Source organism: Aquimarina agarilytica ZC1, from assembly GCF_000255455.1.
Classification (GTDB): domain Bacteria; phylum Bacteroidota; class Bacteroidia; order Flavobacteriales; family Flavobacteriaceae; genus Aquimarina; species Aquimarina agarilytica.
This window is the reverse complement of the sequence record NZ_JH621248.1, coordinates 115,094-172,764: the sequence shown is the minus strand read 5'-3', so window position 1 is coordinate 172,764 and position 57,671 is coordinate 115,094. Positions and strand designations below refer to the sequence as shown.

Here is a 57,671-nt window from a genome sequence, read left to right as displayed (position 1 = left end):
TACACCGTAGATTTTTTCTTTGAGGATTTAGATTTCCGTTTGCACGGAAATGAATCTTTTCCCTTCGCCGGTACTAACCGTATCAGGTTCAAAGGGTATTTCTCAGTTCGATTTAACGAACACCCCTAAAGTTACAATGGCAAAAATACTAAAAATAAGAGCATCATATATGAATAATACTTAAAAAAGCGTTAAAGCTACAGTTTTATATACCCAATGACTCCAACAAAAAACAAAATAACCACAAAGCTTGTAATTAGTTATCTATTAGCGATATCGTTGAGTGTGATCGCCTTTGTGTTATTTTATCAACAATTATCTAATTTTACTAATATTACAAAAGGAGCTCCTAACCGTAATGAGCATGTTTTTCTAATTAGTAAAACCATTACTAATTTGTATGAAGTGGAAGCTTTAGGTCGGAACCTTATCAAGGGAAAAGATTCTACCGATTTGGATTTATACCAAATGAAGGTAAATGAAATTAATGAGGCCATAGATCAACTAGTAAAAAAATATCCAGATAGTAGCAGACGGATACAGATTAATAGTATTAAAGATTTACTACGAAGAAAAAATATTAGTGTAGAACAGCTTACCAATATATACAATAATAAAAGTACCGAAGATTTTTATACAGCGGCAGTAAAGGAATTAAAACAAGTAGATCCTACATTTAGGAGCTATAAATATACCAACCGTTTTAAAGAGTTTAAACCGCATCAAAGGCGTTATTTGATTAAATTACTGGATTATTCTAAACAGGATAATGAAAATAAAATAAGTAATAAAACCGTAGATTCTATTGCCGAGTCTGTGACCAATGTGTTGATAAATTTAGCCAGAAAAGAGCGTGCCATTCAAAAACGAATAGAATCTAAAGAGCAGGAAATTATTGAAAATGATCGGGTGTTAACCACGCAAATGCGTTCCATGCTTACAGATTTAGAATGGCAAGAGTTACAAGAAGCAGCCAAACGTGAAGAAGAATCGCAAAAAGTGCTTTCGCAGACTTCAAGGATTATTCTTTTTTCAACATTATTATCCTTGCTAACAGCCTTAACGTTTATTTACTTTATTAATAAGGACGTTAAAAAAAATGCCAAACAACAAGAACAATTAGCGGCGTCAAAAGCGTATGCAGAAAGGCTGTTAACAAGTAAGGAAAATTTAATGAATATGGTTACGCATGATGTGCGTGCACCGTTACATAGTATTTTAGGGTATTTGGAATTATTATCCAATAGTAATATTGAAGAAAAGGAATTGCATTACATCAATCAAGCACAAAAATCGTCAGATTATATGTTGCATTTGGTAAATGATTTACTTGATTTTTCTAAAGTAGAGGCAGGTAAATTATCTATAGAATCAGTAACATTTCAGCCTAGCGTAGTTATTGAAAATGCCATAAAACAATCCATTCCTTCGGAAGATGCCAAAGATTTAAAAATAGTAACCACCATTGATGAGGCATTAAAGCGTTTGTTTTTGAGCGATCCCTATCGAATTAAGCAGATTGCGACTAATTTAATTAGTAACGCTTATAAGTTTACCCCTTCTGGTTTTATGACTATTGACGCTAGTTTGGTGCCGAAAAATCAAAATAATTATTTGAAATTGATGGTATCCGATTCGGGAATAGGGATTACTAAAGAAAAACAAAAGCATATTTTTGAAGCCTTTTCTCAAGGAGATATAAGTAGTACAGTGTATGAGGGTTTTGGATTAGGCTTGTATATTACCAAAAATTTAGTGGACCTTTTGGGGGGTACGCTTTCGCTAGAAAGTGAGTTAGGAAAAGGAAGTAGTTTTACATGTTTTTTGCCTTTACAAGAATCTAATAGTGTGTTAAAGGAATCGACAAGTGTAAGTATTGCAAAAAGGGATGATTTTGTAAGTATTGAATCTATTCACATTTTAATTGTTGATGATGATATGTCTCAATTGGGTTTTTTACAAGAAATATTGAGCCATTACAAAATTCCGCATACAGCATTCCAAGATGTTGAAAAGGCAGTAACATTTGCTCAACAACATAAGCCAGATCTTGTTTTTACCGACATCCAAATGCCTATAAATGATGGATTTTCATTTTTAAAGTTGTTAAAGGCGCACGAGAGTACGTCAAGTATTCCTGTAATAGCACTAACAGGAAATACCGAAAAGTCGGAACAAGAATTTATAGAAAAAGGATTTACAAAACGCTTTTTAAAACCCTATAAGCCCGATCATTTAATAGCCTCCATAAGGGAATTGATTAATGTCGAAATTTTCACTTCTGCCATAAGGCAACTGTCAAAAGTAAATTTAGTTACTACAAGTTATGATTTGACCGATATGGCACTATTTTTAGAACAAGATATGGATGCAGTTAAAAAAATATTAGGGACTTTTTTAACAATTACTTATGAGCGTGTAGTTAAATGGGAACAAGCAATTCCGGAAAAGGATTTTGATACTCTAAAGGATTTAGCACATAAAATGAATCCGATGTTTACCCAAGTAAAAGCAGAGGCAGTTTATAAAAACTTGCGCGTAATTGAAAGAACAAAAGAAACAGAAACTATTGGTTTTTATGGATTGTGTACGGAAACTTTAAAAGCAGTAAAAACAACAATAGCTGATTTGGAATTGTTTATGGAGGCAAATGTTGAAGTGAACGAAGTTTAAAAAAAATAGCTAATTCAAATTAATATTATAGCGTTTCAACTTGTTATATAAAGTTTTACGATCAATTTTAAGTAATTTTGCAGCTTTTGCCTTGTTGCCATTAGTAAGTTTTAAGGCACGTTCAATTAATACTGTTTCATTTTCGGAACTTTGTAATGGAGGTAGTGTTTCTGTGGTGGTCTTGAATGATTTAATATGTTCTGGTAACGTGTTTACGTGTATGGGTTGATTATTTGTAGAAAGTAATACTGCGCGTTTAATCACATTTTGTAGCTCTCGTAAATTACCTGGCCAATTGTATTTTTTTAAAGCTTCATGAGTTTCATCATCTAAGCCTATACAGTTTTTTCCTAAATCAATATTTGATTTTTCTATAAATGAATTCGCAAAAAGAGACAAATCTTCGTGCCTATCTTTTAGTGATGGGACAAGTATAGAAAATTCATTAAGCCTATGCAGTAGGTCTTCTCTAAAATTTCCTTTTTCAGCCTCCTTAGTTAAATCACTATTTGTTGCTGCTATAATACGGATATCAACATTAATTTCGGTTTGGCTACCGATGGGCCTAATTTTTCGTTCCTGAATAGCACGTAATAATTGGACTTGCAGTTCATAACTTAAATTACCAATTTCATCCAAAAATAAGGTGCCGCCATTTGCAGTGCTAAAATGGCCTTTTTTGTCCGAAAGTGCACCAGTAAATGAACCTTTAATGTGTCCAAAAAACTCACTTGAAGCAATTTCTTTAGGGATGGCACCACAATCAACAGGAACAAAAGGTTTGTTTGACCTAGAGCTGAGATCGTGAATGGTTTTAGCAATATTTTCTTTTCCAGTTCCGCTTTCACCTATAATTAAAACGGACATGGGTGTGGGAGCAACAAGTTCTATGTATTCATGTAATTTTTTTGAAGCAGGACTTGTTCCCTTTATAAATTTACTAGGAAGGGTAGTAGCTGTACTTTCTTTTGCAGGACTATTTTGCTTAGCTGTAGTTGGAGTCGTTTTTGTGTTTAGCGCTTTTTCAATTACAGAAAGCAGTACCGTTGGTTGAATAGGTTTTTCAAGGTAATCAATTGCTCCTAGTTTAATGGCATTAACAGCTAAGTTAATTTCGGCATAGCTTGTCATCATCACAATACTCGCATTACTCTCTTTTTTTACTGCAGGTATAATTTCTAAATCATTACTATCGGGTAAGCGCATATCCGATAAAACCAAATCAATTTTATGTTGTAAAAGTTCTTTTTTTGCTTGTTCAAATGATGCCGCAATATGTACTTGGAATCCTTTTTTGGTTAAAAAAGTTTCTAATAAATTACTAAAAGAAATGTCATCTTCTACTATTAAAATATGCTTAGACTTCATATAAATTTTAAGCGTCCAATTGTGTTATTGGTGTTGGATTTCTAAATAAAATTCAAGATAGTATTTTTTGCGCATTAATTTTGTGTAGTTTATTATTTTTAAAGAAGTAGACAATATTATAATAAGTAAGGCCGTTCAATAACTTGAACGACCTAACCGAACTAAACATATAAACTATATCATACCTAAAAAACACGTCTTTGGTCAGTAAGTGATTTTAGGTTTGATATCGTTCGAAAACAATAGAAGACTATTAATGTTTGTCTTCCATGTCTAACCACTCTCCTTTAGCGTTAGCATATACGATGGCAGAATCTTCATTTTTTGTATCAAGAACCAACTTGTATGCGCCATCTTGATTTACAAACGCTTTGGAAATAGTAGCTCCTTCATGCTCCTTCTGCACTGCTTCAACAACTAACTTTGGTAACGTAGCCACGTCAATTTCTAAGAAATCTTCGCTTACTAGTTCGATGCCATTATTTGTTGTTGACTGCACTGAAAAATTTGCTGCAAACACTTGTGTTGAGAAAGCGACGATAGCTGCAAGAGCTGTTAATTTTAAGTTTTTCATGAGTCTATATTTTAATCTTGTGTAAATAACTTTGAGTATTAAGAGTATTGAAATAGTTGTGCCATTATTTTTAATGAAGGTTTAAAACGCTTTAAAACGTTGCTATTACTGAGATTATGTGATTTTTGTCACTCTTTTTGTAGTTTATTTAATTTGGGGAAAGTGTGGATAAGTGTAGAAAAGTTCTACACTTTATGTGGGGATGTTTGTATTTGATGTGTGGAAATTGGCATTTTGTCGATCAACATTTTTTGACTTTTACAGCCTTACTCATAAAAGCGGATGCTTTACTAATTTATAAATGTCATTCACTAATTAATTGATCATGTGTTGTTTATGTGTGTCGGATAATCTTTAGATTTATGGTACCAACTTTTTACACAATAACTATGAAAATCAATTTTTTTTGGTCTATACTTTTATGTTTACACTTTTCTTTTAGCAGTAATGCTCAAATTCAGGATGGAATTATAGATGACCCAGGGGATATAGCCTTTGTAGGATATTTTTTTAACGGTGCATCTGGGAATAACGAAGGTTTTTCGTTTTTGTTTTTAGATGATTGCCCCATTGGAACAAAAATAAGGTTTGATGATGAGGAATGGACTGGGAGTAGTTTTGATAGTGCCAATAGAGAAGGTCAAGTACTTTGGGAAAATAATACAGGTCTGGTAATTGAATCTGGGACAGTAATTACGATTATTAATCCTAGTAACAATACAGGCTTTCCAATTTCGGCTTCTCTGGGGATAGCTACAGAAGATAATGCAGGTTTTGTATTAACGCCCGATGATCAAATTTATGCTTATATAGGAACAAGGGACAATCCAGAGGTTTTTTTGTCATTCATAGGCGAAGATGAATCTTTAAGTGTAGCTGATGCAACATTATCGGGAACAGGATTAAAAAAAGGTGAAACTGCTTTTGTTGTCAATAATGGAGGTTTTTATTCGGGTTTAACTAATTGTGAAGGAACTATTGATTCATGTTCATTAATGATAAATGATATAAATAATTGGACGTTAGGTGATTTTTCTTTTCCAATGGGAATACCTAATTCGTTTGGAAATGTTAATATTATAGCTACTTTAGGTATTCAAGATCATGTAATTGATATAGTTGAACTTTCTGTATATCCTAATCCTACTTCTGGCAAGTTGAGCATAAATTCAACTCAAGAAATTATTCAAACGGAGCTGTTAAGTATGGAGGGGGTTGTTCAATTAACAACAAGTGGCGAAAAGGAATTGGATATTTCACTATTAAGTCAGGGGACGTATATACTTCGAGTAATTACAAATGGAATGATACATATTGAACAAATTATTAAGAATTAAAAATATCCTTTAACCTTTATTGGGCTTAGGAGTAGTTAAAACCATGCGTTTTAGTTCATTTCGCTTTAAGCTTCTAAAAATAGTACTATTGGCAGTTAGCTTTTAGCTATTTTTATACATTTATCAAAGTGCTAATAGCCAATGGCTATTAGCTAATAGCAAAAATCGATGTTTAAAAAAATGGTGACTTCCAGTGATAACCGAAATTATGTCACTTACAGTTTATAGAGTTTCATTTAAAGGTTTGTTTTGAAATGTAGTTTGTGAGCTTGTTAATTATTTTTTGTTTTTCTCAATGTAGAGTTTCAAGGGGATTGCTAAATTTGATCTGGAAAAAGACTTAAAATAATATCCATTGAATTCAAGCAACACTAAAAGTATATCCGAATTAGCTTATGTTTCTAAAGCCACATCATTGGCAGAGAGACATGTGAAAAACACCTTGCAATTACTAAATGAAGGTGGTACAGTGCCTTTTATTTCTCGTTACCGAAAAGAGGCTACAGGGAATTTGGATGAGGTGGCCATTGAATCAATAAAAAAGAATTGGGAAGCATTCCAAGCACTTAAAAAGAGAAAAGAAACCATTGTAAAAGCATTAGGAGAGCAAGGTGTTTTAACAGATCAATTAAAATCAACTATAGCTTCGGCAGAAAATATAACTGCTGTCGAGGATATTTATTTGCCCTTTAAAAAGAAGCGACAAACCAAAGCAACTATAGCCAAACAAGCCGGATTGGAGCCTTTGGCAAAAATTATAATGGCGCAGCGAGAGCATGATATTATGTATAAGGCGGCTCAGTTTATAAAAGGAACAATAACCTCAGAAAAAGAAGCTTTAGCAGGAGCAAGTCATATTATTGCGGAGTGGGTGAGTGAGCACACCGCCACTCGAAATTCGCTACGGAGGTTATTTCAGCGAAAAGCAACCATAGCAACAAAAGTTGTTAAAGGTAAAGAAACTGAAAAGGAGTCTTTGGTTTATGAAGCTTATTTTGATAGTAGTGAATTGTTATCCCGTTGTCCGTCACACCGATTGTTGGCTATGCTTAGAGCGGAAAAAGAAGGTGTAGTTCGCTTAAAAATAAGTGTAGATAAAGAAGAGGCACTTGATCATATTGATCGATTTTTTGTTACGTCTAGCAATGAAAGTTGCACCGATATTATTTTTGAAGCGGTGGCTGATAGTTATACAAGATTATTAGCTCCAGCAATTGCTAATGAAACCTTACAATTAGCCAAACAAAAAGCTGATGAAGCAGCAGTACATGTTTTTTCCGAAAACTTAAAGCAATTATTGTTAGCTGCTCCTTTGGGAGAAAAACGTATTTTGGCTTTAGATCCGGGATTTAAATCGGGGTGTAAATTAGTATGTTTAGATGCTCAAGGGAAATTAGTTCATAATGAAACTATTTACCCACATCCACCACAAAGTAAATTTAATGAGGCCATAAAAAAAGTAAAAAGCTTAGTCAATGCCTATAAAATTGAAGCTATAGCAGTAGGTAATGGAACAGCCGCTCGAGAAACAGAATATTTTGTACGTAAAATTCCATTTACCTCCGATATTAAAGTGTTTATGGTTAATGAGAGTGGCGCCTCTATTTATTCGGCTTCGCCAATTGCTAGGGCAGAATTTCCAGATTATGATGTTACCGTTCGAGGAGCTGTTTCTATTGGAAGGCGCTTGGCCGACCCTTTAGCGGAGTTAGTTAAAATAGATCCTAAATCCTTAGGAATTGGGCAATACCAGCATGATGTAAATCAGCAATTATTAAAGCAGGAATTAGATACTACTGTGGCACATTGTGTAAATGCCGTGGGGATTAATGTAAATACGGCAAGTGAATCCTTATTAAGTTATGTTTCGGGAATTGGTCCTAAATTAGCGAGCAATATTATAGCCTTTCGAACAGAAAGTGAAGGGATTTCTTCGCGAAAAGCACTAAAAAAAGTAAAAGGATTAGGTGCTAAAGCTTTTGAGCAAGGAGCCGCTTTTTTACGTATAAAAAATGGAGAACATGCTTTGGACAATTCAGCAATTCACCCAGAGCGGTATGCTTTAGTGAGTCAAATGGCAAAAGATCTTAAAGTAACGCTAAATGACTTGATTGGAAATACAAGCCTTGTGGATTCCATTCCATTAAGTAGTTATGTAAATGATGAGGTAGGTTTGCCTACATTAAATGATATTGTAAAAGAATTAAAAAAGCCTGGATTGGATCCTAGAGCGCAATTAAAAGTGTTTCAATTTGATGAAAGTATTCGTAGTATTTCGGACCTAAAAGCAGGAATGAAATTACCGGGAATAGTAAATAACATAACTAATTTTGGATGTTTTGTGGATATTGGAATTAAAGAGAGTGGTTTAATTCATGTGTCCAAATTAGCGAATCAGTTTGTAAAGGACCCTAATGAAATTGTGAAGCTGAATCAGCAGCTTACAGTAACGGTTGTTGAGGTTGATGAAAGTCGAAAGCGTATTCAACTTTCGTTGATTGATTAATACTAATTATACTATAAATAGATGCTTGAAATTGAACGCAAATTCCTTGTAAAATCTGAGGATTTTAAAAATAAAGCAACAAAACAAACAAAAATTGTTCAAGCTTATTTAAATAGTCACCCCGAACGTAGTGTGCGAATTCGTATCAAAGGAGATAAAGGATTTTTGACTATTAAGGGGAAGGGAAATACTAGTGGAACTTCCCGTTTTGAATGGGAAAAACAAATTACTGCTGCCGAAGCCGAGGCTTTATTGCCTTTGTGCGAAAAAGGGAGTATTCATAAAACACGCTATGAAGTTCCTGTTGGAGATCATATTTTTGAAGTAGATGAGTTTTATGATGCCAATCAAGGTCTGCTTGTTGCAGAAGTAGAGTTGTCCTATGAAAATGAAGTTTATGAAAAGCCCAATTGGTTAGGAGAGGAAGTAACTGGAGATGTTAAATATTACAATTCGAAGTTAATAACACAACCTTTTTGTGAGTGGTAACCTAATGACTAATGGTTAATTTGGAAAATTGTCATAACATTTTAAATAATATTAAACGATATATTGATTTAACTTCCAACGAAGAGAAAGAGTTTGCTGCTATTGTAAAAACGACTACAGTCAAGAAAAAAGCGATGATACTTAAACCTAATAGCATTTGTTTGTATCAAACCTATGTGTTGGAAGGCACTTTTCGTTCTTATTTTATGACAGCAGGGCGTGGAACATACCATTTCTTTTGCTATTCATGTTTCTATTGTGCAACCAGGACCTTTTAGGACTAATTTTGCAAGTGCTTCACTTCCCGAGGCTAAATGCGTTATTGAGGATTATAAAAATACTGCGGGAGTATTTAGAGAAAAACTAAAAAGTGTTCATGGGAAACAAGAAGGAGATTCTATTAAAGCAGCTCAAGCTATTATTAATTTGACATACAAAAGTGAACCAAGTTTACGACTTCCTTTAGGGAAAATTCCTTTAGTAACAATAAGAATGAAATTAGAGAGTGTTCAAAAAGACTTAGAAACGAATAAAGAGATTGCTGAAAGTGTTATTTTTTAACTGGTGTAATCGTATTAACGTTTTAAAATTAAGTGTAATTCAATTCTTCTTACAAAAAATGCGTGCCCTCAAAATAGATTCTTTTGAGGGTTTTCTTGTTGGAATTTTAAATTACAAAAGCCATAAATACGGTAAAAGTAATTGTTCTGGAAATTGTTTAGAAAACGGGTTTTGTAAGAATGAAAAAGTATTTAATAGATTGAAATACAAGGTATAACGAACAGCTGTGTTATTTAACATATTGCTGCTTAAAAACTCACTAATTTTATAAAGCTCAATAAATTAATAACTAATCAACACAATATAACCTCAAATCAAAAACTCAATTTCGTATTCCTAGTATTTAAATTTTTTTATCGATTACTGCCTAATTAGCAGTGATGAGTTTTTGTGCATTTAATTAAAAACGAATAAGTAAGGCCACGAAGCTTAAGGGGCTTTATTTAAAATTGAATAACAACTAATCTTAAAACTTTAAATTATGAAAAAAATTAATTTTTTTGCCATTGCCTTTTTAATGGCAGTACTTATTGCTCCTGCATGGTCGCAAATACCATTCAGTCGAGGTCGAATTGCCATTAGTTCAGATGGAAATATGCACGATAATGATGATTGGGGTGCAACAGCAGCAAGTTTAGCATTATTAGCCAAAGCGGGTTTGCAAAATAGTCTGGTGTTATATACATACTCGGATCATATTTGGGGTAGTGAGAATAATGATCGAGCCGAAATGAGAGAAAGTGCCGTGGGGGGTGGAAACCGCTGGGGATTTTCAAATACTAGATTTATTGAGGCCGTAGCAAATGTGGAGAATGCTTATAATGCTATGCGAGATGCGATTAATGCTTCGAGTGCAAGTAACCCTTTATTTATAATTTGTGCAGGTCCCATGCAGGTAGTCGGCACAGGAATGTCAAGAGCGAATGCCAATAAAAGGCAGCATGTAACTTTAATTTCACATTCTTTATGGAATAATAGGCATTCCGATACTCCTTCGGGTGGAGAATCACATAGTGGTTGGACTTGGGATGAAATGAAAAATTCTTTTTCCAACGCTCGATTTATTAAAATAAAAGATCAGAATAGTCCAAATAGTCAGAACGGATTTAATACGGAAAGAGCTGGTCCAAATGGGGCCAGAGATTGGAACAGTTGGAATTGGATGCGCGATAGTGGTGATGCAAATGTGAGATGGATATATTCAAGAATGCGAAAATTAGGAAGGCCAGATATTTCAGATTGTGGAATGATATGGTACCTTATTAGAAATGATGAGAATGGGAATATTCAAAAAATGAGAAACTTTATCGGGAATGGTATTTCCAATGGAGGAAACCCACCGCCACCGCCACCAACTGGAGGAGGTAATTCTGGAGCTCCAATAGGTAAAACTATATGGTTAAAAGCAAATAATGGAGCTGCAGGTTATGTGGTAGCCGAAAGAGGTATTTCGGGAGCGCCGCTAAGAGCCAATAGAAATGCTATTGGACAATGGGAAAAATTTAAAGTAGAAAACGCTGGAAATGGGAAAGTACATTTTAAAGCCCTAGCAAATAATAAATACGTACAAGCAAGAATAAGTGATGGGGGTAAAATGTTAGCGAATACGAATAATAAATTAGGTTGGGAAACCTTTACTTGGGAATCCAGAGGTAATGGAAAGGTAGCTTTAAAAGCCTTTAATAATAAATACGTACAGGCGCGGCTAAATTTAGCAACCAATGAGTTGGCAGCTATTGCAGATAATGTCCAAGGTTGGGAAACTTTTAATTGGGGAGAGACTTCGGGAAATAAAATTTTAGAAACAGCTAACGAAGCTGTTGAGATTTCTATTTTTCCAAATCCAGTAAATTTACCTAGTAAAGTGACTATTAAAAATACTACCGAAGGTGATGTTGCAATTATTCACGATGCTTCTGGTGCGGTAATAGCATCCCAAACAATTGATAGTAATAACCAAATTGATGTTAATGATTTGTCGATTGGTATTTATTTTGTAAAAGTTAATACCAAATCGATGAAGTTAATTGTCGATTAATTTTTTAGATAGTACCCATAATTTTGTATAAACAAACAACAATTATACGTGGTTTATCATTTATATATTGAATCACTTTTTTTGCAGCAAAAGACTACGATTTATTATTGTAGTCTTTTGTTTTTTAAAATTACCTTATTTAATATTCTTCTTTTGAAAAGTGTAGTTTATTTAGATTTGTTTTAAGAAGTTTTAAAAGCTTTAAACGAATTAATTCTCTATATAGGTATCATCTTGTTTAGAAAGAAAAAACCTACTAATTATAATTATAAACAATTAAAAGTCAATTTATTACTTATTAAATCGTCTAAAAGTACTCTAAAAGGAACAGCGTCAATCAAGTGTATAAAAACGATGCTTTTTTTAGTGGTGTCAAAATTTAAACCTACTATTTCTTATAATTTTGGTTGAGCATTAGTAAAATCAATGTTTTTAAGATTATTTTTAATTTTATAACATTATTTTTGCTGTTTTTGTAATTTTTGTGTTAAAATTTATTGGTATTATTTGTTTTATATTTGATTGGCTTTTAAAAATTGTGTTAGCTCAAACACGCAAATTTTTAAAAGTAAACAACTAATTAAAAAACTAATACTCATGAAAACAAAATTCTTATTAGTACTGTCATTTATGGCAGTACTATCATTTTCTATTCATGCGCAAGATTGGAATGGAATACCCGTTCCCGCTAATGCAGGAAATGGAAAAGTATGGCAATTACAACCCGATGTTTCGGATAGTTTTAATTATACAAGTACGGCAGGTAATAGGCCAGCGGCTTTTACCAATAAGTGGATGGATACCTATCACAATGCTTGGACGGGTCCTGGATTAACACAATGGAATAAGCCTCAAGCATGGCATAATGGTTCGCAATTGGCTATACAAGCACAGCGCGCACCGGATAATAAAGTGTATTGCGGGATCATTTCTTCAAAAAAAACAATTCAATATCCAGTGTATTTTGAGTGTAAAGCTAAAATCATGGATCAGGTATTAGCTAATGCATTTTGGCTTTTAAGCCCCGATGATACTCAGGAAATTGATGCTATGGAAGGTTATGGCAGCAGTAGACCCGATCAAACTTGGTTTGCAGAGCGAATGCACCTAAGTCACCATGTGTTTATAAGACCTCCTAACTTTCAGGATTATCAACCTACCGATCCAGGATCCTGGCATTATGCAGGAGGCCGAGTATGGAGAGGTGATTACCATAGGTATGGATGTTATTGGAAAGATCCATGGAATTTAGAGTATTATATTGATGGGGTAAAAGTAAGGACTGTTTCGGGTAGAGATATTATTGATCCTAATAATTTTACTAATGGTACTGGCTTAAATAAAGCAATGCGAATAATAATTGATGCGGAAAACCAAACAGATTGGAGGCCTGGACCTACGGATGCGGAATTGGCCGATGATTCGAAAAATATATTTTGGGTGGACTGGGTGCGTGTTTACAAGCCTGTAAATGGTGGAGGAGGAAATAATCCACCGCCACCTCCTACTGGGGGAGGTAATTCTGGTGCTCCTATAGGTAAAACTATATGGTTAAAGGCAAATAATGGTGCTGCGGGATATGTGGTGGCCGAAAGAGGCGTTTCGGGAGCTCCATTGAGAGCTAATAGAAATGCCATTGGGCAATGGGAAAAATTTAAAGTTGAAAACGCAGGAAATGGTAAAGTCCACTTTAAAGCCTTGGCAAACAATAAATATGTACAAGCTAGGATAAGTGATGGAGGTAAAATGTTGGCGAATACGAATAATAAATTAGGTTGGGAAACCTTTACTTGGGAATCAAGAGGAAATGGAAAGGTGGCTTTAAAAGCTTTTAATAATAAATACGTACAGGCGCGACTAAATTTAGGAACTAATGAGTTAGCAGCTATTGCAGATAATGTTCAAGGTTGGGAAACTTTTAATTGGGGCGAAACATCTGGAAATAAAATTTTAGAAGCAGCTAGTGAAACTCTAGCGTACACGTTATTTCCTAATCCAACTAATTCTTCTGATAAAGTTAGTATTGGAAACGTGAATCAAGGGGATAGTGTTACTATATATAATACAACTGGAGTGGCGTTATCAACACAGACTATTGATGCGAATAATCAAATTGAAATTAATAATTTATCACAGGGGATTTATTTTGTAAAAATTAATAATCGATCTGTAAAACTTGTGGTTGATTAAGTTTAATGTATAAATGCTTTAAAGAGAGGGGCTATCCGGAAAAGGGTAGCCTCTTTGTTTTTTAAAATTAGTATATTAGTCAACTATTTGCCTTTTTGCGAAATAAAAATAAGGAGTATTGAGTTATATTGTTTTTAATTGAGAATGATGTTTAATGAAATACTTAATTCTGAATTATGAATTGGAAAGTCTATTACCTATTGAATTTTTAAATAGGTGTAACGAAGTTTTAATACCTAGTTTGGTTTAATGTTTTAATTCATATAAGGAAATCTCATTGTGTAAACGCCCCAAAATTTACGATCACATGAAAAGAATAATTGTAAGTCTCATTTTTATTTTTAGTATTCTATTCACTAATTGCTCAAGTTGTAAGCATAATGGATGTTTTAGTACAAAAAAAGTGAAGTTAAAAAAAGGGAAAAAGAAATCCCCTGGAGCTTTAGTTGGTGTAAAAGGAACATCGGATAAAAAATCGCAAAAAGCGCAAGAAAAAGAACGAAGAAAAGCCATTAAAGAACGTAGAGAAACTGCTCAGAGGGTACAAGATTCAATTGATGAACTTTCAATCGATGAACCTATTTTGGAAGAGGAAAAATAAATCAACCTATTTACACGAAATCTTTGTCTGCAAATCGTATAATTAAGCTTAGCGTTTACCATTCCATTCGCTGTAAAATTGGATTAGAAATTCTTCCATAAATTGATGACGTTGTTCGGCTAATTGCTTTCCCGTTTGGGTATTCATTTTATTTTTAAGTAGTAACAGTTTTTCGTAAAAATGATTAATTGTTGGTGCAGTTGATTTTTTATATTCTTCCTTAGTCATATGCAAATTAGGGGGAATTGAAGGATCGTATATTGCTCTGTTTTTAAATCCACCGTAATTAAATGTCCTAGCAATGCCAATAGCGCCTATGGCATCAAGGCGATCGGCATCTTGGACCACTTGTAATTCTTTGGAGGTAAATTCGGTTTCAAAATTCCCGCCTTTAAAGGATACGTTTTCAATAATTGCAACTATGTGCTTAATGATAATAGTTGGGACTTGTTGATTTTCTAAAAATTTTTTTGCTTTAAGTGGGCCAATAGTTTCATCGCCATTGTGAAATTTTGAATCGGCAATGTCATGGAGTAAAGCGCCTAGTTGGACAATTAATAGATCAACATTTTCAGTTTTTGCAATTAAACAAGCGTTATTATAAACACGTTCTATATGAAACCAATCATGCCCACCTTCAGCGAAAGCGAGCTCCTTTTTTACAAAAGTTATTGTTTTTTCTATTAATTGCTCCATTAATTTAATCCATAATTCGGGTTAAATATAAAAAACCTCGGAGCTAGCTCACGAGGTTTTATGCTCTTTTTAATAATAAAAAGTTACTATTATTATTTTACTATGGCAGGGTTTACCCATGAAAATTTTGGACTTTCATCTGGCAATACCAAGCGATCGCTTATGCGTTCCATTCGGGCTGGTAATTTCATTACATAATCACGGGCGCGTTCTGCTTTGTCGTTCAATTCTGTTAGGCCTTCAATATCCCATTTTGTAATTAAACGTTTCATGATGTCCACGTAGTCATGCGCGGTGTATACACCTAATTTTTGAGCAGAAACTGAAAATTCATCAAATTTTGCTCCAATGGCTTGGCCCGTTTCGCGTAAAAAATGTGCTGGCATGATAATTTTACTTTTCATCATATCCGAAAAAGCAATCATCATTTCACTTGGATCAAGCTTAAAAATTTCATCAACAAAAGTACTGTATGCGTTAAAGTGGCGCATTTCATCACCAGCAATAATTTTACACATTTTTGATAAAGATTTATTTGAATATTTACGTGCTAATTTAGCTACTCGGTTATGTGAAATATTTGTAGCTAATTCTTGAAAACTGGTGTAAACAAAGTTTTTGTATGGATCACGATCAGTTCCAATATCAAAACCATCACTAATTAAATGTTGAGTAGTACGTTCTATCTCAATCATATTTACACGACCAGATAAATATAAATATTTATTTAATACATCACCATGGCGGTTTTCTTCACCAGTCCAGTAACGTACCCATTTTGACCATCCATTTCCACCACCTTCAGCGCAAAATTCACCCCCTTTAGCATGTTGATCAATTCCTTGAACATCCATTAGCCATGATTCATAAGTTGGTAAGGCTTCCTCGGTAATGGTATCTCCAACTAAAACTACCCAAAAGTCATAAGGTAAATCCTTGGCAAGTTCACGTAATTCTTTTACTTCGTCAAAAAAAGTTTCCTCGTTTTGAGAGTCGGGTAAAAAATCGGTTGGTTGCCATACTTTGTCTATTGGTACTAAAAAAGTATCTACAAAACTATCAATTTTGCGTTCTAACAAATTCATTACCTCTAATCTAACATTATCTAAAGCCATGCTTTTTATTTTATTGCCATTGTAATTTGGCGCTCTACTTTCTCTTTCAATTCATCAAAATCACATGAGGCAATTGCTATGGGCTCATGAACTTCTAATTTTATATTGTTGAAGCCCCCAACAGGGAAGTACCCATATCTCATTAATTTCCAACTATTATTTATTGTTATTGGTACCACATAGCCATCGGGCATATTTCGGGTTAATAACTTAAGTCCAGTTTCATTAAATTTTTTAGGCTTTCCATCCCGGCTTCTTGTTCCTTCAGGAAATATAACACCTGTTTGTTTTTGAGCTTGTAAACGCTTCCCGAAATTAATAATCACGGGTAGTGATTGTCTTTTGTTTTTACGATCAATTAGTACCGAACCACCATGGCGTAAATTATAAGAAATACTGGGTATTCCTTTACCTAATTCAATTTTTGAGATATATGACGGATCGTATTTCCGCATATACCATGCAATCATTGAAATGTCAAACATACTCTGGTGATTGGAAACAATTAATAAAGGTTTTCCTTCGGGAATATGTTGATTATTTACATAAGTAGTGGTGTTTCCCACTAAATTGATGCAACGCAACAAGAAAAAGTTAAGTATTTCTACACTTCTTCTATGTGCTTTTTTGCCCAATACCCGTCTACAAACTACTTGTATCCCATGAAATATAACTAATGAGATAAAAAACGCAGGGTAAAATAAGACAGATAAAATTGCTGCGAAAAATTTCTGAATCATGCGTATTTACAGCTTTATAAACTTTGTTTTGCAATTTCTTACAATATTTTGAGGTTAACAATTTTTAAGCTGTTTATTCCTAAATAAATTAAAAAAATATAGTAAGTGGTTGATTTTTATATGCAAAAAGCCGTTTTATACAAAACGGCCTAAATGTATTATTTGTTAATCAGCAATTAAAAATTGAGACAACTAAAATTTAGCAAAAGCTATTGTAAGCATCTGTTAAATTTTCAGCAATCATATCAGCTGATCTTCCTTCGATATGGTGACGTTCAAGCATATGAACTAGTTCACCATCTTTAAATAATGCAATACATGGTGATGATGGCGGAAATGGAGCCATATGAGCACGAGCTGCATTTACAGCTTCTTTGTCCACACCAGCAAAAACGGTAACAGCATTAGTCGGTCGCTTGTCATTTTCTAATGACATTTTAGCAGCAGGACGCGCATTTGCAGCGGCACAACCACAAACCGAGTTTACAACAACAAGTGTAGTTCCTTCTTTTTTTATTGAGGATTCAACGGCATCAGCAGTATGTAATTCTTCAAAACCAAAGTTAGTAAGATCTGCTCTCATTGGTTTTACTAATTCTTCTGGGTACATATTTTTATTTTTATATAACAAAGTTACAAATAATGTACCACATTTTATGCAATAGCATATTGTCAGTAGTGGTAAATAAATAGCTATAAATACTATCTTTGCGCTTTAAAAAATTTATGTATGTACAAATGGATTGGTGCAATGATAGGAGCTTACTTATTCAGGTTTCCTGGACTAGTGGCAGGTTTTTTTATTGGGTATGTAATTGAACAGTATAGTAAAAAGATAGTTGGTGATGTTTCTGGCGGGAATGGTCGTAATAGACCAAATTTTTCTGGTAGGCCAAGAGTGTCACCTAGTGATTTTGAGCTTAATTTATTGTCCTTGGCGTCAATTATTATTAAAGCTGATGGGGCGGTAAACCAGACAGAATTAAATTATGTACGCCAATATTTTGTTCAAGCCTATGGGAAGGAACGTGCCAACGCTACCTTTAAAACCTTTAATGAGGTAATTAAAAGTCGAGAGATTAACACAATTAAAATTGCCAGTTTTATTGCTCAAAATACGCGTTATGAATCGCGTCTTCAAATTTTGCATTTTTTGTTTGGAATAGCTGCTGCCGATGGACATGTGAGTACAAATGAAGTAAATCGAATCCGAGAAATAGCAGGCGCTTTTCGTATTAATCAACGTGATTTTGAAAGCATTAAGGCGATGTTTTTTAAAGAGGCCGATAATGCGTATAAAATTCTGGAAATAGATAAATCGGCTACAGATAGTGAAGTGAAAAAAGCCTATCGCACTATGGTAAAAAAGTACCACCCAGACAAATTACAGCACTTACCTCCACATTTAATAAAAGGAGCAGAAGAAAAGTTTCAATCGGTACAACAAGCCTATGAACAATTGCAAAAAGAGCGTGGTTTTAAGTAAAACAGCATATTTGTCTATTTTAGTCTAATTTTAGAAGATGAATGCTAATTGTACTGTTTTAGAATAATACTATTATTAATTTGGGTTTACCAAAAAATTAATGTTAGCTTTAAAGTTGTTGAATTAAATTTATGCTAAAACGCCCTTTTTCGTTACGAACACGACTGTTTATTGCCATGCTTTCCTTGGTAATGATAGCTTCTGTTGTTATTGCGGGGATTACCACTTTTAGGTATAAAAATGAAGCGGAACAATACCACAAAGAACGTTTGGAGCGTAAGGAAATGGCGATTAAGCAAAACATTAATTATGTTTTAAAGCGTACTACTTATCCCGTAACTACTAAAAATATTCCATTAATTTTTAAAGAGAATGGTCGTATATACGAGTTGTCTGCGGTACACCGTATGCCTTTAATTATTTATGATTTAAAAGGAGAATTGCTTATAAAATCAAACGAATCCTTTATAAAGGATTCGGTAAAGCAAGGGATTCCTAATATTGTAATCTCTAAAATGAATGCCTCGCCTAAAAAACGCTTTTTGGTGAGTTATGAGCGCGAGGGAGAACGTTTTCAATCCTCGTATAGTTATATAACAGATAATAAGTTTAAGCCCCTTGCTATTTTAAATTTGCCTTATTTGCAAAATGATGATTTGGTTAAAAAAGATATTCTGGCGTTTTTGCGAAGTTTGGTTGAGGTGTATTTATTTATGTTATTAATATGTATTGGTTTGGCTTATTTGCTATCCAATTATATTACACGTTCTATCACAGCCATTTCCGAAAAAATAAATAAAACACGTATAGGGAAGCAAAACAAAAAAATTGAAGCCTCTTATATTAGTGAGGAGGTTTCGGTATTGGTCGAGGCTTATAATAGTATGATTGACCAGTTGGAGGAAAGTGCGGTAAAATTAGCGGTAAGTGAGCGTGAAAATGCGTGGCGCGAAATGGCAAAACAAGTCGCTCACGAAATTAAAAATCCATTAACTCCTATGCGTTTAACGGTGCAAAATTTTCATAGAAAGTTTGACCCATCAGACCCTCAAATTAAAAATAAGCTTACAGAATATAGTGATACGTTAATTCAGCAAATTGATACGATGAGTGCTATTGCTTCGGCATTTTCAAATTTTGCAAAAATGCCAGAACGGAAGGATGAAATTTTAAATGTAAATGAAGTTGTAGCTTCAGCCTTAGATATATTTACAGAAGATGGTATTGTTTTTAACGCTGCTGCAGAAGAAATACTAATTAATTTTGATCGAACTCAGCTGATTCGTGTGATCACTAATTTGGTAAAGAACGCACTTCAGGCAGTTCCCGAGGATCGATCCTCGGCTATTGAAGTCACTATTTCGCGCCACGCAAATGATGCGTATATTTATGTTAAGGATAATGGAGTAGGCATTGATTTAGAAAATAAACAACAGGTTTTTGAGCCTAATTTTACTACAAAATCGAGTGGAATGGGCTTGGGCTTAGCTATGGTAAAAAGTATTATCGAAACCTATAAAGGGACTATTAGCTATACTTCAGTTAAAAATAAAGGAACCGAATTTGTGGTTCGTATTCCTTTGCAATAAAATTTTACTTATGGATTACGAACATATCATTTATGAACAAAACAATCAAATAGTAACAATAACGATCAATAGGCCTTCAAAATTGAATGCATTAAATGCGGCTACCATTACAGAGCTACATGAGGCATTTAAAATGGCTAACATGGACTTGGAAGTGCGTGTAATTATAGTTACGGGAAGTGGTGATAAAGCTTTTGTTGCTGGAGCAGATATCAAAGAATTTGTACGTTTTAATCAAATTGAAGGAACGCAATTATCCACACGTGGACATCAATTACTTTTTGATTATGTGGAAAATTTAGAAACACCTGTAATAGCAGCAGTTAACGGTTTTGCATTAGGAGGTGGTTTGGAATTGGCTATGGCTGCGCATATAAGAATTGCAAGTGATAATGCACGTTTTGGTTTGCCCGAAGTATCTTTAGGAGTCATTCCTGGTTATGGTGGAACACAACGTTTACCACAATTGGTGGGTAAAGGTAGGGCATTGGAGATGATTTTAACAGGAGGTATGATTAATGCCACAAAAGCATTAGACTACGGACTAGTAAATCATGTGTTTACGCCAGATGAATTATTGAATAAAGCAACGGATTTAGCCTTAAAGATAAGTGCCAATGCACCATCGGCCATTAGTGCGGCTATTGCCACGGTAAATGCTGGTTTTGATGTGAATCAAAATGGATTTGAAGTGGAAAAGCAAGCTTTTGGAAGCTGTTTTGGTACAGCCGATTTTAAGGAAGGAACCAATGCTTTTTTAAATAAAAGAAAGGCGGAGTTTTAATTTAAGATTAAAGCAATCCTTTTGCTTTTATTTCTAAATATTTATTAATGCTATTAATGGTTAGTTTTTGTGGAGAAGTCAGTATACTTTGAATCCCATATTTATTAAGCTCAGCAACTATAAGTCGTTTGTCATGACTAAATTTTTCGGCAATAGTTTTGTCAAAAATATCCTGTACCGAATGTGCTTCGTTGGTTCGTAGTGATTCTAGCTCGGTGTTTTCAAAAAACACAACAACAAGTAAATGACTTTTATTTATAGCGCGTAAATAATTCATTTGCCTATGTAGGGCGTCTAGGCTTTCGAAATTGGTATATAAAAGTAACAAACTACGATGTGTAATTTGTCGTTTAATAGTAGCGTATAAATTTCCAAAATCAGATTCTTTAAAATCGGTATTTACATTGTATAGGGATTCCAGAATCAAGTTCATTTGCGAATTTCGGCGTTCAGCTTTTACAAAGTTTTCAGGTTTTCTTGAAAAAGAAAATATTCCAGCTTTGTCATGTCGACGAATCACTACATTACTAATCACTAATGATGAGTTGATGGCGTAGTCAAGTAAACTTAAATTTTCGAAAGGCATTTTCATCACCCTACCTTTATCAATTATGGCATATACACGTTGTGATTTTTCATCCTGGTATTGGTTAACCATAAGATGATTGCGTTTTGCAGTGGCTTTCCAATTAATGTCTTTTATGTTGTCTCCTTGAACGTAGTCTTTAATTTGTTCGAATTCAAAAGAATTACCGATTTTTCGTAATTTTTTAATTCCAAACTCCAGGCTTGTTTGGTTTAAGGAGATTAAATCGTACTTTTTTAACTGTAAAAAGCTAGGATAGTTTTTTACCATTTGATCCGCGTCAAATGAAAACTTTCGTGTAGCAAAACCAAGGCTGGTTTTGGTGTAAATCAGTAATTTTCCAAAATGATATTCACCTCTTTCAACGGGCCTAATATGGTAATTTAATTCCTTTTTTTCGGTAGGTTGAAGTTTAGTGTGCAGTTTAAAATCCCTATTTTGAAATTGAAATGGCAATTCGTCAATAATACTACAATGAGCAATGAAACCGTATTGATTTTTTAATTCAATTTGAATGTGATTTTGATCTCCGTTCGAAAATTTTTCAGGCAGCAGTCTAGCTGCTTGAATTCCTTTTTTTGCTAAATACAGTAATAGTATGTCAACAATTAAAACAGAAAAAAGTAACCCAGCAAGTATTTTGGCTACAGGGAAAATTATAGGATAAATAAACCCAAAAACAAAACTAACAACCACTCCAATAAGGGCATAAAAAAACCGATTGTTTAAAAACAAGGTTAAAAAAAATTGAATTAAAGTGGTGTTTTTAAAAGAATAGTCTTGTTGTTGTGGCATAAATTTTATTTTGGAATTTCAACACTTTGTAGAATATCATTAATAATTTGTACCGTAGTTATGCCTTCCATTTCACGTTCGGGCGTTACAATAATACGATGTTGTAGTACGGGTATAGCAATTTGTTTAATGTCCTCCGGTGTCACAAAATCACGACCATTAATAGCGGCATAAGCTTTACTTGCTTTTAAAATGGCAATAGAGGCTCTAGGTGAGGCTCCTAAATACAAAAATGCATTATTACGAGTGTTGGCAATTATAGCAGCTATATATTGAATTAAGTGAGGTTCGACAATAATTTGATTAATGACGCTTTGGAATTCAATAATTTTTTCCTGACTTAAACTAGTAGTAATTTTATCCAGTTTAGGCATGGTTAATTCATGCTCGCGAGTTAAAATTTCTATTTCCTCTTCAAGGTTTGGATAGTCAATAGTTATTTTAAATAGGAATCGATCTAGTTGAGCTTCGGGTAAACGATAAGTTCCTTCTTGCTCTATAGGGTTTTGTGTCGCTATAATCATATATGGAGCAGCCAGCTTATAGCGGTTTCCATCCATGGTTACTTGACGTTCTTCCATCACCTCAAACAAAGCAGCTTGTGTTTTAGCAGGGGCCCTATTGATTTCATCGGTAAGTATAATATTGGAAAAAATAGGCCCTTTTTTAAATTCAAATTCCGAGGTTTTTAAATTAAAAATTGAAGTTCCTAAAACATCAGAAGGCATTAAATCTGGAGTAAATTGAACTCGACTAAAACCTACGTCCAATGATTTGGCTAATAATTTGGCTGTAATGGTTTTAGCAACTCCAGGAGCTCCTTCGAGTAATACGTGCCCTTCGGCAAATAAGGCTGTTAATAATAGATCGGCAACTTTTTTTTGACCAACAATTACTTTGGATAATTCGGCTTTTACTTGTTGTACGCTGGCTTGTAAATCCTGTAAATTTAGTCTGTTGTTGAATTGAATGTCGTTTTCCATAAAATTTATGATTTTTTATAAAAGCCTTCTATCTCTTTGTTAAGTTTTATTAATGGTTCTTTGCTGCTAAAAGTATGAGCTTTCATACTAATAAGCATACTTATTAATCGCTCCACATCTTCAATGGGTTGATTTGATTTTTGAGCTAATTTTTTTACAAAGTTACTATCTAAATTGTTAGTAGGTAAGTGATATTTAGTTCGTATAGTTTCTAAAAAAAAGCGAATTGTTTTTTGAATGATTCCATTGTAATCTTCGGCCTCATAATGTAATGTGCTTACTGTATGTACAAATTCAGTGGTGGTGTTTTTTAAGGGTTCAATAATTGGAATGGCGCGTTGTCTTCGTTTTGCGTTAAATAGTAAAAAAAGCGCTAAGCCTAAAAGCAATAAATACCAACTCCATTTAAGCGGAGGTTTTGATAAAATAAAGCGAAGCGGCCCTTTGGCAAGTTCGGGATCAATTTTTTGATTTTTATCAAAAAGCAATTGCATGTTTTTGGGTAAATAAGATACAACGGTGCTTATGTAAGCACTGTTTTTAGAAGCTAGCATTTGGTAATTTGTAAATACTTCGGGGGTGGTATGCAGGTAAAAAATTCCTTTTTTATAAGGGATACCCGCAAAATTGATTCTGTGTTCGCATTTATTAGTATTAAAAAAGCCAAGTGATTTTATATGTAGCGTATCCTTAATATACCTATTTCTTACGTTTAATTTTTGGAGGTAGACTAAGCTATCATTTTTATGTTCTAGATACAGTGTTCTGTCTTTTTGGGTAAATGAGGCTTCTTCAAAATCAATTTTAATACCCAAGCTATCTTGTATAAACTTAGGTAATTGATTAGTGGCAATAAAAGCTTGACTGCCATTGGCTACTTCTAATAATAAAGATTCGAAAGATACCTTGTCTATAGGATAGGCATCTGAAATATTCATATATAAATATTTCGACAATTTATTTTGAGTACTATTGCTAGTATCAATTTGTTCGGTATACTCATAAAAAGTAGTATAAAGCTGTTTAGGTTTTGTACTAAACCACTTAGGAATTTGATCAAAAAACACTTTTGTGTCAAAGGGCTTCGTTTCGGTTTCAATAAATGTGGGTGTCCAATCAACTACATGGGAGCGGTTTAAAAATAATAAAACCGATATAATTAATACGATTACACCAATTAAAACGCCTTTTTTACTCATAGCCTAGTTGTTTTAAAAGTTGTAAAAATACTTTTGATGCTGTTTGGTATTCAAGCTCATCAATTTCAAATTCGCCGTACCATATATAAGTGTAGTAGTAAGCGGCTTTTGCAAAGTTTTTGTAATGCGTTGTACCTTCTAGATCAAGTTGGTAATCGTGAGTAGTTTTTTGTGGGTCATACTCCGTTACATTGGCTTGTTGTAGGTTTTTTAAAAGTTGTAAATAATAATATTTAATAGCCAATCTATAATCTTGAGAAGCAACAGCATTAGCAATCAGTTTTTTGAAATTGGCTTCCTGTATACTTTCTTGCGATTCGTAGTTTTCAATAGCATCCGATTGATCGGCTTTTTTACCAAAAAGCCAACGGAATTCTTTGTTTTTAGCTAATCTATAAATAAGGTAAGCAACACCAATCAAAATTAAAAAGTAAATTATTAATTTGATGGTTCTATACAATTCAAGAGCATTTCGATCCCCATAGTTAAACCATTCCATAAGTTTTTCTATGAACCATCGTTTTACTCTGTCAAGGATTGAAATTTTTTCTTCGTAATTAAAGTCAATATCGTTTTTATAAGCCTCTTTAAAATCGTCGGGAAGCTTTCTTATTTCTTTAGGGACGTCGGGAATACTATTCTTACCTGATTGAGAAAAACCAGATGAGATGCTAAAGAACACATTAAAAAATGTGAGTACTAAAATGTAAAGGTATTTTTTAAGCATAAGTACCATTAATTACTTTTTTGTGTACTTTAAATGGGTAAATTAAATAATAAAAAGAGATTAAACTTAAAGTGCCTAGAATGATAAGTAAGGCTAAAAAATTTGGCATTACATTGGAATATCGAGTTACAAATCCTTCCAAAAAACCTGCGGCAATGGTAAAAGGGAATGTACTAATTACAATTTTAATACTATCGCGCATTCCTTTTTTAAAGGAAGTAAATCGAGATAATGTTTTTGGAAATAAAATACTTGCACCAAGTATAAATCCAGCAGCACCTTCAATAACAATAGCAAAAATTTCCATGGCGCCATGAATCCAAATTCCTTTAGCACTTTTCCATAATACGCCTTGTTGTTCAAAAAAATATTGAAAAGAACCTAACATAATACCATTTTGGAGGAGTATATACCCAGTACCTATGCCTCCGGTAATACCATAAACAAAGCTAGTAAGTCCCACCTTTAAATTGTTAAATGTAATACCAATAAAACTACCCCAATTACTGCCACTTTTATAAATGGCTACGGGATCGCCTTTTTCAATATTTTGAAGCGTTTGATTTACATAGGCATCTCCTAAAATTAAGCGTACAAAGGAATCTTCATTGGCAGCAGAAACTACTCCAATGAGTACCGATAATATAAAGAAAGCAAAAGCATAAAATAAATACCTTCTGTTTTGATAGACTAGTAGAGGAACTTCAATTTTAAAAAAATGAAGCAGCATGTTTTTTTCAATTCGGCGTGACTGATAAATTTTTTGAAACACACGCACTGCCAAATCATTTAAATATACGACAAGCTTGCTTTTTTTGTAGTAAGTTTGCGAATAAGCAAGGTCATTAATTAAATGTAAATACAACCGTGACAGTTCATCAGGGTCTTCAATTTGTTTTTGTGCAATTGCTTTTTCGAATTGCAACCATTTTTCTTTATTTTGCTTAATAAAGGCTACTTCTCTCATACCTAACAAATAACATGATATAATGGCAGAAATACAAATTACGACCACACAAAATGTAACTATAAATTTTAAAGCTGCCGAAGCTGGAGAGCGTATCCTTGCTTATTTTATTGATTTACTTATAAAATCTTCTTATGTAGGAGTAGTGATATATATTCTTTCTAACTATGCGCAAAACCGAGGGAGTAATTTTTTTGATAGTTTTGCTAGCGATATGTGGAGCATTGTTGCTTTAATCATTATCTTTTTTTCGCCGATTATCTTTTATACTTTGGTGCAGGAGGCATTGCTAAATGGACAAACTTTAGGAAAAAAAATAGCTAAGGTGCAAGTGGTGAAAATTGATGGCTATAGAGCAGGTTTTTTAGATTACTTTATCCGTTGGATTATGCGTATTATAGATATTAATATTTTTTCGGGTGTTGTGGCGTTAGTTGTTATTGGAAGTTCAAAAAAACATCAGCGGTTGGGGGGTATGGCTTCGGGAACTTCGGTGATTACATTAAAAAATAAAGTGACTATAGATCATACTATTTTGCAAGAAGTAGAGGCTAATTACGAGCCTGTTTATACAACCGTGCTTAAGTTGTCTGATAATGATGTGCGCATAATAAAAGAAAATTTAATTAGGGCCTTAAAAACAGAAGATCACAAAACCTTACTTATTATAAAGGAAAAAATTATAAAAGTGATCGGTCAAGCCCCTGCAAAAGATGTAACTGCCGAAAATTTTATTAAACGTGTAATTAAGGATTACAATCATTACAGTGGAATGCTATAAGTTTTGGGGTTGTTAGTGTTATTGTTGAGCAACACCGATATCATCTAGTTCGTTTTCAGGATTTTTGGGGTTTGCTCCATAGTTGTTTGTGCCTTGATAACCTTCGGTTACCATTAAAACAAACAGCCAAATCCAACCAATAATTGGTAAAAATAACAATAACAAATACCAACCGCTTTTATTTACATCATGTAACCTCCTTACAGATACGGCTAAATAGGGTATAAACATTAGGATGCCAAAAATTGTAGAAAAGAAGCCCAAACTATTAAAAAGCAAATCAAACAGGTTATCAACAACGCCTAGAATTGCAGAAATGATATAATAAAAAAGATAAAACATCCAAAATTCTTTTCGGCGAGATCGACTGTTAAAGTCCAAATAGTTATTTAAGGCTAGTAAAAACCATTCCATAGTAATTTCTTTATAAAAACAAAGTTGAAGCAATTTATGCTTCAACTTTAAATAGTGCTTAATTTTTAGTAGTTAATCGTATCAGATTAGTTATCGCTTCCGATTTCATCTAATTCATCATTTGGGTTTTTTGGATCTGGCCCATATTCATTTGGACCAACATCGCCATTTTTTACAGCTAGATAAAGATTGTAAAAAGGGATTAACATAAACCAACCACTTACGCCAACATCATGTGCTCGTCTTACAGCTACAGCAATAGTTGGAACCAGTACTGCTAATGAATAAATACTTGATAAGACAACAAAAGAAGGGTCTATAGCGGTAGCAATTCCGAGAATTAGGTATGAAATTATGGTGTTAATTAAGATAAACATCCAATATTCCTTTCTTCTGGCTCTACCGTTAAAATCTGCATACTGTTTTAAAACTTTTAAGTACCAATTCATAGTATGTTTAATTTGTTAGTTAATCAATAGCCATAAAAATAGAATTATTTTTCAAATTCCTACAATTATTTGTTCTTTAAAAATGTATTTATATGATTTGCTACTACTAATTTCGTACAAATAGGTTGATTTATTTTTTAAGAAATTAAAAGCAGACTCCATTTTTTCTTATTTTTGACCTACTGATTAGTATACAATGAGCGAAACGAGACACGACTGGACGAAAGAGGAAATTCTTGCAATTTATAACAAACCATTAATGGAGTTGCTTTACATAGCAGCAACAGCACACCGTAAATACCATGATCCAAATACGGTTCAAGTATCTACACTGCTATCCATAAAAACAGGAGGTTGTCCCGAAGACTGTGGGTATTGTCCGCAAGCAGCACGTTACCATACGGATGTAGCCGGGAATGATTTAATGTCGGTACAGCAAGTGAAAGCACAAGCTTTGCGTGCAAAAGCCGGTGGAAGTTCACGTGTATGCATGGGAGCAGCTTGGCGTAATGTAAAAGATGGACCCGAGTTTGACAATGTATTGGAAATGGTGCGTACCATTAATAAACTAGATATGGAGGTATGTTGTACGTTAGGTATGATTACCGAAAATCAAGCAGCACGTTTGGCCGAAGCTGGGCTATACGCTTACAACCATAACTTAGATACGTCTGAGGATTATTATAAAGAAGTAATTTCGACCAGAGGTTTTGAAGATCGCTTGGCAACCATTGATAATGTACGTAAAACAAATGTAACCGTTTGTAGTGGTGGTATTATTGGAATGGGTGAAAAAGAAGAAGATCGAGCAGGAATGCTTGTGGCTTTAGCCACCTTGGATCCTCAGCCAGAATCGGTGCCTATTAATGCCTTAGTTGCTGTTGAGGGGACGCCTATGGAAAATGAAAAGCCTGTTCCTATTTGGGATATGATTCGTATNTTTTGTTAGCCACTACGCGTATAGTAATGCCACAAACGCAGGTGCGCCTTTCGGCAGGAAGGACACAAATGAGTAGAGAAGGTCAAGCTATGTGCTTTTTTGCTGGTGCGAATTCTATTTTTGCTGGTGATAAGTTATTGACTACACCAAATCCTGATGTGGCCGAGGACATGAAAATGTTTGAATTATTAGGTTTAACGCCTCAAAAACCATTTGTTAAAAAATCCCAGCCAGAAACTGTTGAGGCTGAAAATTCGGTATTAACTAGCTTAGGAGAAAAGCCGAAATGGACAAGACCTGGACACCAGATAGATCGAAATTTAGAAGCTCAAAATAAGTAACTAATTTGTTTTTAGTATTTTAGAGTAGTGATGGCTCGTAAAAAAATACATTTGGATACCATACCTAGAATACGTGAGATATCTAGGGAAATTTTTTATGAAACTTATGTTGTTCCTCAAAAACCAGTAATCGTTGAGCGTTTTACGACTGATTGGAATGCCTATAATTTATGGACGTTAGATTATATTAAAGCAGTGGCAGGTGAAAAAATGGTGCCTCTTTACGATAATCGAATTCCTATAAATAATTCAAGTAATAAATTTAATGAACCGCACTTATATAAAACACTAGCGGAATATATTGATGATCTAAAAAAGGGGCCAACTCCTTATCGCATTTTTTTATATAATCTATTAAAAAAAGTACCAGCACTTCAGCAGGATTTTAATTATCCATGTAATACGAGGTTACGTTTTTTAAAAAAATTACCTATGCTATTTTTTGGAGGAGAAAACTCCAAGGTTTTTATGCATTATGATATTGATTATGCTAATATTTTACATTTTCATTTTGATGGTGAAAAAGAGTGCATTTTATTTCCACCTTCGGAAACAAAATATTTATATAAATTACCCAATGCATTAATTGCATACCATGAGATAGATTTTGAAAACCCTGATTTTGAAAAATTTCCTGCATTGTTAAAAGCTAAAGGAATGGTCGCAAATATCAAGCATGGAGATATGCTTTACATGCCCGAGGGATATTGGCATCAAATGACATATAAAACACCGGGTTTTTCTATGAGTTTACGTGCATTACCGATTTCAAAATATAATTTATCCAAGGCTGTTTATAATGTATTTATTATGCGACATTTTGATAATTTAATGCGTCGTATTGGACGTAAAACTTGGGTGGATTATAAAAATAAAAAAGCAGTGGCGCGCACAAATAAAAAATGGGCTTGATTAGTTACTGTGTTTAATCTGCATAATGCGGGTTTAATATAAACTTGTCGGATCCCAAAATTTGTTTTTAAAATCAATTATTTTATCATCTTCAACAAGGATTCCTTCGCTTTCCAGTAGTTGTTGCATTAAATTTGTTCCAGGAAAATGATGTTTTCCTGTTAATAGTCCTTGTCTGTTAACGACTCTATGTGCCGGGACATCTAAACGGGAATGAGCGGCATTCATAGCCCAACCTACCATACGAGAACTTTTAGGAGCTCCTAAATAGTTAGCAATAGCTCCGTAGCTAGTTACACGACCATAAGGGACAAGTAAAACAACGTCGTAAACGCGTTCAAAAAAGTTTAGTGTACTAGGTTTGTATTTCATAATAACAGTAAAGTATTGTTATTCTGCTAAAACACGTATAAAAGTAACTAGCATTAGGATTGCCATAAGGCTTGCCATAAAGTAGTTAGATTTTTGAGCAAAACGATCTTCTTTAATTTGAATTTTCAGGAATGAAATCGCATAAATGTAAAGCATAACAAAAGTTCCCGAAGCGGCAGCTAAAATAAAACTCCAAATGGTCGATAAATCATATTCAACAGTACCTTTTAAATTTAATGCGGCTCCTACCATACAAAAATAGGGAATGGGTAAAATATTAAAAGCAGAAATCATGGCTCCTTTAAAAAAGCTACGTAATACTCCGTGCTTGGAAAGTTTTACTTTTTTTTGCCTTGATCTATGTTTGGCTTTTATAAAAAAATAAATCCCTAAAAGTAAAAATACGACTACTCCACCACGTAAAATCATATTGTACATCCAGCGGTCGTCAAAAATATAACGGGCCAATTGTATGGCTATTAATGCCTGTAAAAGGACTACTACCGATGCGCCAAAAGCAACTAATATACCACTGCGCTTACCACGTTCCAAACATGTTTTTGCCACAGTCATATTTACTAATCCAGGAGGGATAACACCTACCAAAGCAGCAAAAAAAGTGATGACAAATAATTTGGTCGTAATCAATGTTATTTTATTTTAAATCGGGTATAAGTTATTGCTTTATTTGTTTCAAGATACTGATTTTCATAAAAAGTTTGAATGGAGAGTACCTCAGGAGGCGCTCCTTCGTTTTTATAAATGTCATGATTCGCATAAAGTACTTCATGCCCGGCACCATGCAATAACCCAAGTGTATAGCCATGCATAAACTCACTATCGGTTTTTAAATGCATGATACCATCATCGGCTAAGATCTTTTTATAGTTAGCTAAAAAAGAGGCGTTAGTCATTCTGTGTTTGGTGCGCTTGTATTTAATTTGGGGATCTGGGAAAGTAATCCATATTTCGGCAACTTCTCCCTCGTTAAAAATGTAGTTAATCAATTCAATTTGTGTACGAATAAAATATACATTTTCTAACTTTTCTTCGATAGCAGTTTTAGCTCCTCTCCAAAAACGGGCCCCTTTAATGTCAATGCCAATAAAATTTTTATTCGGATTTAATTGGGCTAATCCAATGGTGTATTCACCTTTACCACAACCTAATTCTAAAACAATTGGATTGTTATTTTTAAAACGTTTATTCCAGTTTCCTTTTAAATCAAAGCTATTTTCAATAACCTCATCACGAGTTGGTTGAATTACATTTTCAAAAGTTTTATTCTCGTTAAAACGTTTTAATTTATTTTTACTTCCCACAAACACCTGTTTTATCCTCTTTCAAGGTTTACTATCAAATTTTATGCAAAATTAAGGAATAATACTAAGTTAAATTTAAAATAGTTTAGCTCACTTTTTTAAGGGGTTATTTCTGTAGCCGTAGCCCTTTCTAGGGTAAATGAAAATTCACTACCTATACCATATACGCTATCCACATAAATATGCTCATCGTGGGCTTCTACAATGTGTTTTACAATGGATAGTCCCAGTCCAGAGCCGCCTTCGTCTCTAGACCTACTTTTGTCTACTCTATAAAAACGTTCGAAAAGTCGAGGGATAAATTCTTTTTTTATACCCTCTCCATTGTCCGTCACACGTATAATAATTTTAGAGCCGATTAAATCTTCGATACTTACTTCTGTGGTTCCATCTTCATGTCCATATTTAATGGAATTTACAACTAGGTTGGTAAGGACTTGTCGAATACGTTCTCTTTCAGCTTTTACGATAATTGGATCTGGGTAATTTTGATCTAAAATGAGTGCTATGTTTTTTTTGCCTGCTTTAATTTCTAATAATTCAAATACATTTTTAATGAGTTGTACAATATCAAAATCTTCATATTTAATACTCATACTACCCACTTCTAATTTGGTGATTAAATCCAAATCTTCAATAATATAATTTAAGCGATCCACACCTTTGCTCGCTCTTTTTAGGTATTTTTTACAAAGTTCGGGTTTGCTCATTGCGCCATCTAATAAGGTTAAAATATAACCTTGAATAGTAAACAGCGGTGTTTTTAATTCGTGTGACACATTGCCTAAAAATTCTTTACGATAAGCATCTCTACCTTTTAGGGTTTCAATTTCTGTTTTACGTTTGGTGGCATAATTACGTACCTGATCCATGAGTAATTCCATGTCGGTGGTCACTAAAGTAGATTTTGATTCTTCAATCATATCGAGTTCCTCGTAAATACGATTTACCCGATTGTAAATGTATTTTTGAGTTCTAAACTGTACTAGTAAATAGATAGCTATAAACGAAAGGAGTTCAAAAGTAAGGACTAAATACCAATTTAAAAGTTGGAAAGACCATAATAAACCGGTTAATACCAAAGTAAGCACTAAGCTAGTGTATAGCGCTGTTCTAAATGAAAACACATTAGGTGTTTTGAAAGTAGTAATCATTAAATCTAATTTGAGCTGTTTTATACCAAATTGAATTTATAATATAATAAAACAACTGTAGTTATTCTAAAAAAGGTTTAACTATATGAAGTCAAACCTTTTTGAAATGTATGGTATATAATTCGGGTTAAACAACAAATTTGTATCCAACTCCCTTGATCGTTTTAAAACTATCATCGCCAATTTTTTCGCGTAATTTACGAATGTGAACATCAATAGTTCGACCTCCTACAATCACTTCCTCTCCCCAAACTTGGTGTAAAATATCTTCTCGTTTAAATACTTTTCCGGGTTTTGAAGCAAGTAATGAAAGTAATTCGAATTCTTTACGTGGTAAAATTAATTCTTTTTTATTGTGAATTACTTTGTATTCGTCTCTATTAATAATGAGTTCTCCAATTTTTAAGGAATCCGAACCTCCTTCTTCCTTTTTAAAACGACGAAGTAATGCTTTCACTTTACTCACTAAAACTTTTGGTCGAATAGGTTTAGTAATATAATCATCTGCCCCAGCATCAAAACCTGCTACTTGTGAATAATCTTCGCCTCTGGCTGTTAAAAAAGTGATTACCGTGTCCTCTAAATCGGGTAATTTTCTAATTTTTTCACATGCTTCTATACCATCCATTTCGGGCATCATTACATCCAAAATAATAAGCTGAGGTTTTATTTTTTTTGCTTTTTTTATAGCTTCTAGTCCATTTTCGGCAGTGACCACTTTGTAGCCTTCATCGGTAAGGTTGTAGCCAACAATTTCCAAAATATCCGGCTCATCATCTACTAAAAGTATGGTAGTATCTTTTTTATTCATTATTAAATTGTGTAACAAATGATGTATAAATATACTATTTAATACTAAGTAAACATACTCCCCCTAGCTTAGTAACAATATGCTAACATAGCAAACACTATTGAAAACCTTAAATTAACCTTAAAATTTCATGGTTAAAATTAAATAGCTAGCAGTTAGTAATTTGTGTTTTTTCACAATTTATTGATCTCAGGAGTGGTTAAAACGATGTACTTTAATGCATTTGGCTTTTAGCTGTTGGCTTTTTTATGAGCAGCGCTATTGGCAGTTAGCTTTTAGCTGTTGGCTTTTTTATGAGCAGCGCTATTGGCAGTTAGCTTTTAGCTATTTATCAAATTACTAAAAGCAAAGAGCTAACTGCTAACAGCTAATTGCTAAGAGCAAAAATAGATGTTTAAAAAGATGGTGACTTTCAGTCCATAGTGGTTTATTTTCTTCTTTCGTCCTTATAAGTAGTTAACAAATTCATCGTTGCGGTTATTAAATCTTTTGTTTCTAAAAGAAGTCCAAAATACAGGGTAGTGTTTTTAGGACTATCCTCTTCGTTACGTGTACGCTCTACTTGTTTGTTTATTTTATCGGTAAGAAAATCGAATAAGTCTTGCTTTTCAAGAATAATTGTATTGATTTTATCAAAATCTTTTTTGTCAAATACGTCTTTAATTTCCGAATAAAAAGTTTCCAACAAACCTTGTATTTCCTTTAAATCCTTAATTTGATTAAAACGAAGTTTTCGGTGGTTGTTATTTACGTGCTTATGGCTGGCTTTAGATACGTACTCAATAGATTGTGAAATATCCTGTAGGTAGCCTAAAATATTGATGTAAAAATTACTAGCACTAACACTAGAGTCTTCTAAATTTTTAATAAAGTAAAAAATGTTATCACGTAATTCTTCGACTTCATTATTAATACGGTCAATTCCTTTTCGGTTTTTCTTTAGTGCAGCCAAATCATAAGTAGCCAAGCCATCAATAGCACCAGCGTAAATTTTACTACTTCTGTTTACAAAGGACTTTATGTTTCCAGCACTTTCGTCCATTACTCCTTGTACCGAACTACTTTCGGCTTTAAGCAAGCTTTCATCTTGTTTTACCGAGATGGTTTTTTTTCGATAGTTTAACGAGTTTCTTACCAATAAAAAGACCGCCACAAATAAGAGTACCGCAATTACAGCAGGGCCACCTAAGTGAATTAAAAAAGCTAAAATAGCAGCGGCAGTAAACGCACTAAAGGCGGTAAAAAACCAACCCCCAATAACATTTAATACCCCGGCAACACGATAAACGGCGCTTTCGCTTCCCCATGCTCTATCTGCTAATGAGGTACCCATGGCCACCATAAAAGTGACATAAGTAGTGGATAAAGGCAATTTCATTGAAGTAGCAATAGATATTAACACCCCTGCAACCATAAGGTTTACAGCGGCTCTAACCGTATCAAAGGCAGGAGCATCCTCGGGTAGTGTAGTTACTGGAACTTGAGTTTGGTCAAATTGCCTATCGGTAAATGCTTTAAATTTTTCGGGTGCAATAGCCGAAAGGCCTTCACCTATACTAATTATAGAGCGAACAATACCACGTGATAATGCATTGGCTTTAAAGCGTTCGCTACCTTCGCCTTGTCTGGATAAATCAATGGATGTTTTAACCACATCTTTAGCTTTGGTGGAAAACCATAAGGTAAGTACCATAATTACACCAGCTGCTAAAAGTAATAATGTAGGTGTTTCGGCTTTTTTACCTAATACGGCCATTGAAAATTCATTGGCAGGAATACCCGAAGCAATCCATTCGTTATAAGATGCCCAAGCGGCAATAGGTACTCCAATAAAGTTAACTAAATCATTTCCGGCAAAAGCCAAAGCTAAAGCGAAGGTACCGGCAATAATGATTATTTTATAAATATCAACTTTTAAAAAACTTATAAGTACATATGAAATTATGGATAAGGACAGTAGACCGATACTAGCTATCGGAAAAAGATTTGTGTCTATAAATCCACTTAGAGTAAGCGGTTTTCCACCTAAATTTTGATCCACAATTAAGCTAGCATAACTTGTACCCTTAATTCCTTTAATTACGATAAAGTATAAAATGGACATTAGCGCAATACCGCCAAACAATGCGCCTACCCATTTGGCTTTTTGTTTAAAGTTGAATGTGATGAGCAATCGAGTCACATATTGTACCAGCGCTCCTATCGAAAATGCAACTACAACCGATAGTAGGATCCCCATAATAATTTGTAGTGCCTTTTGGGTGTTTATGTATTTGCCTAAATCGGCCATGGTTTCAGCATCATTAGTACCTATTTTGATTAATGCCACACAAACTGCTGCGCCTAGTAATTCAAATACAATAGACACTGTGGTGGAAGTAGGCATTCCCATGGTGTTAAAAAAGTCAAGCAAAAGAATATCGGTAATCATTACCGACATAAAAATGATCATGATTTCATCAAAATGAAATTCGGCAGGAACAAAAATTCCTTTACGAGCCACTTCCATGAGTCCACTTGAAAAAATAGCACCAGCGGCAACACCTAAGCTGGCAATAATCATAATTGATTTAAAAGAAACGGCTTTTGAACCGATGGCTGAGTTTAAAAAGTTTACAGCGTCATTACTTACACCAACAATTAAATCTGCAACGGCCAACATGGCAAGCGCCACAATCATAAGTATGTAAATATTATCCATAGGGGTATTGAAATTTCAAAGGCACAAAAGTGATATTTAATTTTATGATAAGTGTTATTGTAACGTTATTTTTTGTAAAAAAAAGAAAATCTATGATGAAAAACTTTTTTTATGTAAATTAAAGCTATAAATATACTAAAATCAGGTGCTGTGTTATGTATTTGATAACATTGTAACTGATTAATTATAAGTTAATTAATTGCTAAATGTTAATTTAATGTTACCAAAATGTTTTTTTAAAGTAAATATTTTTATATATTTGTAGTGTTAAAGAATTACAACTCATAAAAATATATATAATGAAAAACATAATTGTATTTATAGCATTAATGGCGACAAGCTTTGTTTTTGCACAATCAAAAAAGCCTACTTATGAAATTAAAGGAGATTTAATTCAAGGAACATTTTATCATGAAAATGGTGAAATACAGCAACGTGGTCTTTATAATAAAGAAGGTAAATTACACGGGGAATGGAAATCTTTTAATGATAAAGGAGAAAAAGTAGCTGTTGGAAATTACGAAAATGGAAAAAAAGCAGGGAAATGGTTTTTTTGGGATGGCAACACCTTATCTGAAGTTGATTATACCAACAATAACATAGCTAGTATTAAAACGCATGAAAATAATAGTAATGTAGCGGTAAACTTTATTAATAATTAAGTTACGTAGTTCATTATAAGTCACTAAAAAAGCCTCTCGATCGAGAGGCTTTTTTAGTGGCTTATAATGAGGGGGTTATAATAGGTGTTAACAATAAGTTAACTTTAAAATCCAGATTTAATAAAGATTAGGAAACATTAAAACTGGAGTATCTGTGTACTTTTGCAGTAAATAAAATCCCAAAAATGAAATACTTACTTATTACAATTGCACTTTGTATAACAAGTTTTTTACATGCTCAAAACCCTGGTATAATCGAAGGGAAACTTTTGGATCAATCAAATAACAATGAGCCTATCACATTTGCTAATGTGGCTATTAAGGGAACAGACATAACAAGCATTACCGATTTTAGAGGGAATTATGTTTTTAAAGATCTTGAGCCAGGTACGTATACATTACAATACAGTTTTTTAGGATACCATACTAAAGAGATAGAAATAGAAGTAACAGGAGACAAAAAAGAAGTTGACGCTTACTTGGAAGTTTCAGAAGCAATCAACTTTGAAGCCATTCAATTGGCAGCCTTAGCCGAAAGCAACAATTAAATAGCTATTAGTTAACATACAAATAAACAAAAAGCGACCTATAACTTAGGTCGCTTTTTGTTTATTTACATAGGTATTAAATGGTATTAGTATAAGTGAGTTTTACTCGAATTCATATGATCTAGTAAAAAAGCACTATTGGCAGTTAGCTTTTTATATAATTATCAAAGTGCTAATGGCTAGCAAAGAGCAAAAATGGATGTTTAAAAAATGGTGATTTTTAGAGGTGAAGGTAACTATGGACTTGAAGTAGCTAGTGGTTTATTTAATATGAAATTATAGTGACATATAAAGTACATAAAAATAGGATGAAAAGAAAAGGCTTTCATTTTGGAATGAAAGCCTTTAGTGAATTGAAAAATCCATAAATACCTATTTTTCTGGGCATTTAAAAATCATTTCAAATGTATTACATAGTCAAGTCTTATGTGTAAACTCAATCTTATGCTATTGTTAAACCTGTTTGTTAAAAAGGGGAGCAAGTGATTTTGTTATAATTTGATTATCAGATAGATATAAAATATGAAAAAATAGTTGATTTAAAAAATTCACTAACATTAACATAACTTTCACACTGCATCATCATATAAAAGTAACCAGTTATTAACATAGGGGTAACATTGTAATGGTTTCTTTGCACCGAATTGAAAAACCAAATAATCAAATTTTTATTTATTATGAAAAAAGCCTTATTTTTCTTACTTTCATTAGCCTTCGCTTCTTCCTTTGCACAAGGGAATATAAAAGGAGTGGTTAGTGACAAAGAATTGGCCGGAAGTCCATTACCTTTTGCAGATGTATACCTTAAAGATACTACAAAAGGAACAACTACAGATTTTGATGGGAACTACTTAATCGAAAATATTGATCCAGGTACTTATACTTTAGTAATAAGCTTTGTGGGTTACGAAGCGCAAGAGTTTCCTAACACAGTAGTTACAGATGGTGAAACCTTAACCGTAAATGCAACATTAAGTGCTTCAGCAGCCTCTTTAAGTAATGTGATTATTCAAGGAACATCTGCTGTAAAAGAGAGTGAGAAAGCGCTTTTGGTAGAGCAGAAAAAGGCGACAGTAATAAAAGAAAGTATTGGAGCGCAGGAAATGAAAAAGCTTGCAATTGCAGATGCAGCAGGAGCTACAGCTAAGATTTCAGGTGTTACTAAAAATGAATCGTCAGGTGATGTTTATGTAAGAGGTTTGGGAGATAGATACTTGTCTACAACTTTGAATGGATTACCTATACCTTCAGATGATATTGAAAATAAGAATATAGGGTTAAATTTATTTCCTTCCAATATAATTCAAAATGTAGGGATTAGTAAAACATACTCTGTTGATAAATATGCAGATCAAGCGTCTGGGAATATTAATATTGTGCCGAAAGAACACAGTGGTAGTAAGCCAAAATTTAGTATAAGTTTAACTTCAGGAGCTAATACAAATGCAATATCTGGTGAATTTAGAAGAACGCAGAACGCGAATAACACATCATTTGGTAATTACAGTAGTGATTTAACAAATAGACAAGCTTTAACTCAAGAGTCGTGGAATTTTACTACGGAAGATAATCCAATTAATATAGGTGTATCGGCAACAGCAGGAGCTAAACTTTTTAATGTTTGGAGTGTATTTGGATCTGTATCTCATGCGGTTTCTCACTCTGACCAAAAAGGAGAATTCAAAATATTTGAAGAAAACTTTTTAAATGATTTTGCTACGGATGCGGAGAATTTTAATACCAAAGTGGTAACAAGTGCTTTATTGAATAACACATTTAAAGTAGCTACTGGTCATAAATTAAAACTTACAGGCTTATATATTAATAATTTATCAGACCAAGTAAATGAATTTGGTAGAAATGGAGAGGCTGTATTTTTTGAAGAAACCGATACTGGAGTTGGTAATCAGTTTGTAAGAGATCAAAATACGAAACAAACGGAATTGATAGTTTTACAAGGTTCTGGAAAGCATAAACTATCTGATAACGATAAAATTGATTGGGGTGTAGGTTTCAATTTAGTTGATGCTAGAGAACCAAATAGAATTAGAAATGAAGTGAATATTTTTGGAGATAATGATGTGCGTTTTGGAACTCAAGGGGCAACTCAACAAAGAAAGTCTGCCCAAATTATACAAGATGATGAATTTAATGCATACTTAAATTATAATAGAGTACTTGTTGATTCTGAAGAAAATAACTTAAAAGTTAATTTAGGAGGGAATTATAGAAATAAAAATAGACAATTTGATTCTAGAATTGAGTCTTACAATTTAGGAGATTCTCCAACTACTTTAGTTGTAAGTTCTATTGATAATCTTGATGAAGGATTGAATCTAGATAATATAATTAGAGGTTTTATTGAAATACCAGAAGATCCACAATCAGATTTATACGATGGTGAATTAGAAGTTAGAGCGGGTTATTTAAGTACTGATTTTTCTTTTGGTAAATTTTCTGGAAATGTAGGTTTAAGATATGAAGAAGATGAAGTTAACTTACCACAGTGGGATGTTACTAATCAAACTCCTGGTGAAGATAGATTCTTATTTAGTTCATATGAAAACTTTTTGCCAAGTTTTAATTTCAAGTACTCGTTAGATGAGGATGATAGAATGGCGGTAAGGTTAGCAGCTAGTAAAACAATAACTTTGCCTGAATTTAAAGAAATAGCTCCTTTTGAATATACGACTCCCAATGGAAGACAAGTACAGGGTAATCCAAACCTAATAGCATCTACAAATTATAATGTTGATGTGAAATATGAATTTTTCCCAAAATCTGGTCAAGTACTTTCCGGAACATTGTTCTACAAGCAAATTCAAGATCCTATAAATAAGGCTCAGGCTAGAGGTGCTGCTAATAATTTATCGTTTTTCAATACTTCAGAAAAAGCCGAGATTTTAGGTGTTGAATTGGAAGGGAAATATGATTTTGATTTAAGAGAAAATGGATCAAATTTGGCTGTATTGGCTAATGTTACTTTTATGGATCATAATCAAGATTTAAAAGGAGTGAATTCAGAAGAAGGTCAAAATGAAGAATTCAGATATGGTAATACGACTGAGACAGGATTACAAGGTGCTTCTGACTGGATTGTGAATTCTTCTTTAACATTTTCTGATAAAACAGAAAAAGAATTTGCTGCAACTTTAACAGGTAATTATTCATCTGAAAAAATATTTGCACTTGGTAATTCTGAAGATATTAATGCTTTTGATCTACGATTTAATGATGAGATCATAGAAGAAGGATTTGTTACTCTAGATATGGTGTTAAGTAAGGTGGTCGCTAAAGGATTAAAGCTAACTCTTGTCGGGAGGAATTTATTAAATCCCAAAATAAAACAGACACAATTAATTACAGATCCGATAAATGGAGGTGTTACAAAAGAGACAGTGTTATCATACAGAAAAGGAAATGTATTTAATGTTAAACTAGCATATAATTTTTAAATAAAAACCAAAATATTCAAAACTTATAACATGAAAAACTCAGTAATTAAATTAGGATTAATTTCCGCATTGCTTACAGGTATTACTTTTACAAGCTGTAGTGATGATGACGATATAAGAATTGAACAACCCGGAGAAGTGCCTACTACTGGCGATGTTTTTGAAAATATCAATAAGGGAATTTTAAATGGAAATATAGATAAAGATGTAACATTGAGTGCTTCAGTATCTTATAAGTTGACAGGTATTTTTAGTGTTTCAGAAGGGGCTACGTTGACAATTCCGGCAGGAACACAAATAATAGCAAATGCTTCAAATAGTAGAGAAAATTACATAGCTGTACTACAAGGAGCTAAAATTAATGTAGAAGGTACTATAAGCGAACCAGTTTTAATGATTTCTGAAAAAGAAGGTCGTGGTAATTGGGGTGGATTAGTTATTACTGGTAAGGCTAAAACAACTGAAGGAACTGATGCGACAGCTGAAATAGGTAATTTAAATTATGGAGGAGAAGAACCAGAAGATAATTCGGGAAGTGTTAAGAACCTTGTAATTAGAGGGGCTGGAGCAATCATTTCTGGTGATAGTCAGTTTAATGGATTGTCATTATATGCTGTAGGATCTGGAACTACACTTGAAAATATAGCTATTATAGATGGAGATGATGATGGTATCGAGTTTTTTGGAGGATCAGCATCAGTTAAAAATTTATATGTTAAAGATGCGAAAGATGATGCTATTGATTGGACAGAAGGATGGAATGGATCTATAACTAATGCATTTGTAGATCAGGCTATTATTGGATTTTCAACGGTAGTTGAAGCTGATGGAGTAAATAATAATCCTACAATTACTAATTTAACTGCCAAATCTACATTGGGTGGTGGTACAGCATTACAATTTAAAAAACAGTCGGGAGCAACAATTACTGGTCTATCTTTATCTGGGTTCGATATTAGTGTTGATAGACCTCAAGATTCACCGTTGGCAAACATTAATATAAATGGCTCTCAGGTAGTTGTGACAGAAGCTTACGAGAATGCAGCTACAGTAGATATTACTTCAAACGAGTGGGATTTTATAAGAGCAGAAACTCAACTTTTTAATGACTTGCCTAATGAAATTAGTGCAGATACTACATTAGATGCGAATATAATTTATAATTTAACAGGTATTACTTCTGTAAAATCAGGTGTTACATTAACAATTCCTGCAGGAACACGTATCATTGCTAATGGTAGTAATAATACAGAAAATTATTTAGTAGTATTACAAGGGGCAAAAATTAATATTGAAGGATCTGTAGATAATCCAGTAATAATGACTTCCGAGCAAGGTAATGCCGGTGAATGGGGAGGATTAGTAATTACTGGTAAAGCAAGTACGACAGAAGGTGTAAATGCAATCGCTGAAGTTGGTAATTTAAAATATGGAGGAGAAGATGATACTGATAATTCAGGGAGTATTAAAAATTTACAAATAGTAGGGTCAGGAGCAATAATCACAGGAGATAGTCAATTTAATGGATTATCATTATATGCGGTAGGTTCAAATACTGTTTTAGAAAATATTGCGATTATTAATGGTGAGGACGATGGTGTAGAATTCTTTGGAGGTACAGTAAATCTTAAAAATCTTTATGTTGAAGGAGCAGAAGATGACGCAATTGATTGGACTGAAGGTTGGAATGGTACTTTAGAAAATGCGTATGTATTCCATTCAAAAAATTTCTCAACTGTAGTTGAAGCAGACGGAGTAAATAACAACCCAACAATAAAAAACTTAACTGCTGTTTCAACAACTGATATTGCAGAAACGGGTCTCCAATTTAAAAAGAAATCAGGAGCAACAATCACAGGATTATCATTGAGTGGATATGATAAGCCCTTGGATTTTCCTCAAGAAGGTCCTGTTGCAAATGTGCAAATTGAAGGAGCTGATGCGGATGTAAATGCAAAGTATGATGCTGAAGCAACTGTTGATTTTGCTGGAATTACTTTCTTAGAAAACTTTATTAAATAGTAAATTAATTTCTATTTGAAATTAAAAAGGTCTCTTAATTTTTTAAGAGACCTTTTTTTTGTTTCATATTAAGGCCATGCTATAATCAATACAAAATATTTCAAATAGTATGCAAGCATATCACTTTAAATTAGTATAAAATATGTAACTACTTATTTAATAATGACTTAATAAGTACTGTGATAAATAAAATTTTGGTAGTCAATACCTTAGGGTATAACTTAAAATTAAATTTATTATGAAAAAATTAATGTGCTTATTAATAGCATTAACATCAATTAGTATTGCTTTTGGACAAAAAATATGGGAAAATAGAGCATATGAATATCGATTTTTGGGAAGTGATATAGAAAATGCTAGAAATTTTATTTGCTCAGCTACATCTATAATATCTGGTTCAAGTAGAATCGAAACTTTCAATGAGGTTGGGACACCGTATTTGAAAAATAAAAGTATTTATGAATATACTGATGAAGAGGGGGATTTAAGATATATTTATATAGTAAGATCTGCTAGACCTGATACTGATCGAGATTATTTTCCTGAATTTGAAATGAAAGAAATTAATGATAGGTGTGATAGGAACGGAGATGGAAAAGATAATGATACAGAGATGAGTTATTATGCAAGAGATTTTGGCAAAAGCCTAATAAATGCAAAAAGACAAGCTTGTTCAAATAACCCTAATGGGGAAGGTAAAGAATTTAGATTAAATACTCTTGTTTCGTCAAGTAGCGAGGGTCTTAAATCAAATACACTATATGAATTTACAAATGATGACAATAACTCTATTTCATATGTTTATATAATAGGAAGAAAAGAAAGAATTTACAGAGATCGGGATTATTATTTTGAAACAAGTTTTAGTGCAATACCGAGTTTTATTTGTGATAGTGACGGAGATGGAGTGGCTGATAAAAACGACAATTGCCCTTTCACAGCCAATACAGATCAAAAAGATACCAATGGTAATGGTATAGGGGATGTGTGTGAGCCTCCAAAAAGGATCGATATTAATGCATTTAAAGTTTTTGCGGCTAAAGGAGAAAGTTTTTCTAAAGGAGATACGGTTGAGTTTGGGATTAGTATAAAAGGCAATTATACATTAATGAATGAGAAATTTAATGGGGTTAAATTTATACTTTATTTTCAAAAGATTAAAAAAGGAGATCAAACGGAAAATATCATAATAAACACGTTAGAATGGAATAATAAGAATGCAGAAACACTTGTTTTTGATGATTATACAATAGTAACTTTTAAAGTAAAAAGTAGAGAATCGTTTCGTATTGATGGACTGTCACTTGATTTTGGGTTGAGTACAAAATATGGAAACTTAAGAAAAGAATCTTTTGATGGATCGTTTAATGTGATAAGTCCAGTGACCGTTCCTATAGATCCTAAAGTACCATTTGATAGATCGGACTTAGTAATAGACGAAAGCTCAATTAGTATAGCTAGTGATTGCAAAAGTTGTTTAGGGTTGTTAAAGGATATTGGGAATAAAAAACACCTTTTGAATGGTATTAATAATGGACGAGTTAATTTGACAGCAAACGTTTTAAATAAAGGAGTAATAAAATCGAAAGCTTCTAAGGTGAAAGTGTATAGGTCTAATGATAAAAAGTTTGATAAAAAAACAGATGTGCTTATACCACAGGATTTTTTACATAATTTATCAGATGATAATAGAAAGCTTGAATTTGATGTTCCCCCTATAAATGGTTTGGGAAGGGCTCAAATAAGTGTGATTATTGACAGTAAAAGCTTTGCTCACAAAACCTTAAAAAACGGGAATTATACGTTGGCTAGTTCGGATAATTATTACCTACTTTTAGTATTGGATGATGTTGAGGTGACTTCTATACCTATTAGGTATATTAAAAATTTCAATGCTAATGCTAAAAAAGTACTGAATACCGAGGTAATTGTAGATCCACAATCCCTTAAAATTTTCGATCTAACCGGAAAAACCATTCTTGAAAAAACAATTCTTTCTACAGAAGAGGAAGGACTTACTGTAGCAGGTTTACCACAAGGTTTATACATTATAAAATCTGGTACCAAAGTATACAAGCTGTATAAAAATTAAATAGTATTATTTGTAACAGTAAAAGCTACATCCAAAAAAGGGTGTAGCTTTTTGTTTAGTAATTGAATTGATTAGCTGTTTTCTGTCAATTCATATAGGTAATGGTATGAATTATCTCTGAGTGGGGATAACCACAAATTTTTGAACCGATTGTTTTTGGTTATTGGTAAATAAACCAATAAAGTAACTACCCACGGGTAATTGAGAAATGCTGATATTTTTACGCTGACCGCTGGATACTAGAGCTCCTTGAGCATCATAGATGATCCAATTTTCAAAACTCCCCGAAATATTTAATACATTACTAGTGGGATTAGGATACACAGTAATTGGATTTTCGGTAGTTTTTGTTAAAGTATTAATTTCTTTTGCACCAAGCGCATTCCCTTCAATAAAAATAGTATTATTTGCATTGGCAAATCCAGTATTATTATCCACAGACATGAATACTAACAGTAATAATTGATGACCATTGGGTAATTGTTTTCTGTTTGGAATTGGGCTACCATCTGTAAAAGTGGAAGGAATAATGTAATTATGGATAACAGCAGCTGTATTAGCTGCATTATTCCCGGCAATGGTTTCAAAGGCACTGGTGTTTATGATAGTCCCTTGTGCATCAATTTGTCTTACCTGTAGGGCGGCGTAATAAAAATCTTCTTCATTAGTAGAAGTTTTTCCTGTATTGTACGAAACTTTAATGGGGACTTCTTGTCCAAAATTAAATACAGGAGCCGTTTCGCCAAGTGGAATAAGTGCATCTCTGTTGTCAAAAGAAATACTACGCACTCTATTAGGATTGTTGTCTGTTAAAACAATAGTTTCTGTAGTGCTTTCAAATAAAGTAGCATCCTCGGTTGACATGGATAGCAAAAGCAATAATTGATGACCAGGTAATAGTTCTGAACTGGTTGGAATTTTTGTGCCATCGGTAAATGTAAAAGGAATTTTATAATCAACAGTAACTGTAGCGGCATTTGCTCCCGCGTTTGGCACCACTAATTTAAAGTCGCTGGTGTGAATATCTTCGCCTAAATTACCCACTTCTCTTACTTGTACGGCTACATAAGTTAAATCTTCTTCTACACCATTTGTAATGGCAGAACTGTATGAAATATTTAAAGGTAAGACTTGCCTAATATTTGCTACAGGATTAATTTCTCCAGCAGGGACAAATGCATTTCGGTTAGTTAATGAGATAGCTCTTTTACGGGTGGTATTAAAAGCAACCGGACCATTAGCATTAGCAAATCCACTATCATTATTCACAGACATAAATACTAATAATAACAATTGGTGACCATTTGGAAGCTCACGAGTTGAGGGTATTTTTGAACCATCGGCAAAATTAAAAGGAACCTTGTAATTATAAGTTAATGTACCAATATTTGCTTCATTACCAGGAATAGCGACTTCAAAATCACTAGTGTTTATGGGATTACCTGCGGCATTAATTTGTCGTATTTGCACGGCTACATAATTTAAATCTTCGACAGTTCCATTTTGAATACCTGTAGCATAGGATATGGTTAAAGGAATGGTTTCACCCGAGTTTATTGATGGTAGAACACTCCCTTGTGGAGTTAACTGTGGTTTACTATCAAGGCTAACCGATCGGGTTCTATTTCGAGGCGATCCTGCATTGTTGGTTGCAGGCACAATTTGCCATTCGGCATTGTTACCTAAATTAGCCACACTTCGGGTACCGTCGTTATTTCCTACTTTACCAAATATTAAATTGATTTGGCTGCCATTAGTAGCAAGTGCTGTTTGCCTTTCGTTTCCTCCGGCAAATACCCTAAAATAATCCCCTCTTTTAAATAAGGTCCAAAAAGGTTTTGGAGTAGTATTGGTTGTACTTGTTGTAAAAGGCTCTAGAGTTTGCGGGGTATTGTTAAATAAATTGAATTCGGTATAGATATCAATAGTTTGTAAATACTGTCCGTTTTCAACATTTTGAATACTGTAAGTGTATGGCGATAAGGATTGGATATTCCATTTAGTGCTATTATCAGTTCCTATGGAACCACTCACACTATTGCTTCCTTTTTTGATTCCTAACTTTCGTTGAGTATCTCTATTAATAATTTCATATACACCATTAGGGAAAAATGCAGGTGGAGGGTCTAATCGATATACCGTTCTTCTTCCAGAGTTAAAATTACTAAGATTATTGTTAGCCCCACGCGTAGGGATAGCTATAGTTAGTCGTCCATTTTGAGCATTACCTAGTCCATTGTTTCCAGTAATGGTGATATTGTTTGAAAGTAGCTCGGCAGGAATAGGTTCAATACCTCTATTTTCGTAAAAAGTAAGATCAATAGCATTATTATTTGTGGTGTTGGCACGACTAAAATTGTTGTTGGTAATCTTTAGGTTTTGAGGTGCATAAGCAGAAATGAAAAAAGCATACCTCCCTAGTATAGTGTTACGCGTAATATTGATATGACTTACCCTTTGTAATTCCCTGTCCAAAACAATGATTTTACTCTGGGCATTGTTACAATCAAAGTTATTGTTGTTGATGGTTACATCATATGAAAATTCTTCAATATGAATCATGTCTACTAAACCCCTGTTATCGTCAAAGGTTGAATTTTCAATAGTCATGCCATGGCATCTAGAAAGTGCAATACCTGTATCTTCGAAACGACAATTTCTAACCAAAGTAGTATTAAGGTCCCAAATTACAGGATAATCAGTATTACCTGCATCTAATGATATCCCACGATCGTCAAATTTAATATTTGAATCAGGTTTAAAGAAACAGTTATTAAATGTTATTCTTTCGGTATGATCGGATTTTCCTTTTCGGTCTAACCAATATCCAATTCTTCTAAAATTAATAAAAGAAACATTATTCAATTGGGCTCCTATACCATTACCAGCTCCAATAGGGTATGCCGTACCACTCAACGTAACATTATTAAATACTAGTCCGGTATAGTGCTTTTGTGTAACGGCGTTAGGGTTTGTGACTAAGTATGATGGATGTCGGGTGTCAATTAAAATATCAAACTCTTCGCCACGACCAGCTTCTTTTTTAATTTCAATATTTGAAAAGCTCACATTATTTGATCGAATAAGGATATTTCCGTTTAAAAACTGAGTACGAATACCCGACGATCCTACGTTAAAACGATTAAAATTAGTTCCAGGATTACGCCCTTGAATTGCAATTTCTTTATTAATAATTACAGGAAGGGTATCACTATTTAGGTCATAGCTTGAACTTCTAAATACTAATGTAGCGCCACTGGGGGCATCATTAATTGCTTGTTGAATTTTGTTAAGGATGTTTCCATTATTTCCATAACGATTGTCAAAATCAATAGTTTGGGCATTAGCACCAAGGTATCCAAAAAGGGATAGAAAAACAATAAGTAATTTTTGAAGATTTAATTTTAAATGCATTTTTTCTTTTTTATGAAAAACAAAAGGAGCACACAAACACTAAGTAAATAAAGAGTATAGGTAATGAGAATTACATGGAGCTACAATTAGTTTTTTCTATTTTTTTGATAAACATAATAAGTAATTCATTGAATTTCATAGGTTTTTCTGATTTCGCACACTAATAATTACTCACTGGTTTTTAATCGAAAAAAATTATTAATTAATCTTTTTTAATTACAATTAAATATTATAATTGATTTAATTGTAGTTATTTACAGTATAATGACTCTTTAAAAAAAGGACTACAGCAATAACAAAATCCATTTATATTTGTAGTATGGACTTCGATATTTCGCGAAAAATAATACATGTGGATATGGATGCTTTTTATGCTTCGGTGGAACAATTGGATGACCCAAGCTTAAAAGGCAAGGCTATTGCTGTAGGCGGGAGTAGTGACCGAGGAGTGATTAGTGCAGCAAGTTATGAAGCACGTAAATTTGGGGTACGTAGTGCCATGAGTAGTACGGTGGCACGTAAGTTATGTCCGGAACTTATTTTTGTGAAGCATCATTTTGAGCGTTACAAAGAGGTATCACAACAAGTCCGAGCTATTTTTTTTGAATATACCGATCTGGTTGAACCCTTATCATTAGATGAGGCCTATTTGGATGTGACCGAAAATAAAAAAGGAAATCCGAGCGCCAGCTTAATAGCCGAAGAGATACGCGCAAAAATTTTAGAAAAAACAGGATTAACCGCTTCGGCAGGAATTTCGATTAATAAGTTTATTGCCAAAGTAGCAAGCGATTATAACAAGCCTAATGGGCAAAAAACGGTAATTCCAGGAGAAGTACTTGACTTTTTAGAAAACTTAGATATCAAAAAGTTTTATGGCGTAGGAAAGGTGACCCAAAAAAAGATGTATGCGCTAGGAATTTATACAGGAGCAGATTTAAAAACAAAAACGGAAGCCTATTTAACCCAAAATTTTGGAAAGTCGGGAGCACATTATTTTAGAATTGTGCGAGGTATTCATAACAGTCCCGTTAAACCCCACCGCACCCGAAAATCTATTGGAGCGGAGCGTACATTTAATGAGAATTTAGCTTCGGAAATATATATGGAAGCGCGATTAAAAGAGTTGTCAGATGAGTTAGAACGTCGACTTTTAAAAAGTAAAGTGGCCGGAAAAACAATTACATTGAAAATTAAATACAGTGATTTTACACTGCATACGCGTTCCAAAACCTTATCCTATTATATAAGTGATGCGAGTCTACTTTTTGAAGTAGCCAAGGAGTTATTATACCAACAAAAAATGGAGAATTCCGTACGTTTATTGGGCTTGTCACTACATAACTTAAATAATACTAAAAAGGTAAAGGAAGTTCCTAAAAATGTTGATGTACAACTAGAGTTTAAGTTTTAGCAAGCTACTGGGATAAATTCGGATAAAAGCAGTTCAAAATCTTTTCTAATTATAGGTTTGGCCAAAAAGGCATTGCAACCTAATTGTTGCGCTTTTAACCTGTGATCTTTTGAACAATGAGCGGTTTGGATTATGATAGGAATATTTGGGAATTTTTCCTTTAAAATTTTTGAGGCATCAAAACCATTCATAATAGGCATTTCAATATCCATTAAAATTAAATCGGTATGTTGATTGCAAAACTCAATGGCTTGTTGTCCATTGACAGCATGTTGGATGTTCAAAGGAGATTTTATGATACGTTGCAATAATCGTTGTAATAAAACAAAGTTTAATTGTTCATCTTCGGATATGATAATATTTAGGGGTTTAAACATATTTAGGGGGGTGTTGGTAAAAAATAAAAATAGTTAAAATCATGCAAATACTCAAACGTTAGAGTGGTATTTTATGGGAATTAATGTATAACAACTTGCTATTGTCAAGTAATTCAGTGGGATATGATTACGAATTTTAGGATTTATTGGAAGCTTATTGTATTTAATTATGAGTTGTTTTTAAAGGAATGATTCGTGGGTATTTCTACATAAAAAGTGGTGCCTTTTTCTATTTCGGATGCAACAGAGATACTTCCTTTAAAAGTATGCGCTAGTTTTTGAGAAATTGAAAGTCCAATACCCGTGCCTCGGTATAATTTTTCAGTATTATTCCCTGCTTTTAAAAATGGATTAAAAATAACCTCAAGGTCTTTTTCTGCAATACCAATACCAGTATCTTTTACATAAAAGGTGATTTTTTTGGAGTCTTCAGAAAGATTGAATCCAAATGAGATACTTCCTTTTTCGGTAAATTTAAAAGCATTGTTTAATAAATTCGAAAGTATTTGTTTAAGCCTTATAGGGTCGGTAGTTATAATAGTGTTTTTTTGGTTTTCGTTATAAATAAAGTCGAGTTTAAGGGTCTGGGTTTCTTTTTGTTTATAGATGGTTTCTATTTCACTTAAAAAATTAAAGATGTTGGTTTCACTTAATTGTAAATCAATTCCTTGGGCGTCCAGTATGGATATGTCTAGAATATCATCAATAAGTACAAGTAAGCTATCACAACTACTGTTAATAATTTCAGTAAATTCAGCACGTTCTTCTTTGGTAATGTCTTCTTCATTCAACAAATTAGAAAACCCATAAATAGCATTCATAGGAGTTCTAATTTCGTGACTCATATTTGCTATAAATGCCGATTTTAGTCGGTCAGATTCTTCGGCTTTTAGTTTTGCTTTGTTAAGTTCATTAGTACGTCCTTCAACAAGTTTTTCTAAATGATTTCTGTGATCAGATAGTTCTTTATTTTGTTTATTAATTTCATTGGTTCTAATAGCAACCTGTTTTTTAAGAAGGCGTTCTTGTTTTTTGTAAAAGCTAAGACGCACAAAATAGAATATTAAAGGCAATGTTAACAGAAACATGGCCAAGACTGTTTTAAATAAATCAGTTTTATACCAAGGAGCACTAATGGTTATACTAAGTTTTTTGGGTAACTCAGACCATTTTCCATCGTTATTTGATCCCAGTACTTTAAATTGATAATTACCTGGTTTCACATTGGTATAGGTAGCGGCAAGTGATGTGCCTGCATCAACCCAAACTTTGTCATAGCCTTCTAATTTATAACGGTAATTGTTTTTTTCGGGATGCAAATAATTTAACCCCGTATAGGAAATCACAAAGCTTGATTGTTTGTGCGTGAGTTGTATTTCTTTTTCGTTGTTAGGATTTTCTAAAATGGATTGGTATTTATTATTTTCATTTGGAGTCGAATGTAAAACGGCAAATGAGGTAATGGCTAATGAAGGGGATTTTTCATTGACCTTAAGTTCGTTGGGATTAAAATAATTGAGTCCATTGGAGGTGCCAAAATATAAAACTCCTTTTTTATTGATATAAGCGGCCTCTTTTTTGAATTCGTTAGACGAAAAACCATCTTGTTTCGTGTATTTTGTAATAAGGTTTTTTTTCTCATTAATTTTAAAAATACCATTATTGGTCGAAGCCCATAGAATACCATTTGTATCTTGAATGAGTGCTTTGATGGATAAATTGGTAAGTTCCTTATATTTAGTATAGGCAATGTATTTTTCAGTTTTTCGATCAAATTGAAAAACACCAATATTTGTACCAATCCAAATAGTATTTGAAGTATCCGAAAGGGAACACATAAATAGGATAGGTTCAATACTTTGATGGGTGTTAAAAGGAAACTCTTGAAATGTGTTTTGATCGGGTTTAAAAAAAATAATCGAATGATAGGTGTTTAATAAAAGTTCCCCGTTTTGAGTTTCTTGAATATGGGTAATATCTCTAATGGGTGAGCCATCTTCGTATTTTAGTATGTGGGTATAACTTTTAAAACTATCGGTGTTATAATTGTATTGATACAAGCCTCCTCCGTTGGTTCCAATCCATAGCCTATTTTTTGAATCTTCGGCAATAGCCAGTACATGATCACTATGAATATCACCATCATTAGGTGAGGCCAAGTAGCGTTTAAAATTATCTTTTTCGTAATTGTATAAATTTAAACAACCATCCCACGTACCAATCCATAAATTGCCTTTGGAGTCTTTGTAAATTTTATGAACAGGATCCCTGCTTAAGCTATTTTTGTCGCTGGCATTGTAGGTGTAGTGTTGTATGGTATTCGTTTCTTTGTCAAGTTTAGAAACTCCTCCTTCGGTACCAATCCAAAGGAATTTTTCTTCTTCAACAATTTCATTAACCAGATTATTTTCTATGGGAGTTTGAAGCGAGTTTCGATCAATGGTATATATTTTTTTCTCACGCTTACTGGTATAGTTTAGTCCACCACCAAAAGTACCCACCCAAATATCACCCGAATTATCTTCCAGAATACTAAAAATGGAATTATCACTAATACTTTCGGGATTTGTAATTTGATATTTGAATATCGTAGACTTATGATTGTCGGTTAAATCTATTTTTTCTAGCCCTTGATTGGATGCTCTACCAACCCATAACTGATTGTACTTATCCGCATGTAAATGTAAAATGGTACCATCACTATATTTTTTAAATTTTTTATTGCCTTCCTTTGGGTTGTAATAAAAAAGGCCATCTTGCCCAAAGCCTACCCAAATCATACCCGATTGATCTTCGGTTATGGCTAAAATATCATGTTTTGTTTGGGGGTTTAAGTTTTGAAAATGACTAAACTTTTCAAATTTTTGGTTGTTTGGGGTGTATTTAAAAACACATCCGGTAGAGGTAAACCAAAGATTACTTTCCGAGTCTTTAAATATTTTATAAAAAGGTTTTCTATAAGCACTATGCCTAGGATTTTTGCTAAAATTTATGGAGGTACTATCAATAGTATTTAATCGAATTAAACCCGATTGACTTGTGAGCCAAGTGGTAGTTTCATTTTCGGTAAATACATCTCTGTAATTTAATTTTGGACTGGCTTTATACAGTGTTAATTGATTGTTTTTAAAAATGTATAATCCACTTGATGTCGCAGTCCAGAGTTCATTTTTTTGTTTTTGAGCAATACTGTTAAAAGCAATATTCCCTAGGGTATTGTCATATTCATTTTTTGGACGGTAGGTTTTACATTGGTATCCATCAAACCTGTTAAGTCCATCACCGGTACCTATCCAAATAAAGCCTAAATCATCTTGAAAAACACTATAGACCCAATTACTGGAAAGCCCATAGTTTTGCCCTATTCGTTTAAATTTATAGGACGTGTTTTCTTGAGCGTTACTCAGTGTAATGCCTAATAGACAATAAATACAAAAATTTATAAAATTATTGTATTTATTTGATAATGTGTTTGTTATGTTTTTTTGTAGGAAAATCATAAGTATTGTGCATCACAAAATAGAAAAATAATACCTAATAGTCATAAAATAAGTGTGTTATTGTTTGTATTTTGTTGTAGCCGTATTGGTTTATTATTAAAAAAAATCTGAGTATGCCTCTAATTTTAGTTAAAAAATGTCTTTTTCTTGGTAGCACTTTTTTAGTAATAAATTTATGTTTTTCGCAGCAAGTAAGTGTTGCTGTTGATTTAAGTACGAAGCATCAAGTGGCTGAGGTTTCATTATTTAATAGGAAGAAATTTATAAATCTTCATGCCACACTTACCGAACAGGACTGGAATGGGGAAGAAGATAAATTAGCTTACATGCTACAAGACTTAGATGTTTATTTAGGAAGAGATAATGGGAGCATGAAATGGTATATGAATCAAGCCGTAGAAGATAAAAAACGTAAAGGCTTTGTTGATCCTAATTACATCATTTCAAAAGGAAAATACCAGAGAGAAAAAATATACGGGCAAAAAATGAGTGATAGGCATCACTATGATACTCATTTGGACTTGGTTATTGGGGGTCAGGTACATCCTTTTTGGTTTGGAGAGCGTACAAAACCTTATCAAGGTCATTTAGGATGGAAAATTAAAGGAGCAAAAGCCTCGGGCGATTTTATGGGGCGTTTTTTAAAAGAATTCTACAGAGATATTGATCAACCTGTTAGTAAAGGGCAGCCCAGACCAAAATATATTGAAATACTTAATGAGCCTTTATATGAGCTGGTAACCACAGGAAATCACTCGCCTTTAGAAATTTTCAAATTCCATAATGAGGCTGCAAAAGGGATACGCGCTAATTTTAAAGATGTAATGATAGGCGGATACACCGCTGCATTTCCCATTTTTGAAGAAAATAATTTTAAACGTTGGCACCAACGAATGAAGTTGTTTTATGATACTAGTGGGGATTATATGGATTTTATTTCGGTGCATTTGTATGATTTTAACAAGCATCATTTCAATAATGGGAAGGCTTTTCATGGGCCTATAAATCATAAGGGGAGTCGGGTTGAAGCTACGCTAGATATGATGGAGCACTATAGCTATTTAAAATTTGGACAAGTCAAACCATTTATGATATCTGAATACGGGGGCAGAGATCATTCCTTGGAATGGAAACCCTGATCTGCCCTACGCGATTGGCAATTTTTAAAATCATTAAGTCCTTTAATGATGTCGTTTATGCAACGACCTAATAACATTTTAAAAAGCATCCCTTTTGTAGTTAATAAAGCAGAATGGGGAAGGAAAAAAGTACCTTATGCCTGGCGTTTACTACGTCAGGCAAAGGAGAATGGACGGACAAAAGGCAAAAAAGGAGAAAAATGGGTATTTACGGAATTGGTTAAGTTTTATGAGTTATGGTCGGATGTGAATGGAATTCGGGCTAAAACTAAGGCTTTTAATCCCGATATATTGGTGGACACTTACGTGGAAGGAAAAAAAGCTTATGTGATTTTAAGTAATCTAAATATGAAGGATGAAAAAGTGGCTTTAAATATACTGGGGGTTAATGGGAATAAAATCAAATCCATCACCGCCAAACATTTATATGCAGATGAAGATGGACCGATTTTGGAACATAATAGATTTAAGTCCAAAGAAGAGCGGCTTTCATTTGTATTAGGAGCAGAGGCAACAGCCATAATTGAATATTTGTTTGAAGCCGAAATAAATATGGATCATTTACTTCAGGAAACAAAGCATTACGCAACTACCTATTTAAAGGAAATTGAAGCAAACGTACCTAGTGAATTTGAATTTGAAAAGCTGCCATTGACAACCAAAAATGAGGCCGTACTTAGGATTGGTATAGGTAGAGATCATGGGAAGTTATTAACACCTACTATAAAGGTTAATGGAAAAATATTTGATATTACTGGTAACTACCGTGGTGATGATCAACATATACGGGATCAATTTTTTGGGTTATTGGAAGTGTTAATTCCTCAGCATGTATTGCAAAGTGAAAATAGTGTAAGTATCACGTTTCCCGATTCAGGGGGGCACATTAGTAGTGTTTCCATGCAATTGTTTACTCACATCAACTAGTGCAATTAACTTTCTGGAGCCGTATAGGTAACAAAATCTATACCTATCCCATTCGGGTCTTGTATAGCAAAATGGCGCTCACCCCAGTCTTCATCTCTAATTGAAACTTTGATATCGGCGTTTTTCTGTAGTAAATCAGCATAAACTTTGTCTACATTAGCTACTTCGATAGTTAGGTACATCCCTTTACCTTCAAACTCTTGATGGAAAATAGGTTGCTGTGTAGGGTGGTTGGGGAGTAAAAAACTTAAGCTATCCTTTCCGTTCGGAGTTTGTAACAATAAGTAGAATTCATTTTCAAATTTAATTTTGAAACCTAATAAATTAGTGTAAAAATCTTTTGTTTCGTTTAGCTTTTTAGTTAAAATACCAGCATTTAATCTCATAATTAAAAAATAATAGTTAGTAATTTAAACTCATTGTTCAATAATCAACTGTCCTACTTTATTGAACCGAGATTAATTAGATATAAATATCTGTTTTTTAGTCCAAAATAGGTGCTAGAATTTTGTTAAGAAGTTTTAAATATGATTAATAGTTTGATTTTTTGTAAGTTAACTAATGGGTTTGCTGGAATAAGCAAATGATGTTTTTATTAGTACAGTAATCAATATGCTGCTAAAAAAGGGTTATACAGTGTAATAATTAATCAATATAATTAAACAAATAGGAGTTGGTTCATAGTAACTTGCACTGTTATTAGTAGTAAAAAGAATAAAAACGAACTCATGATTGCAAAAGCAGCTATAACGGACGGAAAAGGAACATTTAGCCTACAGGATATTGAGGTAAGTATGCCGGAAGGAGACGAAGTGCTTGTTAAAATACAAGCGGCAGGTTTGTGTCATACAGATCATGATTCATTACATTGGGGTAGGCCAGTAATATTAGGGCATGAAGGAGCGGGAGTAGTTGAAGCAGTTGGTGAACTGGTTAAAAGCGTAAAGCCAGGGGATAAAGTGATTTTAAATTGGGCTATTCCTTGTGGTACTTGTTTTCAATGTCAAGAACAAAACCAACATATATGTGAAAATAATTCCCCTGTAGTTGCTGGTGATGCTTTACCCGACGGGGAAGTATCTACAGGACATGCAGCATTGGAGCGCTCGCAGTATAATGGTAAAGGAATTGAACGTTCTTTTAACATAGGTACACTTTCAACACATACGGTGGTTAAAGAACAAGCCGTAGTAAAGTATACTACAGCTATTCCATACAGTTCTGCCTCTATAATCGGTTGTGGTGTAATGACAGGTTATGGGTCGGCAGTGAATACAGCCAAAGTAACTCCAGGTGCAACAGTGGCTGTTATTGGTAATGGTGGAGTTGGTTTAAATGTAATTCAAGGAGCTCGAATATCGGGAGCAGCTAAAATTGTAGCTATTGATACCAATCCAACACGTTTGGAAATGGCAAAACAATTTGGTGCGACACATACAATTTTGGCAGATAAAAATGATAAAGGACTTAAAAAAGCTACCGAACAAGTAAAAGAATTAGTCGGTAATGGAGGTGCCGATTTCGCTTTTGAATGTACAGCGATACCAGCTTTAGGAGCAGCGCCATTAGGTATGGTACGTAATGCCGGAACAGCGGTACAAGTAAGTGGTATTGAAGAAGAAGTATTGATTGACATGCAATTGTTTGAGTGGGATAAAATTTATATAAACCCCCTTTACGGGAAGTGTCGACCACAAATTGATTTTCCAATTCTTTTAAATTTATATGAAAAAGGAGATCTGTTGCTGGATGAAATGGTAACCACCATATATAAGTTTGAAAACCTAGAACAAGCTTTTGCAGACATGTTAGCAGGGAAAAATGCCAAAGGAGTGATTGTTTTTGATGCTTAAATTTTTGTAATTTTTTTGAATTAATGATTCGAAATGTATAATAAACCAACGTAAAACTAATTGTTTT

Annotated in this window: 45 protein-coding genes, 1 pseudogene and 1 riboswitch; of the genes and pseudogenes, 23 read left to right on the top strand and 23 right to left on the bottom strand. The window is 33.5% G+C overall.

Going from position 1 to position 57,671, the window contains the following annotated elements; all coding sequences use genetic code 11:
• Positions 1 to 42: 42 nt before the first annotated feature.
• Positions 43 to 137: riboswitch (TPP riboswitch) on the bottom strand.
• Positions 138 to 216: 79 nt separating this feature from the next.
• Complete coding sequence (locus tag KQA_RS0202720) at positions 217 to 2,673, top strand: ATP-binding response regulator (protein ID WP_010177830.1); 2,457 nt, start codon at positions 217 to 219, stop codon at positions 2,671 to 2,673.
• Positions 2,674 to 2,682: 9 nt separating this feature from the next.
• On the opposite strand, the gene KQA_RS0202715 is transcribed toward KQA_RS0202720, so the two are convergent.
• The gene (locus KQA_RS0202715) at positions 2,683 to 4,041 is read right to left on the bottom strand and encodes a sigma-54-dependent transcriptional regulator (protein ID WP_010177828.1); all 1,359 of its coding nucleotides are present in this window, start codon (positions 4,039 to 4,041) and stop codon (positions 2,683 to 2,685) included.
• 253 nt (positions 4,042 to 4,294) lie between these two features.
• Positions 4,295 to 4,615 carry a hypothetical protein gene (locus KQA_RS0202710; RefSeq protein WP_010177826.1) on the bottom strand — a complete coding sequence of 107 codons (321 nt, stop codon included), beginning with the start codon at positions 4,613 to 4,615 and terminating at the stop codon, positions 4,295 to 4,297.
• A 389-nt stretch (positions 4,616 to 5,004) separates the two neighbouring features.
• Between KQA_RS0202710 and KQA_RS0202705 the strand changes: the two genes are divergently transcribed.
• The 7 genes from KQA_RS0202705 (at position 5,005) to KQA_RS0202670 (ending at position 14,337) form a co-directional block, all read left to right on the top strand.
• Positions 5,005 to 5,952, top strand: coding sequence for a T9SS type A sorting domain-containing protein (locus tag KQA_RS0202705; RefSeq protein ID WP_010177824.1), 948 nt, complete (start codon positions 5,005 to 5,007; stop codon positions 5,950 to 5,952).
• Between the two features lie 355 nt (positions 5,953 to 6,307).
• A complete protein-coding gene (locus tag KQA_RS0202700; protein WP_010177823.1) occupies positions 6,308 to 8,458 on the top strand; it encodes a Tex family protein in 2,151 nt (716 codons plus the stop codon).
• Between the two features lie 21 nt (positions 8,459 to 8,479).
• Positions 8,480 to 8,947, top strand: a complete 468-nt coding sequence (locus KQA_RS0202695) for a CYTH domain-containing protein (protein ID WP_010177821.1) — start codon at positions 8,480 to 8,482, stop codon at positions 8,945 to 8,947.
• Positions 8,948 to 9,166: 219 nt separating this feature from the next.
• Positions 9,167 to 9,508 carry a Rossmann-fold NAD(P)-binding domain-containing protein gene (locus tag KQA_RS0202690; protein WP_010177819.1) on the top strand — a complete coding sequence of 114 codons (342 nt, stop codon included), beginning with the start codon at positions 9,167 to 9,169 and terminating at the stop codon, positions 9,506 to 9,508.
• 481 nt (positions 9,509 to 9,989) lie between these two features.
• Positions 9,990 to 11,546 carry a T9SS type A sorting domain-containing protein gene (locus KQA_RS0202680; protein WP_010177816.1) on the top strand — a complete coding sequence of 519 codons (1,557 nt, stop codon included), beginning with the start codon at positions 9,990 to 9,992 and terminating at the stop codon, positions 11,544 to 11,546.
• Between the two features lie 597 nt (positions 11,547 to 12,143).
• The gene (locus KQA_RS19795; RefSeq protein ID WP_010177814.1) at positions 12,144 to 13,736 is read left to right on the top strand and encodes a T9SS type A sorting domain-containing protein; all 1,593 of its coding nucleotides are present in this window, start codon (positions 12,144 to 12,146) and stop codon (positions 13,734 to 13,736) included.
• A gap of 307 nt (positions 13,737 to 14,043) precedes the next feature.
• Positions 14,044 to 14,337 (top strand): hypothetical protein, encoded by a 294-nt coding sequence (locus KQA_RS0202670; protein ID WP_029209423.1) that lies wholly within the window; start codon positions 14,044 to 14,046, stop codon positions 14,335 to 14,337.
• A gap of 48 nt (positions 14,338 to 14,385) precedes the next feature.
• On the opposite strand, the gene KQA_RS0202665 is transcribed toward KQA_RS0202670, so the two are convergent.
• The 4 genes from KQA_RS0202665 to KQA_RS0202650 form a co-directional block, all read right to left on the bottom strand.
• Complete coding sequence (locus KQA_RS0202665) at positions 14,386 to 15,033, bottom strand: HD domain-containing protein (protein ID WP_010177810.1); 648 nt, start codon at positions 15,031 to 15,033, stop codon at positions 14,386 to 14,388.
• A gap of 92 nt (positions 15,034 to 15,125) precedes the next feature.
• On the bottom strand, positions 15,126 to 16,148 hold the full coding sequence (locus KQA_RS0202660; protein WP_010177808.1) for an acyl-ACP desaturase: 1,023 nt from the start codon (positions 16,146 to 16,148) through the stop codon (positions 15,126 to 15,128).
• A gap of 5 nt (positions 16,149 to 16,153) precedes the next feature.
• On the bottom strand, positions 16,154 to 16,888 hold the full coding sequence (locus tag KQA_RS0202655) for a lysophospholipid acyltransferase family protein (protein ID WP_029209422.1): 735 nt from the start codon (positions 16,886 to 16,888) through the stop codon (positions 16,154 to 16,156).
• 199 nt (positions 16,889 to 17,087) lie between these two features.
• Positions 17,088 to 17,498: a BrxA/BrxB family bacilliredoxin gene (locus tag KQA_RS0202650; RefSeq protein ID WP_010177804.1), complete on the bottom strand. Its 411-nt coding sequence runs from the start codon at positions 17,496 to 17,498 to the stop codon at positions 17,088 to 17,090.
• 120 nt (positions 17,499 to 17,618) lie between these two features.
• Here KQA_RS0202650 and KQA_RS0202645 point away from each other — a divergent pair, with 120 nt between their 5' ends.
• The 3 genes from KQA_RS0202645 to KQA_RS0202635 all read left to right on the top strand — a co-directional run bounded on the left by KQA_RS0202645 (position 17,619) and on the right by KQA_RS0202635 (position 20,747).
• On the top strand, positions 17,619 to 18,374 hold the full coding sequence (locus tag KQA_RS0202645; protein ID WP_010177802.1) for a TerB family tellurite resistance protein: 756 nt from the start codon (positions 17,619 to 17,621) through the stop codon (positions 18,372 to 18,374).
• 131 nt (positions 18,375 to 18,505) lie between these two features.
• Complete coding sequence (locus tag KQA_RS0202640) at positions 18,506 to 19,963, top strand: sensor histidine kinase (protein ID WP_010177800.1); 1,458 nt, start codon at positions 18,506 to 18,508, stop codon at positions 19,961 to 19,963.
• Positions 19,964 to 19,973: 10 nt separating this feature from the next.
• Positions 19,974 to 20,747, top strand: coding sequence for an enoyl-CoA hydratase/isomerase family protein (locus tag KQA_RS0202635; RefSeq protein ID WP_010177798.1), 774 nt, complete (start codon positions 19,974 to 19,976; stop codon positions 20,745 to 20,747).
• 7 nt (positions 20,748 to 20,754) lie between these two features.
• Here KQA_RS0202635 and KQA_RS0202630 read toward each other — a convergent pair whose 3' ends face one another.
• Genes KQA_RS0202630 through KQA_RS0202610 form a run of 5 tightly spaced genes read right to left on the bottom strand, consistent with a single transcriptional unit; the run spans position 20,755 to position 26,004 of the window.
• Positions 20,755 to 22,128 (bottom strand): DUF58 domain-containing protein, encoded by a 1,374-nt coding sequence (locus KQA_RS0202630; protein ID WP_010177796.1) that lies wholly within the window; start codon positions 22,126 to 22,128, stop codon positions 20,755 to 20,757.
• Between the two features lie 5 nt (positions 22,129 to 22,133).
• Complete coding sequence (locus KQA_RS0202625; protein WP_010177793.1) at positions 22,134 to 23,111, bottom strand: AAA family ATPase; 978 nt, start codon at positions 23,109 to 23,111, stop codon at positions 22,134 to 22,136.
• A 5-nt stretch (positions 23,112 to 23,116) separates the two neighbouring features.
• Positions 23,117 to 24,310, bottom strand: coding sequence for a hypothetical protein (locus tag KQA_RS0202620; protein ID WP_010177791.1), 1,194 nt, complete (start codon positions 24,308 to 24,310; stop codon positions 23,117 to 23,119).
• On the bottom strand, positions 24,303 to 25,037 hold the full coding sequence (locus tag KQA_RS0202615; protein ID WP_157366568.1) for a hypothetical protein: 735 nt from the start codon (positions 25,035 to 25,037) through the stop codon (positions 24,303 to 24,305). Before KQA_RS0202615 ends, KQA_RS0202620 begins: the two co-directional genes overlap by 8 nt.
• Positions 25,030 to 26,004 (bottom strand): stage II sporulation protein M, encoded by a 975-nt coding sequence (locus tag KQA_RS0202610; protein ID WP_010177788.1) that lies wholly within the window; start codon positions 26,002 to 26,004, stop codon positions 25,030 to 25,032. The genes KQA_RS0202615 and KQA_RS0202610 overlap by 8 nt, the downstream gene beginning before the upstream one ends.
• A gap of 22 nt (positions 26,005 to 26,026) precedes the next feature.
• Here KQA_RS0202610 and KQA_RS0202605 point away from each other — a divergent pair, with 22 nt between their 5' ends.
• Complete coding sequence (locus tag KQA_RS0202605) at positions 26,027 to 26,785, top strand: RDD family protein (RefSeq protein ID WP_010177786.1); 759 nt, start codon at positions 26,027 to 26,029, stop codon at positions 26,783 to 26,785.
• An 18-nt stretch (positions 26,786 to 26,803) separates the two neighbouring features.
• Here the strand turns inward: KQA_RS0202605 and KQA_RS0202600 are convergent, their stop codons facing one another.
• Together KQA_RS0202600 and KQA_RS0202595 are read right to left on the bottom strand one after the other, a co-directional pair.
• Positions 26,804 to 27,199: a DUF805 domain-containing protein gene (locus KQA_RS0202600; RefSeq protein ID WP_010177783.1), complete on the bottom strand. Its 396-nt coding sequence runs from the start codon at positions 27,197 to 27,199 to the stop codon at positions 26,804 to 26,806.
• An 86-nt stretch (positions 27,200 to 27,285) separates the two neighbouring features.
• The gene (locus tag KQA_RS0202595) at positions 27,286 to 27,648 is read right to left on the bottom strand and encodes a DUF805 domain-containing protein (protein ID WP_010177781.1); all 363 of its coding nucleotides are present in this window, start codon (positions 27,646 to 27,648) and stop codon (positions 27,286 to 27,288) included.
• Between the two features lie 196 nt (positions 27,649 to 27,844).
• Here KQA_RS0202595 and bioB point away from each other — a divergent pair.
• Positions 27,845 to 28,929: pseudogene (bioB, locus tag KQA_RS18390) on the top strand (biotin synthase BioB).
• A gap of 30 nt (positions 28,930 to 28,959) precedes the next feature.
• Positions 28,960 to 29,841 carry a cupin-like domain-containing protein gene (locus tag KQA_RS0202580; protein WP_010177780.1) on the top strand — a complete coding sequence of 294 codons (882 nt, stop codon included), beginning with the start codon at positions 28,960 to 28,962 and terminating at the stop codon, positions 29,839 to 29,841.
• A 33-nt stretch (positions 29,842 to 29,874) separates the two neighbouring features.
• Here the strand turns inward: KQA_RS0202580 and KQA_RS0202575 are convergent, their stop codons facing one another.
• The 6 genes from KQA_RS0202575 to KQA_RS0202550 form a co-directional block, all read right to left on the bottom strand.
• Positions 29,875 to 30,213, bottom strand: a complete 339-nt coding sequence (locus tag KQA_RS0202575) for an MGMT family protein (RefSeq protein WP_010177778.1) — start codon at positions 30,211 to 30,213, stop codon at positions 29,875 to 29,877.
• Between the two features lie 18 nt (positions 30,214 to 30,231).
• On the bottom strand, positions 30,232 to 30,861 hold the full coding sequence (locus KQA_RS0202570) for a LysE family translocator (protein ID WP_010177776.1): 630 nt from the start codon (positions 30,859 to 30,861) through the stop codon (positions 30,232 to 30,234).
• Positions 30,862 to 30,863: 2 nt separating this feature from the next.
• Entirely contained in the window at positions 30,864 to 31,535 is a 672-nt protein-coding gene (gene trmB, locus KQA_RS0202565; protein ID WP_010177774.1) for a tRNA (guanosine(46)-N7)-methyltransferase TrmB, read from the bottom strand.
• A gap of 98 nt (positions 31,536 to 31,633) precedes the next feature.
• Complete coding sequence (locus KQA_RS0202560; protein ID WP_010177773.1) at positions 31,634 to 32,689, bottom strand: sensor histidine kinase; 1,056 nt, start codon at positions 32,687 to 32,689, stop codon at positions 31,634 to 31,636.
• A gap of 127 nt (positions 32,690 to 32,816) precedes the next feature.
• Entirely contained in the window at positions 32,817 to 33,500 is a 684-nt protein-coding gene (locus KQA_RS0202555) for a response regulator transcription factor (protein ID WP_010177771.1), read from the bottom strand.
• A gap of 427 nt (positions 33,501 to 33,927) precedes the next feature.
• Positions 33,928 to 36,201 carry an inorganic phosphate transporter gene (locus KQA_RS0202550; protein ID WP_010177769.1) on the bottom strand — a complete coding sequence of 758 codons (2,274 nt, stop codon included), beginning with the start codon at positions 36,199 to 36,201 and terminating at the stop codon, positions 33,928 to 33,930.
• A gap of 299 nt (positions 36,202 to 36,500) precedes the next feature.
• On the opposite strand from KQA_RS0202550, the gene KQA_RS0202545 reads away from it, so the two are divergent.
• The 5 genes from KQA_RS0202545 (at position 36,501) to KQA_RS0202525 (ending at position 44,980) form a co-directional block, all read left to right on the top strand.
• Positions 36,501 to 36,863 carry a toxin-antitoxin system YwqK family antitoxin gene (locus KQA_RS0202545; RefSeq protein WP_010177767.1) on the top strand — a complete coding sequence of 121 codons (363 nt, stop codon included), beginning with the start codon at positions 36,501 to 36,503 and terminating at the stop codon, positions 36,861 to 36,863.
• A gap of 185 nt (positions 36,864 to 37,048) precedes the next feature.
• Positions 37,049 to 37,411: a carboxypeptidase-like regulatory domain-containing protein gene (locus KQA_RS0202540; RefSeq protein ID WP_010177765.1), complete on the top strand. Its 363-nt coding sequence runs from the start codon at positions 37,049 to 37,051 to the stop codon at positions 37,409 to 37,411.
• 677 nt (positions 37,412 to 38,088) lie between these two features.
• Positions 38,089 to 40,866, top strand: coding sequence for a TonB-dependent receptor (locus KQA_RS0202535; protein ID WP_010177763.1), 2,778 nt, complete (start codon positions 38,089 to 38,091; stop codon positions 40,864 to 40,866).
• A 30-nt stretch (positions 40,867 to 40,896) separates the two neighbouring features.
• Entirely contained in the window at positions 40,897 to 42,888 is a 1,992-nt protein-coding gene (locus tag KQA_RS0202530; RefSeq protein WP_010177752.1) for a hypothetical protein, read from the top strand.
• A 238-nt stretch (positions 42,889 to 43,126) separates the two neighbouring features.
• Positions 43,127 to 44,980: a thrombospondin type 3 repeat-containing protein gene (locus tag KQA_RS0202525; protein ID WP_029209419.1), complete on the top strand. Its 1,854-nt coding sequence runs from the start codon at positions 43,127 to 43,129 to the stop codon at positions 44,978 to 44,980.
• A gap of 111 nt (positions 44,981 to 45,091) precedes the next feature.
• On the opposite strand, the gene KQA_RS19450 is transcribed toward KQA_RS0202525, so the two are convergent.
• Complete coding sequence (locus KQA_RS19450; protein ID WP_010177749.1) at positions 45,092 to 48,394, bottom strand: T9SS type A sorting domain-containing protein; 3,303 nt, start codon at positions 48,392 to 48,394, stop codon at positions 45,092 to 45,094.
• 319 nt (positions 48,395 to 48,713) lie between these two features.
• On the opposite strand from KQA_RS19450, the gene dinB reads away from it, so the two are divergent.
• Entirely contained in the window at positions 48,714 to 49,808 is a 1,095-nt protein-coding gene (gene dinB, locus KQA_RS0202515; protein WP_010177747.1) for a DNA polymerase IV, read from the top strand.
• Here dinB and KQA_RS18380 read toward each other — a convergent pair.
• On the bottom strand, positions 49,805 to 50,185 hold the full coding sequence (locus tag KQA_RS18380; protein ID WP_010177745.1) for a response regulator: 381 nt from the start codon (positions 50,183 to 50,185) through the stop codon (positions 49,805 to 49,807). The two genes, dinB and KQA_RS18380, sit on opposite strands and share 4 nt — an antisense overlap.
• A 167-nt stretch (positions 50,186 to 50,352) precedes the next feature.
• Positions 50,353 to 53,685, bottom strand: a complete 3,333-nt coding sequence (locus tag KQA_RS0202505; RefSeq protein WP_010177743.1) for a hybrid sensor histidine kinase/response regulator — start codon at positions 53,683 to 53,685, stop codon at positions 50,353 to 50,355.
• A 113-nt stretch (positions 53,686 to 53,798) separates the two neighbouring features.
• On the opposite strand from KQA_RS0202505, the gene KQA_RS19445 reads away from it, so the two are divergent.
• Positions 53,799 to 54,824: a hypothetical protein gene (locus KQA_RS19445; RefSeq protein WP_050858517.1), complete on the top strand. Its 1,026-nt coding sequence runs from the start codon at positions 53,799 to 53,801 to the stop codon at positions 54,822 to 54,824.
• A gap of 57 nt (positions 54,825 to 54,881) precedes the next feature.
• Positions 54,882 to 55,751: a hypothetical protein gene (locus tag KQA_RS19440; protein ID WP_050858516.1), complete on the top strand. Its 870-nt coding sequence runs from the start codon at positions 54,882 to 54,884 to the stop codon at positions 55,749 to 55,751.
• 5 nt (positions 55,752 to 55,756) lie between these two features.
• Here KQA_RS19440 and KQA_RS0202495 read toward each other — a convergent pair whose 3' ends face one another.
• The gene (locus KQA_RS0202495; RefSeq protein WP_010177741.1) at positions 55,757 to 56,137 is read right to left on the bottom strand and encodes a VOC family protein; all 381 of its coding nucleotides are present in this window, start codon (positions 56,135 to 56,137) and stop codon (positions 55,757 to 55,759) included.
• A gap of 342 nt (positions 56,138 to 56,479) precedes the next feature.
• On the opposite strand from KQA_RS0202495, the gene KQA_RS0202490 reads away from it, so the two are divergent.
• Entirely contained in the window at positions 56,480 to 57,604 is a 1,125-nt protein-coding gene (locus tag KQA_RS0202490) for a Zn-dependent alcohol dehydrogenase (RefSeq protein WP_010177739.1), read from the top strand.
• Positions 57,605 to 57,671: the final 67 nt, after the last annotated feature.

Excerpts from the sequence above, each read along its gene's own strand:
- KQA_RS0202720 (WP_010177830.1), top strand. The coding sequence starts at position 217 with ATGACTCCAACAAAAAACAAAATAACCACAAAGCTTGTAATTAGTTAT.
- KQA_RS0202715 (WP_010177828.1), bottom strand. The coding sequence starts at position 4,041 with ATGAAGTCTAAGCATATTTTAATAGTAGAAGATGACATTTCTTTTAGT.
- KQA_RS0202710 (WP_010177826.1), bottom strand. The coding sequence starts at position 4,615 with ATGAAAAACTTAAAATTAACAGCTCTTGCAGCTATCGTCGCTTTCTCA.
- KQA_RS0202705 (WP_010177824.1), top strand. The coding sequence starts at position 5,005 with ATGAAAATCAATTTTTTTTGGTCTATACTTTTATGTTTACACTTTTCT.
- KQA_RS0202695 (WP_010177821.1), top strand. The coding sequence starts at position 8,480 with ATGCTTGAAATTGAACGCAAATTCCTTGTAAAATCTGAGGATTTTAAA.
- KQA_RS0202680 (WP_010177816.1), top strand. The coding sequence starts at position 9,990 with ATGAAAAAAATTAATTTTTTTGCCATTGCCTTTTTAATGGCAGTACTT.
- KQA_RS19795 (WP_010177814.1), top strand. The coding sequence starts at position 12,144 with ATGAAAACAAAATTCTTATTAGTACTGTCATTTATGGCAGTACTATCA.
- KQA_RS0202670 (WP_029209423.1), top strand. The coding sequence starts at position 14,044 with ATGAAAAGAATAATTGTAAGTCTCATTTTTATTTTTAGTATTCTATTC.
- KQA_RS0202665 (WP_010177810.1), bottom strand. The coding sequence starts at position 15,033 with ATGGAGCAATTAATAGAAAAAACAATAACTTTTGTAAAAAAGGAGCTC.
- KQA_RS0202660 (WP_010177808.1), bottom strand. The coding sequence starts at position 16,148 with ATGGCTTTAGATAATGTTAGATTAGAGGTAATGAATTTGTTAGAACGC.
- KQA_RS0202655 (WP_029209422.1), bottom strand. The coding sequence starts at position 16,888 with ATGATTCAGAAATTTTTCGCAGCAATTTTATCTGTCTTATTTTACCCT.
- KQA_RS0202650 (WP_010177804.1), bottom strand. The coding sequence starts at position 17,498 with ATGTACCCAGAAGAATTAGTAAAACCAATGAGAGCAGATCTTACTAAC.
- KQA_RS0202645 (WP_010177802.1), top strand. The coding sequence starts at position 17,619 with ATGTACAAATGGATTGGTGCAATGATAGGAGCTTACTTATTCAGGTTT.
- KQA_RS0202640 (WP_010177800.1), top strand. The coding sequence starts at position 18,506 with ATGCTAAAACGCCCTTTTTCGTTACGAACACGACTGTTTATTGCCATG.
- KQA_RS0202635 (WP_010177798.1), top strand. The coding sequence starts at position 19,974 with ATGGATTACGAACATATCATTTATGAACAAAACAATCAAATAGTAACA.
- KQA_RS0202630 (WP_010177796.1), bottom strand. The coding sequence starts at position 22,128 with ATGCCACAACAACAAGACTATTCTTTTAAAAACACCACTTTAATTCAA.
- KQA_RS0202625 (WP_010177793.1), bottom strand. The coding sequence starts at position 23,111 with ATGGAAAACGACATTCAATTCAACAACAGACTAAATTTACAGGATTTA.
- KQA_RS0202620 (WP_010177791.1), bottom strand. The coding sequence starts at position 24,310 with ATGAGTAAAAAAGGCGTTTTAATTGGTGTAATCGTATTAATTATATCG.
- KQA_RS0202615 (WP_157366568.1), bottom strand. The coding sequence starts at position 25,037 with ATGCTTAAAAAATACCTTTACATTTTAGTACTCACATTTTTTAATGTG.
- KQA_RS0202610 (WP_010177788.1), bottom strand. The coding sequence starts at position 26,004 with ATGAGAGAAGTAGCCTTTATTAAGCAAAATAAAGAAAAATGGTTGCAA.
- KQA_RS0202605 (WP_010177786.1), top strand. The coding sequence starts at position 26,027 with ATGGCAGAAATACAAATTACGACCACACAAAATGTAACTATAAATTTT.
- KQA_RS0202600 (WP_010177783.1), bottom strand. The coding sequence starts at position 27,199 with ATGGAATGGTTTTTACTAGCCTTAAATAACTATTTGGACTTTAACAGT.
- KQA_RS0202595 (WP_010177781.1), bottom strand. The coding sequence starts at position 27,648 with ATGAATTGGTACTTAAAAGTTTTAAAACAGTATGCAGATTTTAACGGT.
- KQA_RS0202580 (WP_010177780.1), top strand. The coding sequence starts at position 28,960 with ATGGCTCGTAAAAAAATACATTTGGATACCATACCTAGAATACGTGAG.
- KQA_RS0202575 (WP_010177778.1), bottom strand. The coding sequence starts at position 30,213 with ATGAAATACAAACCTAGTACACTAAACTTTTTTGAACGCGTTTACGAC.
- KQA_RS0202560 (WP_010177773.1), bottom strand. The coding sequence starts at position 32,689 with ATGATTACTACTTTCAAAACACCTAATGTGTTTTCATTTAGAACAGCG.
- KQA_RS0202555 (WP_010177771.1), bottom strand. The coding sequence starts at position 33,500 with ATGAATAAAAAAGATACTACCATACTTTTAGTAGATGATGAGCCGGAT.
- KQA_RS0202550 (WP_010177769.1), bottom strand. The coding sequence starts at position 36,201 with ATGGATAATATTTACATACTTATGATTGTGGCGCTTGCCATGTTGGCC.
- KQA_RS0202545 (WP_010177767.1), top strand. The coding sequence starts at position 36,501 with ATGAAAAACATAATTGTATTTATAGCATTAATGGCGACAAGCTTTGTT.
- KQA_RS0202540 (WP_010177765.1), top strand. The coding sequence starts at position 37,049 with ATGAAATACTTACTTATTACAATTGCACTTTGTATAACAAGTTTTTTA.
- KQA_RS0202535 (WP_010177763.1), top strand. The coding sequence starts at position 38,089 with ATGAAAAAAGCCTTATTTTTCTTACTTTCATTAGCCTTCGCTTCTTCC.
- KQA_RS0202530 (WP_010177752.1), top strand. The coding sequence starts at position 40,897 with ATGAAAAACTCAGTAATTAAATTAGGATTAATTTCCGCATTGCTTACA.
- KQA_RS0202525 (WP_029209419.1), top strand. The coding sequence starts at position 43,127 with ATGAAAAAATTAATGTGCTTATTAATAGCATTAACATCAATTAGTATT.
- KQA_RS19450 (WP_010177749.1), bottom strand. The coding sequence starts at position 48,394 with ATGCATTTAAAATTAAATCTTCAAAAATTACTTATTGTTTTTCTATCC.
- dinB (WP_010177747.1), top strand. The coding sequence starts at position 48,714 with ATGGACTTCGATATTTCGCGAAAAATAATACATGTGGATATGGATGCT.
- KQA_RS18380 (WP_010177745.1), bottom strand. The coding sequence starts at position 50,185 with ATGTTTAAACCCCTAAATATTATCATATCCGAAGATGAACAATTAAAC.
- KQA_RS0202505 (WP_010177743.1), bottom strand. The coding sequence starts at position 53,685 with ATGATTTTCCTACAAAAAAACATAACAAACACATTATCAAATAAATAC.
- KQA_RS19445 (WP_050858517.1), top strand. The coding sequence starts at position 53,799 with ATGCCTCTAATTTTAGTTAAAAAATGTCTTTTTCTTGGTAGCACTTTT.
- KQA_RS19440 (WP_050858516.1), top strand. The coding sequence starts at position 54,882 with ATGCAACGACCTAATAACATTTTAAAAAGCATCCCTTTTGTAGTTAAT.
- KQA_RS0202495 (WP_010177741.1), bottom strand. The coding sequence starts at position 56,137 with ATGAGATTAAATGCTGGTATTTTAACTAAAAAGCTAAACGAAACAAAA.
- KQA_RS0202490 (WP_010177739.1), top strand. The coding sequence starts at position 56,480 with ATGATTGCAAAAGCAGCTATAACGGACGGAAAAGGAACATTTAGCCTA.